The organism is uncultured Sphingosinicella sp., assembly GCF_963974575.1.
Lineage (GTDB): Bacteria > Pseudomonadota > Alphaproteobacteria > Sphingomonadales > Sphingomonadaceae > Sphingosinicella.
Genome location: NZ_CAXBBQ010000001.1, coordinates 1 through 55,239 on the forward strand (window position 1 = coordinate 1; position 55,239 = coordinate 55,239).

General features: G+C 65.4%; 56 protein-coding genes and 2 riboswitches (1 of these 58 only partly in view). Of the genes, 26 read left to right on the forward strand and 30 right to left on the reverse strand.

Annotated elements, in window-relative coordinates:
- Together AAC014_RS00005 and AAC014_RS00010 are read left to right on the forward strand one after the other, a co-directional pair.
- Nucleotides 1–399: hypothetical protein (locus AAC014_RS00005; protein WP_339702507.1), on the forward strand; the 399-nt coding region annotated here is incomplete at its 5' end.
- Nucleotides 396–902, forward strand: coding sequence for a hypothetical protein (locus AAC014_RS00010; protein ID WP_339702510.1), 507 nt, complete (start codon nt 396–398; stop codon nt 900–902). The genes AAC014_RS00005 and AAC014_RS00010, both read left to right, overlap by 4 nt.
- 89 nt (nt 903–991) lie before the next feature.
- Here AAC014_RS00010 and AAC014_RS00015 read toward each other — a convergent pair whose 3' ends face one another.
- Nucleotides 992–1,885 carry a LysR family transcriptional regulator gene (locus AAC014_RS00015; protein ID WP_339702514.1) on the reverse strand — a complete coding sequence of 298 codons (894 nt, stop codon included), beginning with the start codon at nt 1,883–1,885 and terminating at the stop codon, nt 992–994.
- A 103-nt stretch (nt 1,886–1,988) separates the two neighbouring features.
- Between AAC014_RS00015 and AAC014_RS00020 the strand changes: the two genes are divergently transcribed.
- Both AAC014_RS00020 and AAC014_RS00025 read left to right on the forward strand, forming a co-directional pair.
- A complete protein-coding gene (locus tag AAC014_RS00020; protein ID WP_339702517.1) occupies nt 1,989–4,088 on the forward strand; it encodes a malate synthase G in 2,100 nt (699 codons plus the stop codon).
- An 85-nt stretch (nt 4,089–4,173) separates the two neighbouring features.
- Entirely contained in the window at nt 4,174–5,421 is a 1,248-nt protein-coding gene (locus tag AAC014_RS00025) for a putative porin (protein WP_339702520.1), read from the forward strand.
- Here the strand turns inward: AAC014_RS00025 and AAC014_RS00030 are convergent.
- Genes AAC014_RS00030 through AAC014_RS00040 form a run of 3 tightly spaced genes read right to left on the reverse strand, consistent with a single transcriptional unit; the run spans nt 5,418 to nt 7,782 of the window.
- Nucleotides 5,418–6,773, reverse strand: coding sequence for a sensor histidine kinase (locus tag AAC014_RS00030; RefSeq protein WP_339702523.1), 1,356 nt, complete (start codon nt 6,771–6,773; stop codon nt 5,418–5,420). The genes AAC014_RS00025 and AAC014_RS00030 overlap by 4 nt on opposite strands.
- Nucleotides 6,773–7,435: a response regulator transcription factor gene (locus AAC014_RS00035; RefSeq protein ID WP_339702526.1), complete on the reverse strand. Its 663-nt coding sequence runs from the start codon at nt 7,433–7,435 to the stop codon at nt 6,773–6,775. Before AAC014_RS00035 ends, AAC014_RS00030 begins: the two co-directional genes overlap by 1 nt.
- The gene (locus AAC014_RS00040; RefSeq protein WP_339702528.1) at nt 7,435–7,782 is read right to left on the reverse strand and encodes a PepSY domain-containing protein; all 348 of its coding nucleotides are present in this window, start codon (nt 7,780–7,782) and stop codon (nt 7,435–7,437) included. Before AAC014_RS00040 ends, AAC014_RS00035 begins: the two co-directional genes overlap by 1 nt.
- A 109-nt stretch (nt 7,783–7,891) precedes the next feature.
- On the opposite strand from AAC014_RS00040, the gene AAC014_RS00045 reads away from it, so the two are divergent.
- Both AAC014_RS00045 and AAC014_RS00050 read left to right on the forward strand, forming a co-directional pair.
- A complete protein-coding gene (locus AAC014_RS00045; protein ID WP_339702531.1) occupies nt 7,892–8,149 on the forward strand; it encodes a PepSY domain-containing protein in 258 nt (85 codons plus the stop codon).
- Nucleotides 8,150–8,255: 106 nt separating this feature from the next.
- Complete coding sequence (locus AAC014_RS00050; RefSeq protein ID WP_339702534.1) at nt 8,256–9,068, forward strand: enoyl-CoA hydratase-related protein; 813 nt, start codon at nt 8,256–8,258, stop codon at nt 9,066–9,068.
- On the opposite strand, the gene AAC014_RS00055 is transcribed toward AAC014_RS00050, so the two are convergent.
- The 8 genes from AAC014_RS00055 to AAC014_RS00090 form a co-directional block, all read right to left on the reverse strand.
- A complete protein-coding gene (locus tag AAC014_RS00055) occupies nt 9,065–9,835 on the reverse strand; it encodes an enoyl-CoA hydratase (protein WP_339702537.1) in 771 nt (256 codons plus the stop codon). The two genes, AAC014_RS00050 and AAC014_RS00055, sit on opposite strands and share 4 nt — an antisense overlap.
- Nucleotides 9,835–10,959 (reverse strand): tRNA guanosine(34) transglycosylase Tgt, encoded by a 1,125-nt coding sequence (gene tgt / locus AAC014_RS00060; RefSeq protein ID WP_339702539.1) that lies wholly within the window; start codon nt 10,957–10,959, stop codon nt 9,835–9,837. Before tgt ends, AAC014_RS00055 begins: the two co-directional genes overlap by 1 nt.
- A gap of 39 nt (nt 10,960–10,998) precedes the next feature.
- Nucleotides 10,999–11,532, reverse strand: a complete 534-nt coding sequence (locus tag AAC014_RS00065; RefSeq protein ID WP_339702542.1) for a hypothetical protein — start codon at nt 11,530–11,532, stop codon at nt 10,999–11,001.
- Between the two features lie 47 nt (nt 11,533–11,579).
- Complete coding sequence (gene queA / locus AAC014_RS00070; protein WP_339702545.1) at nt 11,580–12,605, reverse strand: tRNA preQ1(34) S-adenosylmethionine ribosyltransferase-isomerase QueA; 1,026 nt, start codon at nt 12,603–12,605, stop codon at nt 11,580–11,582.
- A gap of 1 nt (nt 12,606) precedes the next feature.
- Nucleotides 12,607–13,320: a peptidylprolyl isomerase gene (locus AAC014_RS00075; protein WP_339702548.1), complete on the reverse strand. Its 714-nt coding sequence runs from the start codon at nt 13,318–13,320 to the stop codon at nt 12,607–12,609.
- An 80-nt stretch (nt 13,321–13,400) separates the two neighbouring features.
- A complete protein-coding gene (gene coaD / locus AAC014_RS00080; protein ID WP_339702551.1) occupies nt 13,401–13,895 on the reverse strand; it encodes a pantetheine-phosphate adenylyltransferase in 495 nt (164 codons plus the stop codon).
- Between the two features lie 23 nt (nt 13,896–13,918).
- Nucleotides 13,919–14,815 carry a polyprenyl synthetase family protein gene (locus AAC014_RS00085; protein WP_339702554.1) on the reverse strand — a complete coding sequence of 299 codons (897 nt, stop codon included), beginning with the start codon at nt 14,813–14,815 and terminating at the stop codon, nt 13,919–13,921.
- A gap of 8 nt (nt 14,816–14,823) precedes the next feature.
- Nucleotides 14,824–15,075, reverse strand: a complete 252-nt coding sequence (locus tag AAC014_RS00090; RefSeq protein ID WP_121051014.1) for an exodeoxyribonuclease VII small subunit — start codon at nt 15,073–15,075, stop codon at nt 14,824–14,826.
- A 91-nt stretch (nt 15,076–15,166) separates the two neighbouring features.
- Here AAC014_RS00090 and AAC014_RS00095 point away from each other — a divergent pair, with 91 nt between their 5' ends.
- Nucleotides 15,167–16,042 (forward strand): hypothetical protein, encoded by an 876-nt coding sequence (locus tag AAC014_RS00095; protein WP_339702565.1) that lies wholly within the window; start codon nt 15,167–15,169, stop codon nt 16,040–16,042.
- On the opposite strand, the gene AAC014_RS00100 is transcribed toward AAC014_RS00095, so the two are convergent.
- From AAC014_RS00100 to AAC014_RS00135, 8 genes are all read right to left on the reverse strand, one after another.
- Nucleotides 16,039–16,332, reverse strand: a complete 294-nt coding sequence (locus AAC014_RS00100) for a DUF1294 domain-containing protein (RefSeq protein ID WP_339702568.1) — start codon at nt 16,330–16,332, stop codon at nt 16,039–16,041. The genes AAC014_RS00095 and AAC014_RS00100 overlap by 4 nt on opposite strands.
- 42 nt (nt 16,333–16,374) lie before the next feature.
- Nucleotides 16,375–17,943, reverse strand: a complete 1,569-nt coding sequence (gene gcvPB, locus AAC014_RS00105) for an aminomethyl-transferring glycine dehydrogenase subunit GcvPB (protein ID WP_339702571.1) — start codon at nt 17,941–17,943, stop codon at nt 16,375–16,377.
- Entirely contained in the window at nt 17,937–19,307 is a 1,371-nt protein-coding gene (gcvPA, locus tag AAC014_RS00110) for an aminomethyl-transferring glycine dehydrogenase subunit GcvPA (protein WP_339702574.1), read from the reverse strand. Before gcvPA ends, gcvPB begins: the two co-directional genes overlap by 7 nt.
- Before the next feature lie 3 nt (nt 19,308–19,310).
- On the reverse strand, nt 19,311–20,072 hold the full coding sequence (locus AAC014_RS00115) for a methyltransferase domain-containing protein (protein ID WP_339702576.1): 762 nt from the start codon (nt 20,070–20,072) through the stop codon (nt 19,311–19,313).
- A 5-nt stretch (nt 20,073–20,077) separates the two neighbouring features.
- Nucleotides 20,078–20,449: a glycine cleavage system protein GcvH gene (gcvH, locus tag AAC014_RS00120; protein ID WP_293779230.1), complete on the reverse strand. Its 372-nt coding sequence runs from the start codon at nt 20,447–20,449 to the stop codon at nt 20,078–20,080.
- Nucleotides 20,449–21,564: a glycine cleavage system aminomethyltransferase GcvT gene (gene gcvT, locus AAC014_RS00125; protein ID WP_339702585.1), complete on the reverse strand. Its 1,116-nt coding sequence runs from the start codon at nt 21,562–21,564 to the stop codon at nt 20,449–20,451. Before gcvT ends, gcvH begins: the two co-directional genes overlap by 1 nt.
- A gap of 47 nt (nt 21,565–21,611) precedes the next feature.
- Nucleotides 21,612–21,718, reverse strand: a riboswitch (glycine riboswitch).
- Between the two features lie 2 nt (nt 21,719–21,720).
- Nucleotides 21,721–21,815: riboswitch (glycine riboswitch) on the reverse strand.
- A gap of 136 nt (nt 21,816–21,951) precedes the next feature.
- Nucleotides 21,952–22,341, reverse strand: a complete 390-nt coding sequence (locus tag AAC014_RS00130; RefSeq protein ID WP_339702588.1) for a hypothetical protein — start codon at nt 22,339–22,341, stop codon at nt 21,952–21,954.
- A gap of 237 nt (nt 22,342–22,578) precedes the next feature.
- Complete coding sequence (locus AAC014_RS00135) at nt 22,579–23,196, reverse strand: hypothetical protein (RefSeq protein WP_339702591.1); 618 nt, start codon at nt 23,194–23,196, stop codon at nt 22,579–22,581.
- 114 nt (nt 23,197–23,310) lie between these two features.
- Between AAC014_RS00135 and ispH the strand changes: the two genes are divergently transcribed.
- The 4 genes from ispH (at nt 23,311) to AAC014_RS00155 (ending at nt 26,639) form a co-directional block, all read left to right on the forward strand.
- The gene (ispH, locus tag AAC014_RS00140; RefSeq protein WP_339702594.1) at nt 23,311–24,270 is read left to right on the forward strand and encodes a 4-hydroxy-3-methylbut-2-enyl diphosphate reductase; all 960 of its coding nucleotides are present in this window, start codon (nt 23,311–23,313) and stop codon (nt 24,268–24,270) included.
- Nucleotides 24,271–24,273: 3 nt separating this feature from the next.
- Nucleotides 24,274–25,215 (forward strand): homoserine kinase, encoded by a 942-nt coding sequence (thrB, locus tag AAC014_RS00145; RefSeq protein ID WP_339702597.1) that lies wholly within the window; start codon nt 24,274–24,276, stop codon nt 25,213–25,215.
- Nucleotides 25,212–25,664, forward strand: coding sequence for a ribonuclease HI (rnhA, locus tag AAC014_RS00150; protein WP_339702600.1), 453 nt, complete (start codon nt 25,212–25,214; stop codon nt 25,662–25,664). Before thrB ends, rnhA begins: the two co-directional genes overlap by 4 nt.
- Before the next feature lie 138 nt (nt 25,665–25,802).
- A complete protein-coding gene (locus AAC014_RS00155) occupies nt 25,803–26,639 on the forward strand; it encodes a PEP-CTERM sorting domain-containing protein (protein WP_339702603.1) in 837 nt (278 codons plus the stop codon).
- On the opposite strand, the gene AAC014_RS00160 is transcribed toward AAC014_RS00155, so the two are convergent.
- Nucleotides 26,632–27,744: an FAD-binding oxidoreductase gene (locus AAC014_RS00160; RefSeq protein WP_339702606.1), complete on the reverse strand. Its 1,113-nt coding sequence runs from the start codon at nt 27,742–27,744 to the stop codon at nt 26,632–26,634. The two genes, AAC014_RS00155 and AAC014_RS00160, sit on opposite strands and share 8 nt — an antisense overlap.
- Nucleotides 27,741–28,682 (reverse strand): alpha/beta hydrolase, encoded by a 942-nt coding sequence (locus AAC014_RS00165; RefSeq protein WP_339702609.1) that lies wholly within the window; start codon nt 28,680–28,682, stop codon nt 27,741–27,743. The genes AAC014_RS00160 and AAC014_RS00165 overlap by 4 nt, the downstream gene beginning before the upstream one ends.
- Nucleotides 28,683–28,730: 48 nt before the next feature.
- Here AAC014_RS00165 and AAC014_RS00170 point away from each other — a divergent pair, with 48 nt between their 5' ends.
- Genes AAC014_RS00170 through AAC014_RS00205 form a run of 8 tightly spaced genes read left to right on the forward strand, consistent with a single transcriptional unit; the run spans nt 28,731 to nt 37,306 of the window.
- Complete coding sequence (locus tag AAC014_RS00170; protein WP_339702611.1) at nt 28,731–29,204, forward strand: prepilin peptidase; 474 nt, start codon at nt 28,731–28,733, stop codon at nt 29,202–29,204.
- A 37-nt stretch (nt 29,205–29,241) separates the two neighbouring features.
- Nucleotides 29,242–30,225: a Flp pilus assembly protein CpaB gene (cpaB, locus tag AAC014_RS00175; protein ID WP_339702613.1), complete on the forward strand. Its 984-nt coding sequence runs from the start codon at nt 29,242–29,244 to the stop codon at nt 30,223–30,225.
- 1 nt (nt 30,226) lies between these two features.
- On the forward strand, nt 30,227–31,645 hold the full coding sequence (locus tag AAC014_RS00180) for a type II and III secretion system protein family protein (RefSeq protein WP_339702616.1): 1,419 nt from the start codon (nt 30,227–30,229) through the stop codon (nt 31,643–31,645).
- Between the two features lie 14 nt (nt 31,646–31,659).
- Nucleotides 31,660–32,316, forward strand: a complete 657-nt coding sequence (locus AAC014_RS00185) for a CpaD family pilus assembly protein (protein ID WP_339702619.1) — start codon at nt 31,660–31,662, stop codon at nt 32,314–32,316.
- Nucleotides 32,317–32,332: 16 nt separating this feature from the next.
- A complete protein-coding gene (locus AAC014_RS00190; RefSeq protein ID WP_339702622.1) occupies nt 32,333–33,598 on the forward strand; it encodes a pilus assembly protein CpaE in 1,266 nt (421 codons plus the stop codon).
- Between the two features lie 53 nt (nt 33,599–33,651).
- A complete protein-coding gene (locus AAC014_RS00195) occupies nt 33,652–35,355 on the forward strand; it encodes a CpaF family protein (protein ID WP_339702624.1) in 1,704 nt (567 codons plus the stop codon).
- A complete protein-coding gene (locus AAC014_RS00200; protein WP_339702627.1) occupies nt 35,352–36,326 on the forward strand; it encodes a type II secretion system F family protein in 975 nt (324 codons plus the stop codon). Before AAC014_RS00195 ends, AAC014_RS00200 begins: the two co-directional genes overlap by 4 nt.
- Nucleotides 36,326–37,306, forward strand: a complete 981-nt coding sequence (locus tag AAC014_RS00205) for a type II secretion system F family protein (RefSeq protein WP_339702630.1) — start codon at nt 36,326–36,328, stop codon at nt 37,304–37,306. Before AAC014_RS00200 ends, AAC014_RS00205 begins: the two co-directional genes overlap by 1 nt.
- 7 nt (nt 37,307–37,313) lie before the next feature.
- On the opposite strand, the gene AAC014_RS00210 is transcribed toward AAC014_RS00205, so the two are convergent.
- On the reverse strand, nt 37,314–38,534 hold the full coding sequence (locus tag AAC014_RS00210; RefSeq protein ID WP_339702633.1) for a CaiB/BaiF CoA-transferase family protein: 1,221 nt from the start codon (nt 38,532–38,534) through the stop codon (nt 37,314–37,316).
- A 74-nt stretch (nt 38,535–38,608) separates the two neighbouring features.
- On the opposite strand from AAC014_RS00210, the gene AAC014_RS00215 reads away from it, so the two are divergent.
- Genes AAC014_RS00215 through AAC014_RS00225 form a run of 3 tightly spaced genes read left to right on the forward strand, consistent with a single transcriptional unit; the run spans nt 38,609 to nt 40,267 of the window.
- Nucleotides 38,609–39,232, forward strand: a complete 624-nt coding sequence (locus tag AAC014_RS00215) for a hypothetical protein (protein ID WP_339702636.1) — start codon at nt 38,609–38,611, stop codon at nt 39,230–39,232.
- Nucleotides 39,232–39,633, forward strand: coding sequence for a hypothetical protein (locus AAC014_RS00220; RefSeq protein ID WP_339702639.1), 402 nt, complete (start codon nt 39,232–39,234; stop codon nt 39,631–39,633). Before AAC014_RS00215 ends, AAC014_RS00220 begins: the two co-directional genes overlap by 1 nt.
- A gap of 4 nt (nt 39,634–39,637) precedes the next feature.
- On the forward strand, nt 39,638–40,267 hold the full coding sequence (locus AAC014_RS00225; protein ID WP_339702642.1) for a glutathione S-transferase family protein: 630 nt from the start codon (nt 39,638–39,640) through the stop codon (nt 40,265–40,267).
- Here the strand turns inward: AAC014_RS00225 and AAC014_RS00230 are convergent.
- The 6 genes from AAC014_RS00230 to AAC014_RS00255 form a co-directional block, all read right to left on the reverse strand.
- A complete protein-coding gene (locus AAC014_RS00230) occupies nt 40,257–40,754 on the reverse strand; it encodes a DUF1254 domain-containing protein (RefSeq protein ID WP_339702645.1) in 498 nt (165 codons plus the stop codon). The genes AAC014_RS00225 and AAC014_RS00230 overlap by 11 nt on opposite strands.
- The gene (locus AAC014_RS00235; protein ID WP_339702648.1) at nt 40,751–41,326 is read right to left on the reverse strand and encodes a DUF1214 domain-containing protein; all 576 of its coding nucleotides are present in this window, start codon (nt 41,324–41,326) and stop codon (nt 40,751–40,753) included. The genes AAC014_RS00230 and AAC014_RS00235 overlap by 4 nt, the downstream gene beginning before the upstream one ends.
- A gap of 40 nt (nt 41,327–41,366) precedes the next feature.
- A complete protein-coding gene (gene ppdK, locus AAC014_RS00240) occupies nt 41,367–44,033 on the reverse strand; it encodes a pyruvate, phosphate dikinase (RefSeq protein ID WP_339702651.1) in 2,667 nt (888 codons plus the stop codon).
- A 49-nt stretch (nt 44,034–44,082) separates the two neighbouring features.
- Entirely contained in the window at nt 44,083–46,179 is a 2,097-nt protein-coding gene (glyS, locus tag AAC014_RS00245) for a glycine--tRNA ligase subunit beta (RefSeq protein WP_339703923.1), read from the reverse strand.
- A complete protein-coding gene (locus AAC014_RS00250) occupies nt 46,179–47,045 on the reverse strand; it encodes a glycine--tRNA ligase subunit alpha (protein WP_339702654.1) in 867 nt (288 codons plus the stop codon). The genes glyS and AAC014_RS00250 overlap by 1 nt, the downstream gene beginning before the upstream one ends.
- 79 nt (nt 47,046–47,124) lie before the next feature.
- Nucleotides 47,125–50,250: an autotransporter domain-containing protein gene (locus AAC014_RS00255; RefSeq protein ID WP_339702657.1), complete on the reverse strand. Its 3,126-nt coding sequence runs from the start codon at nt 50,248–50,250 to the stop codon at nt 47,125–47,127.
- Between the two features lie 225 nt (nt 50,251–50,475).
- Between AAC014_RS00255 and AAC014_RS00260 the strand changes: the two genes are divergently transcribed.
- Complete coding sequence (locus AAC014_RS00260) at nt 50,476–51,990, forward strand: AMP-binding protein (RefSeq protein ID WP_339702660.1); 1,515 nt, start codon at nt 50,476–50,478, stop codon at nt 51,988–51,990.
- Nucleotides 51,991–52,047: 57 nt separating this feature from the next.
- On the opposite strand, the gene AAC014_RS00265 is transcribed toward AAC014_RS00260, so the two are convergent.
- Nucleotides 52,048–52,842 (reverse strand): PEP-CTERM sorting domain-containing protein, encoded by a 795-nt coding sequence (locus AAC014_RS00265; RefSeq protein WP_339702663.1) that lies wholly within the window; start codon nt 52,840–52,842, stop codon nt 52,048–52,050.
- A gap of 227 nt (nt 52,843–53,069) precedes the next feature.
- Here AAC014_RS00265 and AAC014_RS00270 point away from each other — a divergent pair, with 227 nt between their 5' ends.
- The 3 genes from AAC014_RS00270 to pth form a co-directional block, all read left to right on the forward strand.
- Nucleotides 53,070–53,957 (forward strand): TraB/GumN family protein, encoded by an 888-nt coding sequence (locus tag AAC014_RS00270; RefSeq protein WP_339702666.1) that lies wholly within the window; start codon nt 53,070–53,072, stop codon nt 53,955–53,957.
- Nucleotides 53,958–54,064: 107 nt separating this feature from the next.
- On the forward strand, nt 54,065–54,685 hold the full coding sequence (locus tag AAC014_RS00275) for a 50S ribosomal protein L25/general stress protein Ctc (protein WP_339702669.1): 621 nt from the start codon (nt 54,065–54,067) through the stop codon (nt 54,683–54,685).
- Nucleotides 54,686–54,727: 42 nt separating this feature from the next.
- On the forward strand, nt 54,728–55,239 hold the 5' portion of the coding sequence (gene pth, locus AAC014_RS00280; protein WP_339702672.1) for an aminoacyl-tRNA hydrolase. Its footprint extends 70 nt past the window's final position; 512 of the gene's 582 nt are visible here — the first part of the coding sequence; its start codon is at nt 54,728–54,730; its stop codon lies off the right edge, out of view.

Below are 55,239 nucleotides of genomic sequence, written 5' to 3' on the forward strand. Positions count from 1 at the left end.
AGCTCTGAATCAGAAACCGACCGGATTGGGAATCCCTTTTGTCAACGCGGCCTAGAAATCACGCTATTGGAGGAATTGGTATCAGGGCTATCAGCCACCACTTCGCACATCTGGATGGCCACAATAATCAATAAGCAAGATTTGTGGAACACAGAATACGGCAAAGTAAAAGATCATTACAATAAAGGTCAGTACGCTGATATTATAGCTCGAACCACTTCAAAGCTTGGATCAAAAAACTTTCAACATGAATATATTCCAACGTCTCTAGCGATATCGAACCTAACAACCGCATCTGGTCAAGTAGTTGCGAAAACAACTGAAGGATTTGACGTTAATTCTCGAAACGAATCATTGAGAAAATTATCTCAGAAACTTAACTTATTGGTGTCCCAATGATGGATAAACAATATTATCCCGTCTCCACAGAAGACGTTCAAAAGATGATGAGCTTAGTTCAGGAGTATTCTGAAAAACTTCGCATAATGTGTGAAAATTATATAGAGAGAAAAGCAAAAACTCAACAATCTCTTCTTATGATGTTTGCATTTTTTGGAGCAATTGCATTATCATCTTTATCTTTTATTTCTATTCCGTTTATTAGTGATCAAAATAAAGACAACATTATGCCTATTCTTTCATCTTTTGTTTTAGCAGCTACAATTACTACTTCCATTATGATAATGGCAACACGAAAAGTTAGAGATTATTATGATATACATCAAGTCGCAATGACAGTTGAGCGCCTCATACGCACCGCTTCGCAGTATGGGGAACACTCTATTCAAAATTTAAGCGACAAATTTGAGTTTGACATAAGACTAGCTGAAGCAGAGGCCGCATTGCGAGTTTATAAAAATATTTTTCATCAAAAAAAATCTCCTCTCGAAAAGCTTTTTTGATTTAAAATTTCTAATTTTATTTCGATTTTCCAGTTTTTAAAACTGAAACATAAGTACTTAATAAATTTGCAAACTTGAAAATAGTCGCCTTACCCCTCCCACGGCGGCATCGGCCGATACAACCCCTCCAGAAAATCCGTGAACGCCCGCACCGCAGGCGCGATTTCGGGGCGGCGGGGGGAGACGGCGTAGATGCCGACGTCTGCCGATCCCTCGCAGTCCGGCAGGATACGCACCAGCCGCCCGGCGGCGAGGTCGGCGCTCACGTCCCATAGCGATCGCAGCGCGATGCCGACCCCGGCGATGCACAGCTCGCGGACGACCTCGCTCGAATTGGTGCGCACGCGGCTGGTGCCGTCGATGGAAACCGTTCTCCCATCCCCGCCCGTCAGCCGCCACGGAAACTGGCCGGTTGCGGCGAGCAGTTGGTGCCGCGCGAGCGCCGCCGTGTCCTCCGGCGCGCCGTGCTGCGCGATATAGGCGGGGGCCGCGCAGAGGATGCGGCGGTTGGTCGCCAGCCGCCGCGCGCTCACGCCGCCGCCGACCGTGGGCGTGATCCGCACGGCAACGTCGATGCGCGCCGCCATCAGGTCCACGAACCCGTCCGAAAGATCGAGATCGAGCGTGATGCGCGGATAATCATCCAGAAACCGCTTCAGGTGCGGCGCGATGTGCAGCCGCCCGAACGATGTGGGCGCGGACACGCGCAGCAGCCCCGCCGGGCCGTCCTTGTCGCCAGCCACGCGCGCTTCCGCCTCCGCCACCGCCTTCAGGATCGCCAGCACGTCTGCGTGAAAGCGCTCCCCCGTTTCGGTGAGCGCGAGCCGCCGCGTCGTGCGGTTGACGAGCGCCGCGCCGAGCCGCGCTTCCAGCCGCGCCAGCCGCTTCGAAACCATCGCAGGCGAAAGCCCCACCGCACGCGCCGCCGCCGAAAGGCTGCCGCTTTCGATGATCTTGGCGAACAGCGCGTAATCGGCATCCATCCGATTTGTTCCTGTGGTGAAAAGCTGCTTTAATTTTCGTTCGTCTACCGCACGAGTTCGCGCTCGTCTATGAACGCGCGAAACCATACGGGACGATCAGACCATGACGACGAAGAACGGCCTCCAGATCGCAGACAGCCTCGTGCGCTTCATCGAAGAGCAGGCGCTGCCCGGCACGGGCGTTGCCGCCGACGCCTTCTGGGCGGGCGTTGCGGACATCTACGCCCGCTTCGCCCCCGAAAACGCCGCGCTCCTCAAAACGCGCGACGATCTGCAGGCGCGCATCGACGCGTGGCACACGGCGCGCGCCGGAAAGCCCATCGACGCTGCCGAGTATCAGGCGTTCCTGCGCGAGATCGGCTACCTCGTGCCCGAACCCGCGCCCTTCACCGTCACCACGCAGAATGTCGATGCCGAGCTGGCGACACTCGCCGGGCCGCAGCTTGTCGTCCCCGTGCTCAATGCGCGTTTCGTGCTCAACGCCGCCAACGCGCGCTGGGGCAGCCTGTATGATGCGCTCTACGGCACGGACGCGATTCCGGGCACCCCGGCGGGGAAAGGCTATGATCCCGCGCGCGGCGCGCAGGTGATCGCGTGGGCGAAGGCGTTCCTCGATCGCGCCGTGCCGCTCGCGAGCGGATCGTGGACCGGCTGGACAGGCGGCACTCCCGCGCTCGCCGATCCCGCGCAGCTCGTCGGCCGCGCAGGCGACAACATCCTGCTCCGCCACAACGGCCTCCACATCGAACTCGTCATCGATCGCGCGCACCCGATCGGGAAGGACGATCCGGCGGGCCTCGCCGATGTCGTGCTCGAATCCGCGCTTTCCACGATCGTCGACCTTGAAGACTCGGTCGCCGCCGTGGACGCGGAAGACAAGGTCGCCGCCTATGCGAACTGGCTCGGCCTGATGAAGGGCGATCTTGAAGACACGTTCGAAAAGGCCGGCAAGCCGATGACGCGCCGCCTGAATGCGGATCGCGATTATACCGCGCCGGACGGCACCGCGTTCACGCTCCCCGGCCGCAGTCTCCTTTTCGTCCGCAACGTCGGCCATCTGATGACGACGCCCGCCGTGCGCCTCCCCGATGGATCGGAAGCGCCCGAAGGCATCCTCGACGGCATCGTCACCAGCCTCATCGGCGTCCATGACCTCAAGCGTCAGGGCCGGTTCGTGAACAGCCGCGCGGGGTCGATCTACATCGTGAAGCCCAAGATGCACGGCCCCGAAGAGGCCGCGTTCACCAACCGCCTGTTCGATGCGATCGAGGATCTGCTCGGCCTTGCGCGCCACACGATCAAGGTCGGCGTGATGGATGAAGAGCGCCGCACGTCGGCCAATCTCGCGGCGTGCATCGCGGCGGTGAAGGATCGCATCGTCTTCATCAACACCGGCTTCCTCGATCGCACGGGCGACGAGATGCACACGTCGATGCGCGCGGGTGCGATGATCCGCAAGGGCGATATGAAGACCTCCGCGTGGATCACCGCCTACGAGAACCGCAACGTGCAGATCGGCCTCGCCTGCGGGCTTTCGGGCCGCGCGCAGATCGGCAAAGGCATGTGGGCCGCGCCGGACCGGATGGCGGACATGCTGGAGCAGAAGATCGGCCATCCGAAGACGGGCGCGAACACCGCGTGGGTGCCTTCGCCCACGGCCGCCACGCTGCACGCCACGCACTATCACGCCGTCGATGTTTTCGCGCGGCAGGAAGAACGCCGTGCGGAGGGCATCGACAGTCTCGGCGCACTCCTCACCATTCCGCTCGCCGCCGGGCACAACTGGTCGCCCGACGAGATTCGGGAGGAGCTGGACAACAACGCGCAGGGCATTCTCGGCTACGTGGTGCGCTGGGTGGATCAGGGCGTCGGCTGCTCGAAGGTGCCCGACATTCACGATATCGGGCTGATGGAGGACCGCGCCACGCTTCGCATTTCCTCGCAGCATATGGCGAACTGGCTGCTGCACGGTGTCTGCACCCCGGCGGACGTCGACGCCGCCTTCGCGCGCATGGCCGCGAAGGTGGACGCGCAGAACGCGGGCGACCCGCTTTACCGGCCAATGTCCGGCAACGAAGCGACGAGCCTCGCGTATCAGGCCGCGCGCGCGCTCGTGTTCGAAGGCGTTGCCCAGCCGAGCGGCTACACCGAACCGCTGCTCCACGCCTTCCGCGCGAAGGTGAAGGCCGCCGCCCAAGCCTGATAATTCGCTGACACCCCCTGTCAGATCAGTGACAGCGCGGCGCTGCTATCGGCAGCGCCGCGTTTGTTTTCTGCAAGGGGGTTTCATGACATCGTTCTCAGGTCTTTACCGTTCGCGCCTGCCGCTTTGCGCGGCATTGCTGCTGGCATCGTCGCTCACACCAGCGGCGGCGGCGCCTGCGGACGACATCGCCGAACTCAAAGCCGCGGTCGAAGCGCTGCGCGCCGAACAGGCCCGCGCGCAGGCCCGCATCGCCGAGCTTGAAGGCGCGCTCGCAAGGCAGCGCGAAGCGCCGGTCGCCGTCGCGGCTGCACCCGCCGTCAGCAGCGAGCCCTCCCGCCTCAGCCTCTCGGGCGACATGCGCGTCCGCTACGAATCCAACTTCGGCGTCGCCGACGCGCGGGACCGTGATCGCGGCGTCCTCCGCGCGCGCCTGCGCGCCGCTTATGCGGTGAACGACTGGCTCACCGTCGGCGGACAGATCGCCACGGGCGACCCTGACGATCCCAACTCCACCGACATGACGCTGTCGAACTTCGACGATGATCTGCAGGTCAGCCTCGATCAGGCCTATATCCGCCTCACCCCCGGCGATCTTCAGGTCCATCTCGGCAAGATCCCGCAGCCGTTCATGCGTACCGAGCTCGTGTGGGACGGCGACGTCTCCCCGCAGGGCGCGTCCGCCGCGTACACCGCCGATCTCGGCGGCGTGAAGGTGAAGGCGAGCGGGATCTACTTCATGGTCGACGAATCCGTCGCCGGGCCGGACAGCCGCATGATCGGCGGCCAGCTCTCAATGCAGACACCTTCCGCGCCCATCCAGGCCGAACTCGCCGTCGGCTACTATGACTACGCCCTCCGCAGCGTCGCGGGCGGTGACGCCGGTGACTTCCGCTCAAACCTCTTCGCGGGCGGGCGCTACCTCTCGGACTTCAACCTGCTCGACGTGATCGCCGCACTCACCTGGAACGGCCTCGGCGAAAAATGGCCCGTACGCCTCGTCGGCGACTATGTGCACAACTACGGCGCGGCGACCGATGCCGATACCGGCTTCGGCGTCGATCTCCTCGTCGGCCGCGCCAGCAAGCCCGGCGACTGGCGCTTCACCTACGGCTACGCCGAGGCCGAGACCGACGCGGTGCTAGCCGCATTCAGCCACGACAACACCAACATCGGCACGAACTACATGCAGCATACGCTCGCCATCGATTTCGTGCCGAAACACAACCTCGTGCTCAACGCCACCTACTACCGCTACCGGCAGAAGGACGGCGTCATCGGCCCCGTCGACTGGCAGAACCGCCTGCGCCTCAATTTCCTCGTCAACTTCTAGGAAGCAGCAGCAGCCGGCCACGCGAGGCGGACTTCAAGACCGCCGAGCGGGCCGGTGCCGAGCGTCATCGCGCCGTCGGTGGCGCTTACCAGATCGCTGACGATCGCAAGCCCGAAGCCGTGACCCGGCCCGGCCTCGTCGAGGCGCCCGCCGCGCACGAGCGCCGTCGCGGCGCGCGTATCGGCGATGCCGGGGCCGTCATCCGAGACAGTGACGCAAACCTCGTCATCCGCGACAACGCCGGACACGATGACGCGTCGCCGGGCAAAGCGCGCGGCGTTCTCCATCAGCGCGCCGAGAATCTCGGCAAGGTCCGAAGCGGCAAACGGCAGTTCGATGTCTTCGGGCACATCGATCTCGAACACGATCCGCTCACCCGCCTCGGTGCGCTCGATGACGGCGGCGACAGCCTCGGCCGCGTTGCAGACATTCGCGCGCGAAGATGCCTGCGCCTCGCGCGCCACCGCAGAGCGCGAGCGCGCGAGTTCAGCCTCAAGTGCCGCGCCCGCCGCCGCGATGGCGCGGTCGAGGCCGTCCGCCGCCTCATGGGCGCCCGCCTCGCGCGCCCGGCGGCTCTGCGCGGCAAGCGCCGCGAGCGGCGTCTTCAGGCTGTGCGCGAGATCGGCAGCGCGGCGGCGCGCACGATCGACATCCGCCGCGCGCGCATCGGCGAGCGAATTGATGGCGTTCGCCAGCGGATCGATTTCGGCGGGGTGGTCCGCCGAAAGCCGCGCACCCGGATTGCGCCGCATCCGGTCGAGTTCCATGCGGATGCGCGCCAGCGGCTTCAGCCCCAGCACCACCTGGCCGTAGGCCGCGCCGATCAGCACGAGCCACAGCAGCACCAGCGAGCCGATCATTTCCCGGCTGAATTCGCGCTGCGCATGGATAAGCGCGCTGTCGTCCGTCGCCACTTGCACCAGCACGGCGCGGCCGCTCTCGTCGGGCCGCACCATCCGCTCGATCACGAGCAAACCCTGCTCGAACGGCCCGGGTATTCGCCGCACGCGCCACTGGTCGCGCGGCGTTTCCGTCGCGGCGGGAAGCGACTGGTCCCAGAGCGAGGGCGAGTGTTCCTGTCCGGCTGCGGTCGTGACCTGCCAGTAAAGTCCCCCCGCAGGCGCGTTGAAGCGGCTATCGGAGGGTTGCGTATCGACAAACGGTTTGCCGTTCGCGTCAAGCCTCAGCGTGCCGAGCAGCTCGCGCGCTTTCGCCTCCATCGACAGCGCTTCGCGGCGCTCGATATGGCGCTCGAAGAGCATACCGAGCCCAAAGCCCGCAAGCGCAAGCGCGAGGAAGATCGCGGCGGCGGCGCTCACCAGCAGCCGAAGCCGCAGCGAACGCAACACCATCAGCTTTCCTCCGAAAGCATGTAGCCAAAACCGCGCCGCGTCTCGACGATGCCCGGCCCCGTCTTGCGGCGCAGCCGGGTGACAAGCGCCTCGATGGCATTCGTGTCGCCCGAATCGGCGGTGCCGTAGAGATGCTCGGCGATGTCGTGAGCGGCAGCGACGCCGCCCTGCTGGTGCGCGAGGAATTCGAGGAAACGGTATTCGAGCGGCGACAGACGAACCGCGCGCGCATCGACATGCGCGGCCATGCGGCTGGTATCGAGCGTCAGGCGCCCCACACGGATCAGCGGCGACCCATGCCCGGCCGCACGGCGCAGCAGCGCGCGCACCCGCGCCACGAGTTCGCCCATTGCAAAGGGCTTGGCGAGATAATCGTCCGCGCCCGCATCGATGCCCTCGACCTTCTCGGTCCATTCGCTGCGCGCGGTGAGGATCAGCACGGGAAAGTTGCGCCCCGCACTCCGCCAGCGCCGCAGCACGCTGAGCCCATCGAGGCGCGGCAGGCCGAGATCGAGGATCACGGCGGCATAATTCTCGGTATCGCCGCGATACCATGCGTCGTCGCCGGTCACGGCAAGATCGACGATGAACCCCGCTTCACCGAGCGCGCGGACGAGATCGTCCCCGACATCGGGATCGTCCTCCACCACGAGCAGTCGCATCAATCATCCTCGATCTTGATGAGCGCGCCCGTGCGGGCATCGAGTTCGACTTCGCGCACGCGGCCCTTCCTGGTCAGGATCTTGACCTCATAGCTAAGCACGCCGTCATCCTGCTCGAGTTCGATCTTCAGCACTTCCCCTTTAACACGCGCCTGCGCAAGCGCGAGGATACGGGGCAGCGGCAGGAGATCGCCGCGCTCGACGGCCGCGCGAATCGAGTTCGCTTCCTCGGCCCTCTTCGCCTTCTTGTCTTTCGCGGGCGCGCCGGAGGCGAGCGCCAGCGTCGTCGCCAAAGCGAGCGCCGCCAGGAAGACCCAACGCAGGCGGGATTTCAGGACCATCTGCATGAGCCACCCCTATCACGCCGCGGCTGACACTTCGCTGACGGCCGCAGACGACCGCGTGTCAGGCGCGGTCGGCTATCCGGCGGCAATATCGAACCCAAGGAGATTGCACATGAACCGATACGTTCTCCCAGCCGCCATCCTCGCCATCGCCGCACCATTCACCGCCGGCGCAGCAACACCCGCCGCGAAGCCGATGTCGTTCGGCGCCGCTGAAAAGCACGCCGCGAAGCAGGGCATCCGCGCGGACGAGATCAAGATCAAGGGCTCCACGATCAAGGTTGAAGGCCGCGACAACCGGAACCGCAAAGTCGAACTGTTACTCGACCGCCGAACCGGCGAAGTGCTCGACCGGCGCTTCGACGACTAGGCGCGGAGCGGGAGCCGGTCAGGTGAATGCCCCCTTTCAAATGACCGGTTCCCTTGTCGCCCGATGCCGCTAAGCATCGCCCGGAACTGCATACGGGGAGTTGCACATGGCCTACGAACACATCCTGCTCGAAGAACAGGACGGCATCGCGACGCTGACCATAAACCGGCCGGATGTGCTGAATGGCCTCAACACGCATTCGGTTGGCGAGATGATCCACGCGCTCGATGCCGTGCGGGATCGCGGCACGGCCCGCGTGCTGCTGATGACCGGCGCGGGCCGTGGCTTTTCCTCAGGCGCCGATCTTTCGGGCGGCAACGCGGGTGCAGCGGCGGCGGACGGCAATCTGCCTGCTGGGCCGATGGATGCGGGCAAGGTGCTCGAAAGCCATTTCAACCCTCTGCTTGAACGCCTGATGGATCTGCCCGTCCCCTTCGTCACCGCCGTGAACGGCCCCGCAGCCGGCGCAGGCGCATCGATCGCGCTGGCAGGTGACATCGTGATCGCCGCCCGTTCCGCCTATTTCCTGCAGGCCTTCGTCAACATCGGCCTCGTGCCCGATGTCGGCTCGACCTGGATCCTGCCGCGCCTCGCGGGCCGCGCACGGGCGCAGGCGATGATGATGCTCGGCGAGAAAGTGCCCGCCGCGCAGGCGCTCGACTGGGGCATGATCTACAAGGTCGTGGACGACGATGCGCTGATGACGGAAGCCGGCGCGCTTGCCGCGCGGCTCGCGAAGGGGCCGACGCGGGCTTACGCGCTCATCCGCCAGAGCCTGCGCCAGTGCCTCGACAAGCCGCTCAGCGAAGGGCTGATGGTGGAACGCCGTAACCAGCGGCTCGCGGGCCTCACAGAAGATTTCGCGGAAGGCGTCGCCGCCTTCCTGCAAAAGCGCCCCGCGAACTTCAAAGGACGCTAGGAAGCCTGGGTACGCCCCCGGTCGAGCACGGCCTTTCGCCGCGCCTCGACCGCCTCGGCACCGATCGCGCTATTGCCCGCCGACCGTTCCCTCTCCAGCGTCATCGCCTCACCGAAGGGGAGCGCGAAGCCATCGTCGATCAGCGCTTTCAGAGCCTTCAGCATCGCCGGATCGGCGGAGATCATATCCTCGGCGAGCCGCCGCGCCGCCGGCATCAGGTCGGCAGGCGCCACAACCCGGTTCACAAGACCCCAGCGTTCCGCCGTCACGGCGTCGATGAAATTGCCGGTCAGCGATAATTCCTTGGCGCGGGAGATGCCGATGGCGCGGCTCAGCCGCTGGCTGAGGCCCCAGCCGGGCATCAGGCCGATGCGCGCATGTGTGTCGGCAAAGCGCGCGGTCTCCGACGCGATCAGTACGTCGCAGGCAAGCGCCAGTTCGAAGCCCCCCGTGATGGCGACGCCGTTGATCGCTCCGATGACCGGCCCCGAGAAGCGGCGGAGCGCGCTCACGGGGTCGTCCTTTTCAACCGCATCACCAAGACTCGACGCGCCCGATCCCAGTTCCTTGAGGTCGAGCCCTGCGGTAAACGCGCGTTCGCCCGCGCCGGTCAGAATCGCCACGCGGATGTCGGGATCAGCCTCAAGCGCATCGAAGCTGCGCGCGAGCTCACTGCGAAGCGCCTTCGAAAGCGCATTCATCGCTTCCGGGCGGTTCATCGTGACGACGGCGTAACCCCCGCAGCGCTCGATCTCGACAACCGCCATCAGCCATCCTTTCGGTAGCGGCCGACGAACGCCTGCGCGAACGTCTCCAGCCGCCCCTCCGCGATGGCCTGCCGAAGCCCCGCCATCAACTGTTGATAAAAGGAGAGGTTGTGCTCGGTCATCAGCATCGCGCCCAGGATTTCGCCCGATCGGATCAGGTGATGGATATAGGCGCGGCTCCAGCCGTGGCAGACCGGGCAGGCGCAATCGGGATCAAGCGGGCCCGTATCCTCGGCGAAGCGCGCATTGCGAAGGTTGATCGGCCCATCGTGCGTGAACGCCTGCCCGTTCCGGCCCGATCGCGTCGGCAGCACGCAGTCGAACATGTCGACGCCCCGCTGCACAGCCCCCACGATGTCGTCGGGCTTGCCGACGCCCATCAGGTAGCGCGGCCGGTCTTCCGGCAGCAGCCCCGGCGCATAGTCGAGCACCTCGAGCATCTGCGGCTGGCCTTCGCCCACCGCGAGGCCGCCGATCGCGTACCCGTCGAAGCCGATCTCGCTGAGCGCCTGCGAGGAGGCGCGGCGCAAATCCGCGAACATCGATCCCTGCTGGATGCCGAACAGCGCCGCGCGGCCCGCGTGCTCGTGCCCGTCGAAGCCCTCCCGCGAACGTTTTGCCCAGCGCATCGACATCTCCATCGACTTCGCCGCCACCGCGTGCGGCGCGGGAAACGCCGTACACTCATCGAACGCCATCACGATGTCGCTGCCGAGGTTGCGCTGGATCTCCATCGAGCGTTCGGGCGTCAGCAGGTGCCGCGAGCCGTCGAGGTGCGAGGCGAAGCGCACGCCTTCTTCCGTCACCTTGGTGAGGTCGGAAAGGCTCATCACCTGATAGCCGCCCGAATCGGTGAGGATCGGCCGGTCCCAGCCCATGAAGCGGTGCAGCCCGCCAAGGCGCGCCATGCGCTCGTCGCCGGGGCGAAGCATCAGGTGATAGGTGTTGCCAAGGATGATGTCGGCTCCGCCCGCGCGCACGTCGGCGGGCTTCATCGCCTTCACGGTGGCGGCGGTGCCGACCGGCATGAACGCGGGCGTGCGAATATCCCCGCGCATCATGCGGATAGTGCCGGTGCGCGCCTTGCCGTCGCGCGCGTGGATGGAAAAGTCGAAACGCGTCATGGCGCGCCGCATAAAGCGAAGCGCGCGCGCTGGAAACGTTTATCCGCTGACGATGTGGATGCTGCCCTTCGCGCCTGCCGCGCCGTCCACGGTCTCGTCGGCGAGTTCGATGACGAAGGCGTCGCCGTCCGCGGTCTCGCCGGTCAACGTGTCGCCCGCGCGTTCGAAGGCGATGCCCTTCTGCGTGAAGCGCCGCGCGAACCAGCCCGCCACGGTCTTCGCGTCGGCGGGCGCGGTGAAGCCGACATCAACGGCGCTGTCGCCTTCCGTGTCCTTGGCGCCGGCATCCACCCGGATCTCCCCGATCGTCGAGCCGGGGTAGAGCTTGACCCCGTCGATATCGAAATCATCCGCGCCGAGCGCCACCTTCGGCAGCTTGAGGTTGAGGTCGAAGCCCGGCGTCGTCACCGTCACCGCCCCCGTCTTGCCGTCCGCCGCCGCCCCGAACACGCGCTTGCCCGCATCGTTCGCCGCGACGATCGCCACGTCCGCACCCCTCTCGGGCTGATCGGCAGGCTCGTCGCACGCGGCAAGGCCAAGCATGGCGAGCGCGGGAATCATCAGCTTCATCATGACCACCTCATTAACCGTATTACACAAATAATACAGCAGAGGCCGGATCACGGCAAGAGCAGGCTCGAATCGCCATAGGAGTAGAAGCGGTATCCGCCCCCGATCGCGTGCGCATAGGCGCCGCGCATCGTTTCCAGTCCCATCAGCGCGCTCACCAGCATGAACAGGGTCGAGCGCGGCAGATGGAAGTTGGTCATCAGCCCTTGCACCACGCGGAAGCGGTAGCCCGGCGTGATGAAAATGTCGGTATCGCCGCTGAACGGTGCGATTTCGCCGTCCTCGCGCGCCGCGCTTTCAAGCAGGCGCAGCGAGGTGGTGCCCACGGCGATAATCCGCCCGCCCGCCGTGCGCGCGGCATTCAGCCGCGCTGCCACCTCTGCGCTCACCTCACCCCATTCGGCGTGCATCCGGTGGTCGCGCGTGTCGTCCACCTTTACCGGCAGGAACGTCCCCGCGCCGACATGCAGCGTCAGCGTCTCGCGCCGCACGCCGCGCGCGTCGAGCGCCGCGATCAGTTCGGGCGTGAAGTGCAATGCGGCCGTCGGCGCCGCGACCGCGCCTTCTCGCGCGGCGAACATCGTCTGATAGTCCTCCGCGTCGCGCGCATCGGCCGGGCGCTTGCCAGCGATGTAGGGCGGCAGCGGCATCGTGCCCGCCGTGTGCAGCGCCGCCTCCAGCGGCCCCTCGCATTCGAAGCGCCACAGGACGCTGCCGTCCGCCGCCTTGTCCGATACGACACCTTCCAGCCCCGCGCCGAAATCGACACGGTCGCCCGCCTTCAGCCGCTTGGCATTGCGCACGAACGCCCGCCATTCATACGGCCCCTCGCGCTTGTGGAGCGTGACGCCGATCTTCGCCTCGCCCTTGCGGCCGAAAAGCTGCGCGGGGATCACGCGCGTATCGTTGAAGACGAGCACGTCGCCGGGCGCCAGCAGCGCAGGCAAATCACGCACCACCCGGTCTTCGAGGCTACCGGGACGCACAACGAGCATCCGCGCCGCATCGCGCGGGCTGGCCGGGCGAAGCGCGATCAGGTCCTGCGGGAGTTCGAAATCGAAATCGTCGACGCGCAAGTCAGTTCTGCGGCGGTGCCGGGGTCTGCGCGGCGGCCTGCTGCTCTGCCGGCGCGGGTTCCGGCGCGGCAATCGCGGGCGGCGGCGGCGGCACGTTGTCGGCTGCGATCGAAGCCTTGACGATGCGCGAAGGATTTGCGGGCGGTTCGCCGCGCGCGATCTTGTCCACGAATTCCATGCCGGAGATCACGCGGCCCCAGCCGGTGTAATTGCCGTCCATCGTGCCGGTCATCGGCATGAACATGATGAAGAACTGGCTGTTCGCGCTATCCGGCTCCTGCGTTCGCGCCATGGATACGGTGCCGCGCAGGTGCGGCAGCGCATTGAATTCCGCCTTGAGGTCGGGAAGGTCGGAGCCGCCCTGCCCGGTGCCCTGCGGGTCGCCGGTCTGCGCCATGAAGCCTTCGATCACGCGGTGGAAGATGATGCCGTCGTAAAAGCCGCGGCGCACCAGCGTCTTGATGCGCTCGACATGACCGGGCGCCATGTCCGGCCGCATCAGAATCGCGACGCGACCGCCCGTCGAAAGGTCGAGATACAGGATGTTCTCGGGGTCCTGCGCCGTGGGCGCCGCCACCGGCGCGGGCGTTGCCGGCAACGCCTGCTGAACCTTCATCGCCTGTTCCGGCGACATCTTGTCCGCTTGCTGAGCGGATGCAGGCGTCGCCGCCGCAAAGGCCAGCATTGCAAACAGTGCAGTCAATACGCGCTTCATGCCAAACCCTCGATTTCCACCTTGCTGCACGCCTTAGCCCGGAAAGGCTGCATCGGCGCTGAATATGATGGCGCTGAACATCACGATTTGCCTGCGGAGACCTTCGCCTTCACCGCGGCTGCGACCGACGGGGTCACGAACTTGCCGATTTCGCCGCCGAACACCGCGATTTCTTTCACCAGCCGCGAAGCGATCGGCTGCAGCGCGACGTCCGCCATCAGGAACACCGTCTCGATCTCGCTGTTCAGCTGCTGGTTCATGCCCGCCATCTGGTATTCATATTCGAAATCGGCAACCGCGCGCAGGCCGCGCACGATCATGCTCGCGCCCTGGCTCGCGGCGAAATCCATCAGCAGCGCGTTGAACGAGACGACCTCGATCGTGCCGTTCGCAATGTCCGCCGTCTCGCGGCGCACCTGCTCAAGCCGCTCGTCCAATGTGAACATGGGTGACTTGGACGGGTTCGTGGATACGCCGATGATCAGCTTGTCGACGAGCTTGGCGCCGCGCCGGATGATGTCGATATGACCGAGCGTGATCGGGTCGAAGGTGCCCGGATAGACGCCGATGCGCATGACGTGTCCCCCTGCTGATTTTTCTAGCGGTCGCGTTCGATCGCGAAGCGCGCAATGGCGCGCAGCAGATCGGCGGACTGGCCGAAGCCGTGCAAATGCCCGATCGCCTGATCGATCAGCATTTCTGCCTGCTTGCGCGCGCGTTCGATGCCGAGCAGCGACACGAAGGTCGCCTTGCCGGCGCCCGCGTCCTTGCGCACCGCCTTGCCCGTGCGGCGGCTGTCGCCCTCCACGTCGAGCAGATCGTCGGCGATCTGGAAGGCAAGGCCGAGATCGCGCGCATAGCCGCGCAGTTTCACGCGGTTGTCCGCGCTCGCCTTGCCCATGATCGCGCCCGCCTCGATCGCAAAGCCGATGAGAGTCCCCGTCTTCAGCTGCTGCAACCGCGTCGTCGTGGGCAGGTCGAACGTCTCCCCCTCGGCAACGAGGTCCATCATCTGCCCGCCCGCCATGCCGGTGGGTCCGCTGGCGCGCGCGAGTTCAAGCACCAGTTCTGAACGCACATAGGGGTCTTCGTGCGTAGCCTCGTCGGCGAGAACCTCGAACGCGAGCGCCTGCAGCGCGTCGCCTGCAAGCACCGCCGTCGCCTCGTCGAACGCCTTGTGCAGCGTCGGCTTGCCGCGCCGCGTGTCGTCATCGTCCATGCACGGCAGATCGTCGTGGACAAGGCTGTAGACGTGCACGCATTCGGTGGCGATCGCGGTGCGCAGCGCGCGCTCCTTGTCGACATGGAACAGGTCGCACGAAGCGACCACGAGCAGCGGCCGCATCCGCTTGCCGCCGCCCATCGCCGCATAGCGCATCGCTTCCACGAGGCGGCGGCGCGGATCTGCGGGGATCGGCAGCAATTTGTCGAAACGCTGGTCGATCGCGGTTCCGATGGCATCGAGCGCGGGTTTCAGACTGAGCGAAGCGTACACCGCGGCGCCTATTCTGTATCGAAGGGTCGTGTGCCCTTCGGTTCGCCGTCGGGGCCGATCTGGATAAGCTCGATGCGCGCCTGCGCGGCCTTCAGCTTCGATTCGCAAAAGGCCTTCAACTGCTGGCCCTGCTCGTAGAGTCCGATCGAGGCTTCAAGATCGACTTCACCGGCTTCGAGCTGGTGCACGATCTTCTCAAGCCGCGCGAGCGCGGCTTCAAAGCTCAGCCCCTCCAGCGATGCCGTGTCCACGCCGGTCATCTGACTCCCCATGCACGTTCAGTGTAGCGCGTTTTGGACGGGCGATGCGTGGCGGTCAACAGGGGTTTGGGTTGATGGCTTGCACAGCGCAGTGAAACGCCGCAGCATCCGGCCGCAGGGCACGGGCGGGCACGACACATTGATGCGGACGGTCTTCGACATCGCGAACACGCGCTACGAGGAATGGGTCTTCTTCGCGATCCCGCTCGCATTGCTCGCGCTGGCGGCCATCGGGCGCTGGCGCAGCAAGACGCAGCGCTGGTCGAAGGTGCTGCTGGTGTTCGCCGCGCTCACGTTCCTGATCATGCTCATTCCGCTTTGGGACTATCACGCGATGAAAGGCGTGATGGCCGATGGCCACGACATCAAGGTGGCCGAAGGCGTCGTCAGCGATGCCTGGACGCGGGAACGCCGCGAAGCCCGCAGCCGGGGCGACATCGGCTATCGTTACCGCACATGGGAAGGCTTCACCGTCGGCGGCGTCACGTTCGGCTACTGGCGCGGCTTCCAGCCTTCGGGTGCCAGCTTCACGAACCGGGGCGATCCGCCCGTCGCAATCGAAAACGGAATGCGTGCCCGCATCACCTACCACGAACAGTGGGACGACAAGCGCATCCTGAAGCTGGAACTGGGACCGGCCGCCGCGACGAGCAGCCCCGGCGCCGTCGCCTCATTCGCGCCGGACTGGACCCGCTTCGCCACTGCCGCCGCCACAGGCGACGCCGCGACCGTCAAGGCGCTGACCCGCTTCCCCTTCCTGTTCGAAGGCCAGGAGCTCAGCGCCGACCGCTTCGATTCGATCTGGATGGGCCTGTTCACGCCCGCCGTCCGCGAGTGCATGGGCAGGGCGCAGCCACAGCCGGAGGAGGACCGCTTCGTCGTGTTCTGCACGCCCTATGTCTTCTACTTCGACAAAGGGGCTGAAGGCTGGCGCTTCAGCGAATTCACCGCCGATCCCGAAGGTTAGACGAGCAAGGTCAGGAAAGCGCGTCCGCGCTCGGTGGACGCCGCGACAAGAAGCACAATCTGCAGCGCCAAAAGCGCGCGGAAACTTGTCTGAAAAGATGTCTTTCGTGTCTTGTGGCGTGCCAGCCGCATCGCCGCCCACGCACCTGGCGAACCGCCGATAAAGGCAAGGCCGAGCAGCGTGTTTTCCGAAATCCGGCGTCCGCCCGTCTCAGCCAAATGCTTGTCCCGGACATAGGCGGCGAAGGCGGTGAGGTTCACCGCGATCAGATAATATGCGATCATTCCCATCGCCGCCGTTTTTGCCACACCTGCGCTTAACAGGCGGTTTGCCTACTCCGCTGCGATGCTCTCCGGCACCCAGCTCAGCACGGGTTTCCGGGCGGCCAGCGTCTCGTCGAGACGGCGGCGCGGGGCGAGGTGCGGCGCGGCCTTGAAGTGCTCCGCCTCACCCGCCTTCGCGCGCGCCACGAGATGCCGCAGCGTCGCGATGAACTGGTCGAGCGTTGCCTTGCTCTCGGTTTCCGTGGGCTCGATCAGCATCGCGCCGTGGACGACGAGCGGGAAGTACATCGTCATCGGGTGATAGCCCTCGTCGATCAGCGCCTTGGCGATGTCGATCGTGGTGACGCCGGTGCCGTCGAGGAAATGATCGTCGAACAGCGCCTCGTGCATACACGGCCCCGACGTGCCGAACGGCGCGGTCATCACGTCGTCGAGGCTGCGCAGCACGTAGTTCGCGTTCAGCACGGCATCCTCGGCTACCTGCCGTAGACCATCGGCGCCATGGCTCATGATATAGCTGAGCGCACGCACGAACATGCCCATCTGGCCGTGGAACGCGACCATGCGGCCGAAGCTCCGCGCGTGCCCGTCGCCCTTGCCGTGCGCCTGCTCTTCCTCGACCAGCTCATAATGCGTGCCCGTGTGGCGCACGAACGGAAGCGGCGCGAACGGCGCCAGTGCCGCCGAGAATACCACTGGCCCCGCGCCCGGCCCGCCGCCGCCGTGCGGTGTCGAGAAGGTCTTGTGGAGGTTGATGTGCATGGCGTCGATGCCGAGGTCGCCGGGGCGAACCTTGCCGACGATGGCGTTGAAGTTGGCGCCGTCACAGTAAACGTAAGCGCCCGCCGCGTGCACGGCCTCGCAAATCGCGATCATGTCGGGCTCGAACAGGCCACACGTGTTCGGGTTGGTGATCATCACCGCCGCCACATCCGTGCCGAGCCGCGCCTTCAGCGCCGCGAGATCGACACGGCCCGCCGGGGTCGCCGGGATATTCTCCACCTCATAGCCGCAGAAGGCCGCCGTGGCGGGATTGGTGCCGTGCGCCGATTCGGGAACCAGAACCACCTTGCGCGTCTCGCCGCGCGCCTCGTGCGCCGCGCGGATCGCGAGCATCCCGCAAAGCTCGCCGTGTGCGCCCGCCTTCGGGCTCATGGCGACTTCGGGCATCCCGGTCAGCGTTTTCAGCCAATGCGCGAGACTATCGATGAGTTCGAGCGCACCCTGCACGCTGTCCACCGGCTGCAGCGGGTGGATGTCCGAAAAGCCGGGCAGGCGCGCCATCTTTTCGTTGAGGCGCGGGTTGTGCTTCATCGTGCACGAGCCGAGCGGGAACAGGCCCATGTCGATCGCGAAGTTCTGGCGGCTGAGCCGCGTGTAGTGGCGCACGACCTCGGGCTCCGACAGACCGGGCAGCCCGATCGCCTCGCGCTCCAGCCCGCCGAGCCGCGACGCAACCTTCGGCGGCGCGGGCAGGTCGACACCCGTGCGCGTGCTGTCGCCGATCTCGAAGATGAGCGGCTCTTCGAGCGCAAGGCCCCGGTTTCCGGTGAAGGTCTCGATCTCGCCGGTCTCGATGGCGCCCGGCGCCGTTTCGCGTCCCTGACGGTTCAGCATGACACGGCCTCCTCATACGCTGCGACAAGTCTGTCGATGTCCTCGTCCGTCTGCGTTTCCGTCACGGCAACCACGACACCGTTCGCGAGGCTCGCCTCGCCCGGATAGAGCCGCCCGAGCGCAACGCCGCCGAGCACGCCCGCGTCCGCCATGCGCCGGATCGCGGGCCGCGCCTCGACGGAAAGCCGCAGCGTGAACTCGTTGAAGAACGGCCCGTTCAGCAGGTCGACGCCCGGAATCGCCGCCAGCCGCTCCGCCACCTGCACCGCGCGGGCGTGGTTGAGCGCCGCAAGGTCGCGCAGCCCCTTCTCGCCGAGCAAGCTCATGTGGATCGTGAACGCAAGGCTGATGAGCCCGGAGTTGGTGCAGATGTTCGACGTCGCCTTCTCGCGGCGGATATGCTGCTCGCGCGTCGAGAGCGTCAGCACGAAGCCGCGCTTGCCTTCGGCGTCCACCGTCTCGCCGCACAGCCGCCCCGGCATCTGACGGACATGCTTGTGGTTGCAGGCGAAGAGGCCGAGATACGGCCCGCCGAAGCTGAGCCCGCCGCCGATCGACTGGCCCTCGCCCACAACGATGTCCGCGCCCATCGCGCCCGGCGAACGGACCGCGCCGAAGGCGACAGCTTCCGTCACAACCGCGATCAGCAGCGCGCCCTTCTCGTGGCAGCGCGCGGCAAGCTCCGAAAGGTCGGCGACGTGGCCGAAGAGGTTTGGGTTCTGCACGACGACGCAGCTCGTCTCGTCGTCGATCGCCGCGATGAGCGCGGCGATATCATCACCCGGCGCACCGTCCGTCAGCGTCGGCACGGTGGCGACCACTTCATCATCGGTAAAGTGCGTCAGCGTCTTCGCGACCGAGACATAGTGCGGATGCAGCCCCGCCGAGAGCAGCGCCTTCGCCCTGCGGGTCACGCGCCGCGCCATGAAGATCGCTTCCACGCACGCCGTGGAGCCGTCGTACATCGAGGCGTTCGCCACATCCATGCCGGTCAGCCGCGCGACCTGCGTCTGGAACTCGAACAGATACTGCAGCGTGCCCTGCGCGATCTCGGGCTGGTAGGGCGTGTAGCTGGTCAGGAACTCGCCACGCTGGATTAGGTGATCGACGCTCGCCGGCACATGGTGCTTGTAGGCGCCGCAGCCGAGGAAGAAGGGCACGTGCGTTGCCGTCAGGTTCTTCCGCGCCATCGCGGAGAGCGCGCGCTCCACCTCCATCTCGCTCATGTGGAGCGGCAGGCCTTCCACCGGGCCGGAAAGCCGCGCGGCGGTGGGCACGTCGCGGAACAGGTCGTCAACGCTCGGCGCGCCGATCTTGCCGAGCATCGCGGCGCGGTCGTCGGCAGTGAGGGGCAGGTATCGCATTCGCTACTCCGGTTTTGTGGCTGCGAAGCGCAGCCGCACGTAATCCGCCATCCAGTTGCCGTCCGCATCGCAGAGGATGGGACGGAGAAGTTCGACAGTCTCATCGATCACCGCCTGCCGGTCGCTGTCCGTGACCTTGAGCGCATCGAGGAAACCGGTGCGAAACGTCGTGAGCCACGCCGCCATGCCGCTCGCGAGCGGCGTCTGGCGCGGGATGATGTCGCACACCTCAACCGCGAATCCCGCAGCCTCCAGCGCGGCGCGCGCCTGCGGTGCGGTCATGTAGACCTGGTCCTCATGGCCAGGCACGGCATAGCCGCGCGCCTTCAGCACGCCGCGCAGGCCCGCGCGGATCGCGGCGATGTTACCGAAACCACCGCATTCGGCGATGAAGCGCCCGCCCGGCTCCAAGGCGCGGTGCACCCCCGCGAACACCGCCGCCGTGTCGGGCATCCAGTGCAGCGCTGCGTTCGAGAACACGGCATCGAAACCGCCGTCGAAGGTCAGCCGCTGGCCGTCCATCACCTCGGCGTCGAGGCCCTTGGCGCGCGCAGCTGCCACCATCGCCGGATCAGCATCGGTGCCGAGCACGCTCGCCCCCGCCTCGACGAGCTTCAGCGTCAGCACGCCGTCGCCGCAGCCCAGATCGAGGATGCGCTCGCCCGCCTTCGGCGCAAGCAGCCCAAGCACGGCAGCCCCGAGCGCAGGCACGAACGACGCGTGGGCGGCGTATTCGGCTGGATCGAAATTGTGCTGCCGCGCCATCGCGACTACAGGTCCGCGCAGAACGCGGCGTAGGCGTCCGCGTCCATCAGGCCGGAAAGCTCGGCAGCGTTGCCGATGCTCATCCTGAAGAACCAGCCATCGGTTTCCGCAGCGCTGTTAACGAGCGCCGGATCGGCTTCGAGGGCATCGTTCACTTCACTGACGCTACCCGAAATCGGCGCATAGACCTCGCTCGCGGCCTTCACCGATTCGACGACGGCGGCATCCTTGCCCTGCACCAGCGCCTTGCCCACGGCGGGAAGCTCAACAAACACCACGTCGCCGAGCTGGCCCTGCGCATAATCGGTGATGCCCACGGTGGCGGTGTCGCCCTCAACGCGGACCCACTCGTGCTCTTTCGAATAATAGACGGTCATCACTGGCCTCCCTGTCTGACATAACGGTGCGGAACGAACGGCATGGGCGCGACAACGGCGGCGAGCCGCCGTCCGCGAACATCGATTTCAAGCGCGGTGCCGTCGGCGGCATAGCTCGCCGAAACGAAGCCCATCGCGATCGGCGCGCCTACCGTGGGCGCGAACCCGCCCGAGGTGACGACGCCCACCTTCTCGGTCCCGGCGAAAATCTCGGCGCCTTCGCGCGCGGGCAGTTTGCCTTCGACGCGCAGCCCGATGCGCTTCACCGGCGCACCGTTCAGCAACTGGCCGAGAATACGCTCCGCGCCCGGAAACCCGCCTTCGACCTTGCGGCGCTTGGAAATCGCAAAGCCGAGATCGGCCTCGATCGGCGTAGAGGCCGTGGAAAGGTCGTGGCCATAGAGCGGCAGCCCTGCCTCCAGCCGCAGCGAATCGCGCGCGCCAAGGCCGATCGGCTTCACTTCGGGCTGAGCCAGCAGCGCGCGGGCAACGGCTTCGACGTGCTCTGCAGGCACCGAAATCTCGAAGCCGTCCTCGCCCGTGTAGCCGGAGCGGCTTACCCACACGTCCACATCCTCAATGCGGAAGGCCCCTGCCTTCATGAATACCAGGGTCGAAACTTCGCCCGCGACGCGCGCCAGCGCATCCACCGCCTTCGGCCCCTGCAGCGCGAGCAGCGCGAGATCGGTGCGGTGAACGAGCGATACGCCGTCCGCAAGTCGCGCCGCAATGTGCGCAATGTCGCCGTGCTTCGTCGCACCGTTGACGACGACATAGAAATGATCGCCGCGGTTCGTCACCATCAGGTCGTCGATGATGCCGCCGTTGTCGTCGAGCAGCAGCGAATAGCGCATCCGGTTCTCGCGCAGCGCCAGGAAATCGCCGGGCATCAGGCTCTCGAGCGCGGCAGCAACGTCCTGGCCGCGAAATTCCAGCTGCCCCATGTGGCTCACGTCGAACAGGCCGGCGCTCTCGCGCGTCCAGCTGTGCTCGGCCATGATGCCTTCGAACTGCACGGGCATGGCATAGCCTGCGAACGGCACCATGCGCCCGCCGAGTTCGCGATGCAGGGCATCGAGCGGCAGCGTCAGCGCGGTTTCATCGGATTCAGACATCAGGGCTCCGTTCGTGACACAGATTCCCGATGCAAAGCCGCACCGGGCCGCCCCCATCTGTCACGGAACCTGAGAGTTTCGCGCTGGCCGGGCCTGCGCTTACCCCGTCGGTGGGATGCGCCCGAAGCCGCATCCGCTTTCCAGAGCGCCGTACAAGATGGCCGCGCGGTCCATGGGCCTGAGAGATTCCGGGGGCGGTTGCTCCTTCGGCGCCGCATTCCGAAGAATGCGGACTCTCCCGCGCGTCACCGATGCCGGAGCACCGACGGCATGGCCTCCATGCGGGGCGGCAGGGATTCTGTCAACGGGGCTGATCGGAACAGGCGTGAAAAGGGCGGCACGTCGCCAGGCCGCCCTTTCCGTATCAGGCCTGTTGGGTAAGCGGCGTTATTCGAGCCACTGCCCCGTGCCCTTCGCCGCCGCGCCCTTACCATGCAGCGTCAACGTCCCGCGCCGCCCAGCATAGGCGCCCGTCTTGCCGACGAGGCCGCCCACGCAGCTCGTTTCCGTGCCGGCCTTGTCGACAAAGTTGCAGCCCATCAGCGCGCTGAACGTGCCGTCGTTCGAAACGATGTCGCACGCGCCGTGCATCATGAAGATCGAGTCGCGCGGTGGCTGGCTCATCGATATGCATTTCGTCGTGCTCGTGGTCTTGCGGCCGTCCGCGAAGGTCGCGTTGCTTTTGCCTGTCCAGTAAGCGCCGCCGAAGGGCGCACCGTCGGCCCCGACGCCGCCAACCGTCGCAGGCGTGTCATTTTGCGATTCAAAGGTAAACATCTGGGCGCTGGCGCCACTGGCGGCTGTTATCGTCAAAGTAACAGCCATTCCAACCATCAATATATTCATGATCTCTCCCCACTACAGCTTCGTTGTCGGCAGGAAGCCAAGCAAATTAATCAAAGCGGGAAGCAAATGATGGCAACTGGGTATCGTGGGTTGGATGTACCCCCGATCGCCGCATTTCTCAACGTTTATCCTCGAAACGACGGTCCCGGATGCGCCGGAACCGCGCTTTCACTTTCCGACGTTGTACGCGAGCGCCGCATCGTCGAGCTGGAAGCCGACCAGAAGTTCGAAGCTGGCGTTCTTCAATGCGCTTCGCGCTTCCGGCGCGGCCAGCGGGTCGATCGCGGCGTCGGCGTCGCCCGGCTTGCGCTCACGGGTCAGCTCGCGTGCGATGTTTTCGGGCAGCGCGGCAGCGGCGCGGCTGATGTCGCTGCGCGCATACCCGGTCGTGCGCGCACGCAGCTGGCCGTCATCGAAGCGCAGCGTAACGCTGCCGAGCTGCTTGGAGAGCAGCTGGTCGCCCGCCCGCAGCACAACGGCGAAATAAGGCAGCGTCACTTCGCGCGCACCGCTGGCGTTCGCGCGCTGTGCCACGACATCGAACGAAAGCTGACTATTCAGCCGCTCCGCCGATTCGGCGCAGGTGGCGCGCACGTTGGTGATCACGGCGGTCACATCGATGGCGTTCGCGTCGCGGCTTGTCTCCGGCGAGAACAACGTCACCTCGCTCGCGTACTGGAGCGTACCGGCCGCAGGGCAGGGGCTGCGCGTGATCTTCAGCGGATTGCCGCCACCGCAAGCTGCCAGCATGAGGAGCGCAGGCACAACAACGAAAAACTGGCGCACGAGTGACGATCCTTCCCGCATCGGGCTGAGAGCGCCCTTTGGCACCCCCTGTCGTCCGCTTCTATAGGAACCGGCTTTTGAAGCGGCAAGCAATCGCGTAGAGGGGGCGCCGCCATGGCCGACATTGATCCTGATCTGAAACGCCCCCTCCGTGTGAAGGTGGCCGCGCCGCGCGGCTTCTGCGCCGGCGTCGACCGCGCCATCCGCATCGTCGAGCTTGCGATCGAAAAGTGGGGCGCGCCCGTCTACGTGCGCCACGAAATCGTTCACAACCGCTTCGTCGTCGATGGCCTGCGCGCCAAGGGCGCCGTGTTCGTCGAGGAACTAGACGAGGTGCCGGAAGACGTGCCGGTGATCTTCTCGGCGCACGGCGTGCCGAAAAGCGTGCCGAAGGCCGCCGAGGCGCGCAAGATGGTCTATGTCGACGCCACATGCCCGCTCGTGTCGAAGGTACACCGGCAGGCTGAGCGGCTGATCGAGCAGGGGCGGCACATCATCTTCGTCGGCCATGCCGGGCATCCCGAGGTGATTGGCACGTTCGGGCAGGTGCCGCAGGGCGCGATGACGCTGGTGGAAACGATCGAGGACGCCGAAACCATTGCCGTTGCGGACCCTTCGTGCATCGCCTTCCTCACGCAGACGACCCTGTCCGTGGACGACACGCACGAAATCGTCGAGACGCTGCGCCGCCGCTTCCCGGAGATTCAGGCGCCGCGCGGCGAGGACATCTGCTACGCGACATCGAACCGGCAGGACGCCGTGAAGGCCCTCGCGGGCGATTGCGATGTCGTGTTCGTGATTGGCGCGCCCAATTCCTCGAACTCTCTGCGCTTGCGCGAGGTCGCCGAGCGTTGCGGGGCCCGCGCCTACCTCGTTCAGCGCGCCGCCGAGCTGGACTGGGCCTGGCTTGACGATGCGGACACTGTCGGCATCACGGCTGGCGCATCCGCGCCCGAAGTGCTCGTTCAGGAGCTGCTGGACACGCTCGCCGCGCGCCGCACGCTCGACATCGAGCAGATCTCGACCGCGACCGAGGACGTCGTCTTCAAGCTGCCGCGCGTGCTCTCGGAGTAGACGGTGGCTGTTTACACGCATGTTCCCGCGGAGGATTTGTCCGCGTTCGTCGCACGCTACGACATTGGCGAACTTGTCGCCGCCAAGGGCATAGCCGAAGGCGTCGAGAACTCGAACTACCTGATCGACACGACGCAGGGACGTTACATCCTGACGCTCTATGAAAAGCGCGTTGCTGCCGACGATCTTCCCTATTTCCTCGCCCTGATGCGCCACGCTGCGGACCGCGGCCTGCCCGTGCCGAAGCCGATCGAGGACCGCGCCGGAGATGCCCTGCAGGATCTCGCGGGCCGGCCGGCGTGCGTGATCGAGTTCCTCACCGGGATTTCGGTAACCGAACCCACGCCCGCCCTGTGCCATGCCGCCGGGGAAGCGCTCGGGCGCCTGCACGCGGCAACCGCGGACTTCAAGGGAACGCGCCCCAATGCGCTCGGCCACGAAGGACGGCTGGAGCTGGCGGCAAAGTGCCTGCCGCGCGCGGGCGAGATCGATCCGGGTCTTGGCCCGCTCATCGAGACGGAGATGGCATTCCAGAAGGCGCACTGGCGCGCCGACCTGCCGCAGGCGACGATCCACGCCGATCTGTTCCCGGACAATATGCTCGCGCTCGGCGATACCGTCACCGGCATCATCGATTTCTACTTCGCCTGTACGGACGCGCGTGCCTACGACCTTGCCGTGATGCACGGCGCCTGGTGCTTCAGCAACGACGGTGCGGTTTTCTATCCCGAACGTGCGGAAGCGCTGGAGGCGGGCTACCGCGCCGCGCACCCGATCTCTGATGCCGAGGCGGCCGCAATGCCCGTGCTGCGCCGCGCGTCGGCGCTGCGCTTCCTGCTCACGCGCGCGTGGGACTGGGTCAACACCCCGGCGGACGCGCTCGTCACCCGCAAGGATCCGATGGCCTTCGCGCGGCGGCTTCTCCACTACCGCGAGGCCGAATGAGCGCTGCGTCCGATGTCGAGGTGTTCACCGATGGCGCCTGCAAGGGCAACCCCGGGCCCGGCGGCTGGGGCGCGATCCTCCGCGCGCACGGCAAGGAGCGGGAGTTGAGGGGTGCTGAGCCGCTCACGACCAACAACCGCATGGAACTCACCGCGGCGATCGAGGCGCTGAACGCGCTGAAGCGTCCGTGCAGCGTGCAGCTTACCACCGATTCGGTCTACGTGCGCGACGGCATCACCAAATGGGTGCACGGCTGGCAGCGGAACGGATGGCGTACCGCGGACCGGAAACCGGTCAAAAACGCCGATCTGTGGCAGGCGCTGATCGCCGCCGCCGCGCCCCACCGTGTCGAATGGCATTGGGTGAAGGGCCACAATGGCCATGCCGAAAACGAGCGTGCCGACGAGCTCGCCAATCTTGCGATCACCGAGCTCGCGCCGCGCGCATAACGTCGGCAGGCTTTACATACGCATCCGCAACGATCGCGGCCTGCATTGAATCCAAAGCCTTTTTCTCGTCTGGTACATAAATTGCTTGTGAGGGTGCAAATGTGCTTCGGCGCAGGGCGTTCGTACAGGGGATTGATTGTGATCAGGTCGAATTCAAGCCGCGCAGTGCTGGGCGCGCTCGCGCTAACCGCTGCGGCGCTGGCGGCATCGCCCGCCTTAGCAGCCGCCATCGGTAGCCTTGATCTCAGCGGCGGCTGCGCAGTCAACTGCGGCATCGACGGCCCTGATGGCAACGTCCGCAACTTCACCACCACCGCATCGGACGGCAGCATCGTCAATGTTCGCGCCACGGCGTGGACCATCAAGGGCGGCACCTGGAACAGCGGCGATCACGAGCAGGCGTTCCTCGGCTTTTACGATGGCGGTCTTGGCGTCACGGCGGCAGGTTCGGTCGGCAGCGGCGGCGACGGAAACGGCACCGGCAACTGGGCCGGCGGCGCGCAGGGTCGCCACACCACGGACAATGCGGGCTCCAAGGACTATATCGTCCTGCAGTTCGACCAGCTGGTCTCGCCCTCTTCGGTCGTGCTCAATGCCTACGACATGTACAGCGGCGGCAACTGGACCAAGGACAATGACGCGACGATCCTGATCGGCACGGTCAGCACCGGCTGGAACCAGTTCCTCGATGTCGAGGCGGCGTTCCCGGATCTCTCAACCGATCTGCACGAAATCCAGATCAAGACGAGCCCTTCCAGCCCCTATGTCGGCTTCGATGCCGGCGGGCACTACGGCAACGTCGTTATCATCGCGGCCGATCTCTATTACGCCGGCGCGTACCGGGATTATCCGGACTCGTTCAAGCTCGCGCAGATGAACTTCTACACGAGCGATGTTCCGGAACCGGCGATGCTCGGCCTTTTCGGCCTCGGCCTCATCGGTATCGGCGCCGCACGCCGCCGCAAGGTCAACTGAACCGCCTGGGCGCGTAGCGCTCGGGGTCAACGCCGGGCGCGCTCCAAGCCGCGCCCGTGATCAACGCCGCCGCCATCGCGCCGGCTGCGGGTGACGTCTGCACCCCAAACCCGCCCTGCCCGGCGCACCAGAAGAAGCCGGGTGCGTCCGACGCAAAACCGTACACCGGAAGCCGATCCGGCGCGAAGCTCCGCAGCCCCGCCCACGACCGCACCACCCGACGCACCGTCGCGGTCGTCGCGGTCTCGAACCGGTCCACGGCAATCGCAATGTCCAGCTCCTCAGGCTGCACATCACTCGCCGGCACCGGCGTTTCGTCGTGGGGACTAACCCACATCATCCCGGCGTCGGGCTTGAAGTAGAAGGCACCCGCCGCATCCAGCACAACCGGCAGGTCCGCTTCCACAGGCTGGCCCAGATCCGCCACGACCATCGTCCGCCGCAACGGCTGCACCCCCAGCGGCTGCGTACCCGCCAACACGGCGACCTCATCCGCCCACGCCCCCGCCGCGTTCACCACCACATCCGCTTCGAAATGCCCCGCGCCGGCTTCGATCCTCCAACGCCCGCCGAGACGCTCAAGGCCGCGAACGCGCGCATCCGTAACAAGCGCAGCCCCACGCCGCCGCGCACCGGCGAGGAACGCCTGGTGCAGGCGCGCCACTTCGATGTCGCTGCATCCCGGCTCCCACAGACCGCACTGCCGCCATGCAGGGGAGAGCAGTGGCGCCCGCGCAGCCGTCCGATCGGCATCAAGGCGTTCAACAGCAACGCCCAAAGCCCGGAACGCGCCTTCCATCTGATCGAGCGTATCGCGCGCATCCGGCCCGGCGATATGAAGGGCACCACGCGGCGTCACGAGCGGACCGTCCGCGAAACCCTCCGGCGGCTGGAGCATGAAGGCCTTTGACGCGGCGGTCAGCGGCTGCACGCCGGGCCCACCATACGTCTCGGCGAAGAACGCCGCCGAGCGGCCGGTACTATGCAGGCCCGGCTGTTCTTCAGCTTCAATCAGCAGCACGGAGGCCCGTTCGCTCAAAAACCACGCGAGGCTCGCACCGCCGATGCCCGCCCCCACGACAACAACGTCGTACCGACCCGTCATAACGCCACCAACCCGTCAACCGCTGCGAGCAGGCCATCCTGCACCGCGCTCCGCTCGCGCAGCAATTCATGCGCGGCACCCGCAATGACGTGCAGACGTCCATCCGGCAACCGCCGAACGAGCCGCCGCGCTGCTGCCGCGTCCACCAACCGCTCGTTCTCGCCAATGAACACGTCGACAGGCAGCTTGATCGCCTCCGGTACACCGCGTGCGGCCAGCGCGCGGCACGAGGACGATGCCTCGAACACCCAGCGCCAGTTCGCCCCGCCGAAAGCAAGCGCAGGGTTTCCGTCGATCCACCACGCTTCGTCTGCGAACCGCTCCGGATCGCTGGTGAGGATGCGTTGGCGATGGACCCCGCGCGAGCGCTCCCCGTAAGGCCCCTGCAGCGGCGGATAGGTATCGCCCGCGCCTGCATTCACGCGCGCCTGCGCAAGCCAGGACAGCACGCGCGGCGGCACCCCCTGCGCGACAATGCCCGCCATCGGTGCAAACAGCACAGCACGGCGATAGCGGTACGCATGCCCGGCCGCGAGGTGCCGGAGCGCGAGATGCCCGCCCATGCTATGCCCCGCAAGCACCAGCGGCCCGCCCAGCATCGCCGCACATTGGTCCGCAAGCCCGGCGAGGTCAGCGAGCCACGCGTCGAAATATCCCCCGCCCCCGGTCGGAAAACGTCCCGAAGCCCCCTGCCCTCGCCAGTCGAAGGTGAAGAGACCATAGCCCCGGTCCCGCCAGTGCCAGTAGCTCTCCGAATACTTCTCGATGAAATCCGCGCGCCCGTTCAGGAACAGGATCGACGGCTTGCCTGCCATCGGCGCCCAGCTCACCGTGCGGATGCGCCAACCGTCGGCGGCGATCCAGTCCGCCCAGCGGGCCTCCGGGGGCAGCGAACGGCGGCGGGTCAAGGTATCGTCGGGGAGCGGGTCGGGCGTCACGGCGCATGGTTACGTTTTTTTCAGTCATGACGTCTAGGACCGGTCGACATGGCCGGGGCTCTTCAGATCATCAGCGTCGCAGTACTTTTCGTACTGCTCGCCTATGTCATTTACAGTGACGTAACCCGGCGTATCATTCCGAACATCGTCAATGCCGCCGTCGCGCTGCTCGCCGTTCCCTTCTGGTTGGGCTCGGGAGAGGCGCTGTGGCCGCTCGTCGGCTGGCAGATCTTGCTGGCCATTGGCGTGTTCGCCGTTTTCGCCGGAATCTTCGCGTTGGGCGCCATGGGCGGCGGTGACGTCAAGCTGCTTACCGCGCTCGCGCTCTGGCTGCCCGCCATTCCGTATCTGCGTATGCTCGTGCTCATGTCGATCATCGGCGGCGTCCTGACGCTCGCCTACCTCGTCTGGCACCGCAAGCGCGGAAAAGCGGGCAATCCGGAGATTCCATACGGGTGCGCAATCTGCCTCGCGACCTTCGTCGCGCTTGGCGAACCGATTGTTAAGCAATTGGCTGGATAGTGCACGCAGGGGTTTTCGCCTGGAGGCTACAGGGGTCATGGACGTAAAGAAGATCATATTGCTGGTCGGCGCGCTCGTTATAGCGGGTATCTCGGCCTTCTTCGTACGCGCTCTCGTCAGCGACAGCGGCACACAGCAAGTGCAGGCTGGCGAGGTCGAGCATAAGGGCCCGAAGGTGCTCGTCGCCACCAAGCCGCTGCCGCTCGGCACCATCCTCAACGCCGAGATGTTCAAGCTGCAGCCTTGGCCCAAAGATCTCGTCGAGAACGTCTACTTCCTTGAAGGCGAGACCAATCTCGAAAGCCTGAACGGCAAGGTCGTGCGTGTTTCGGTTCCGGCCGGACAGCCGCTCACCAAGGGGTCGATCGTCGGGCCGGGCGAGCGCGGCTTCCTTGCCGCGGCGCTGACGCCGGGGATGCGCGCCGTCACGGTCTCGATCAACGCAGAGAGCGGCGTCGCCGGCTTCGTGTTCCCGGGCGACCGCGTGGACATGATCCTCACGCACGGCGTCAGCTATCAGGGCGATACTGAGGAAGGCACGCCGGCTCCGGCCCTGCGTGTTTCCGAAACCATGATGCGCAACGTTCGCGTGCTTGCGATCGACCAGCGCACGAACGAACTTGGCGGCGAAGGGTCTGGTCCGAAAACCGGCCGCACCGTGACGTTCGAAGTGCCTCCGAAATTCGTCGAGAAGATCGCCGTCGCACAAACGCTCGGCCAGATCTCGCTCAGCCTGCGTCCGCTCGCGGAGAATACGCAGGAGCTGGAACAGATGATCGCGACCGGCGAGGTGGAGGTCGGCGACGACCTGAACGCCACGCAGGAAAAGCACATGCAGATCGCGCTCCAGATGCAGCCGAACGATCGCAATCCGTCGTTCACCACCGGCGGCGAGGTCTCGCGTTTCGCGTCCAATCTCGATCCGCGTCCCGTAGCCGTGAAGTCCGGAAAACCTGCGGGCCCAAGCGTTCGCGTGTTCCGCGGCAACAAGACGACCGAAGTTTCTGTGGGGGCAGAATAACATGAAGCTCAAGGCAATCTTGTGCGGCTGCACCGCCGCACTGTCGCTGGCCGCCATGGCCACACCGGCGACCCGGGCGCAGGATACGACGATCACATCGGCATCATCCTCGCTCAACGTCGGCGTCAACAAGGGCACGCTGATCCGGCTTGAACGGTCGATGAGCGACGTGTTCGTCGCCAACCAGAAGATCGCGGACGTGCAGGTCCGGTCCGACCGCCTGCTCTACGTCTACGGCGTCGGCGCCGGTGAAACTACGATCTACGCGACGGACGGCGCCGGCCGCATCGTCTATTCCGCGAACGTCCGCGTCGCGCAGAACATCGATCAGATCCGCACGATGCTGGGTCTTGCGATGCCGGGCGCCGCGATCACGGTCAATTCGATGAACGGCATGACGCTGCTCACGGGCACCGTCGCCAGCGCCGAAGAGGTTGAGGAGGCCACGCGCCTCGTCAAGACCTTCGTCGGCGAAGGCCAGGCCATCGTCAACAAGCTGCAGACCGCAACGCCAGCGCAGGTGAACCTCCGCGTGAAGTTTGCCGAGGTGAGCCGCAGCCTGGTGAAGGAACTGGGCGTCAATCTGACGACGATCGACAACACCGGCGGCTTCCTGTTCGGCATGGCGCGCGGACGTGGAACCGGAGCGCTCACCTATGATGCGAGCGCGGGAACGTGGACGCTGAATCAAAGCTCTGGGTCGACGACGATCGGCGGCGTCGCTTCACTATTCGGGCTGGACGTCGGCGCAGCGATCGACGCGCTTGAACAAGATGGTCTCGTCTCCCTCCTTGCAGAACCGAACCTGACTGCGCTTTCGGGCGAAACGGCCAGCTTCCTTGCGGGCGGTGAGTTCCCGATCGCCGTGAGCGATGGCAACGGCGGTATCAGCGTCGAATTCAAGGAATATGGCGTGGGCATCGCCTTCACGCCGACCGTACTCGACGGGGGAAGGATCAGCCTGCGCGTTCGTCCGGAAGTCTCCGAGCTTTCCGAAGCCGGTGCGATCCGCCTCGACAACATCTCGATCCCGGCACTGACCACGCGCAGAGCCGAGACCTCGATCGAGCTCGGCTCGGGCCAGAGCTTCATGATCGCCGGCCTCCTGCGCAATCGCGTGGGCACCACCCAGGAAAAAACGCCGCTGCTCGGCAATCTTCCGATCCTTGGTGCACTGTTCAAATCGGATCGCTTCGCGCGTGACGAATCGGAACTCGTGATCGTGGTGACGCCCTATCTCGTGAAGCCGACCAACACCCGCCTTACGCTGCCAACGGACGGCCTTGCTGTTCCGAACGATGCGGAACGCTGGCTGCTTGGCAAGACATTCAAGGGCGCCAAGGCGCCGGTCGCCGAAGCGAAGACAGCCGGACCGCCCACGGTCGCCAGCTCGGCCGCGCCCGGCTTCTCGAACAATTGATGGACAGGGGCACCATGACCATGAAGACCATCACCATGCGCCGCCTCGCAGCGGGCACCCTTCTCGCCTCATCGCTCGCGCTCGGCGCCTGCGGCGGCAGCGCGCCCAATCCGGGCATGGCCTCGGCGAAGGCTGCGGTCGTCGCACAGACCATCCTCGTTCATGATCTCGGCTATGCGGGTTCCGACGGGCTTTCCAGCGAGCAGCGCAAGTCGCTTGCGGAATGGTTCGAGGGCATTGGCGTTCGCTACGGCGACCGCGTCAGCGTTGACGACAGCGGCAGCGGCTCGGGCGCTCGCCGCGCGGCGATCGCCTCGGTTCTCGCCGAATACGGACTTCTCTTGAACGATCAGGTGCCGGTCACGCCGGGCGCAGGCAGCGGCGGCGCCCGCGTGGTCGTGATGCGGGCGACCGCCAGCGTCCCGGATTGCCCGGATTGGTCACGGCCGTCGCAGCTCGAATTCGAAGCCTCGACGATGAGCAATTACGGCTGCGCCAGCGAGAGCAACCTTGCCGCGATGGTCGTCGACGCAAACGACCTCGTGTCGGGCAAGCCCTACACGGGGACCGATGCGCTCACCACAGTGAAGGCCATCGAAACCTACCGGGGCAAGGCCGGCGAGGGCACCAACAAGGTGAAGAGCACCGTCGGCCAGGCCGGCAGCAACTAAACGAGGGGATGCAGGTATGAACGCGCCTTGGAATCCGAAAACCGGCGTCGGTGCACGCGACGCCTTCAACGCCTTCGTCTGCGACGACGAAACCGCTGACGCTGTCAAGGTCGTCGCGGCCGAACTCGGCTGGGCTGTCGAGAAGGTCAACAAGGGCGGCCTTCGCAACGCCGTGCAGACGCTCTCGGTCTCGTCGAGCCCGATGGTGCTGCTCGTCGATCTGTCGGAATCGGGCGACCCGCTGAATGACATCAACGCGCTTGCCGAAGTCTGCGAGCCGGGGACGATCGTGATCGCGGTCGGCATGATCAACGACGTGAAGCTCTACCGCGATCTCGTCGCGAGCGGCCTGCAGGATTATCTGCTGAAGCCGCTGTCCGCCGACGCGATGCGCGAGACCTTCATGCACGCGCAGGTCACGCTGCAGGGTCCGAAGCATGTGGAGATCGATGCCAGCGACCGTCCGCGCACGACGATCGCGGTGATCGGCACGCGCGGCGGCGTCGGCGCGTCGACCGTGGCAAGCTCGCTCGCATGGCTCTCCGCCGACAGCCAGGGCCGTTCCACGGCGCTTCTCGATCTTGACGTCCAGTTCGGCACGGGCGCGCTTTCGTTCGATCTCGAACCGGGCCGCGGTCTCACGGACGCGCTCGAGAACCCGAGCCGCATCGACGGCCTCTTCATTGAGCGTGCGATGGTGCGCGTGGGCGACAAGCTCGCCGTGCTTTCCGCGGAAGCGCCGATCAGCCAGCCGCTGATCACCGACGGCAGTGCGCTGTTCCAGCTTCAGGAAGAAATGCGCAATGCCTTCGAAACGGTGATCGTGGACCTGCCGCGCACCGTTGCCGTGCAGCACCCGCACCTGCTCAGCGACGTCAACCATGTCGTTGTGGTGACCGAACAGACGCTGGCCTCGACGCGCGATGCGATCCGCCTGCTCGGCTTCCTGAAAGCAAATGCGCCGCACGCCAGAGTGACGATGGTCGCCAACCGCGTCGGCACGAATCCGCCGCCCGAAGTCGCGCGCAAGGATTTCGAAGCGTCGATCGAACGCAAGATCGACATCGTCATTCCGCTCGACGTCAAGCAGGCCGTCGGCGCCGCGAAGCAGGGCCGTGCGCTTGCTGCAGTCGCCAACGGCAAGGTCGGCAGTGCCCTCCATGCGCTCGCCGTCCAGCTCGCTGGTGAAATTGCCGCCGAGGTCGAAGCGAAAACACTGATGAGCAAGGTTCGGAGCCTGCTGCCCAACAAAGGTGCCGCCAAGGCTTCGGGTAAAAAGTGAGGGGTTCCGGCTGGGCAACCGGCCGGGCCGCACTGCGTAAAACGGGGTAAGGTATGCAGCCCAAAGGGTTCGGAAAACGAAGCGGTGCAGGACTGCAGGTTGTTGGTGACGGGTTCGGGCAGAGCCCCGCCGCCAGCACCGGCAGGCGGCCGCTTGTTGCCGATTCCGGAGACTTCGGCCTCTCGAAGCCTGTCGAGACGCCGCGCGGGCGCACCACCGAAAACTGCGTGTGGGAACTGCACGCGATCCTCTCGCCGCAGCTTTCCGAATTGTTTCCGCCTGCGAAGACGCGCACGCGCCGCCGCGGCGAACTCGCTGCAGAGATGGAAGATACCATCAAGCGTCTCGCCGATATTCAGGGCATGGCGATCGATGACGGGCAGGTTCGCGATACCGTCACTGTCCTCCTCAACGAGCTTATCAATCTCATCGGCGGCCTGAAACCATCCGCCGCCACAGAGACAGCCGAGCGGTCGGCGCGCGCCGCCAGCGCAAGCACCCAGAGCGTGCTTGCCGCCAAGGAGCGCGTCCACCCGATCCTCATGGAGCGGATCGACGCGAGCGTCATCGCCGATCTTTCGCGCGGCGAACTTGCCGAGCAGATCTCCGATGTCATCTCCGAGATCCTCGTTCAGGAAAAGATCGGCCTCAACCAGCGCGAGCAGCGCGATCTCGTCACGCTGCTCCTCAACGACATGCTCGGCCTCGGGCCGCTCGAACCGCTGCTGAACGATGACGAAGTCAGCGAAATCATGGTCAACGGGCCAAACGTCGTCTATGCCGAGCGCAAGGGCAAACTCGCACAGACCGACGTCAAGTTCCGCGACGATGCACACCTTCTCAACATCGCGCAGCGTATCGTCAGCGCCGTCGGCCGCCGCGTCGACGAGACCTCGCCGATCTGCGACGCGCGCCTTCTCGACGGTAGCCGCGTCAACGTCGTCATCCCGCCGCTCGCCATCGACGGCACCTCGATCTCGATTCGTAAATTCTCGAAGATCAAACTGACGCTCGAGCGCATGATGGAGGGCGGATCGATGTCGCCCGCCATGTGCAAGTTCCTGAACATCGCGGGTCGCTGCCGCCTCAACATCTTGATTTCGGGTGGCACCGGCTCGGGTAAGACGACGATGCTGAACGCGATTTCGCGCAACATCGATCCCGGCGAGCGCATCGTCACCATCGAAGACGCGGCCGAGCTTCAATTGCAGCAGCCGCACGTCGTGCGTCTCGAAACGCGCCCCGCGAACCTCGAAGGCAACGGCCAGGTTACGATGCGCGATCTCGTGAAGAACGCGCTGCGTATGCGTCCTGATCGTATCATCCTCGGCGAGGTTCGTGGACCCGAGGCGTTCGATCTGCTCGCCGCCATGAATACTGGCCACGACGGATCGTTCGGCACGCTGCACGCGAACCGTCCGCGCGAGGCGCTGACCCGTCTTGAAAACATGATCAACATGGCCGGGCTCAATCTCAGCCCGAACGCCATTCGACAGCAGATTTCCGATGCGCTGAACCTCGTCGTGCAGATCAGCCGTATGCGCGACGGTGGCCGCCGCATCACGCACATCTCAGAAGTGGTCGGCATGGAAGGCGACGTCATCACCATGCAGGACCTGTTTCTCTACCGCTACAGCGGCGAGGACGAGACCGGAAAACTGAAGGGTGATTACATCAGTACGGGCCTCCGCCCGAATTGCTACGAACGCGCGGAATACTTCGGCCTTGGCCGCGCCTTGATGGAGTGCATGGGATGAGCCGTGACCTGATGATCGCCGTGATCTTCGGCTGCGTCTTCGTGGCGCTGGCGCTGATCATTATGATGAGCGGCGACGGCAATGCGAAGCGCGGCGCGAAGCGGCTGCAGCAGCTCCGCGAGCGTCATTCGTCCTCGCGCGAGGTGCTTGCGCAGGTGCAGATGCGCCGCATCCTCGCCTCGCGTGAGAGCCGGCTCGACAATATGTTCCAGGGCCTGATCCCGAACCGCGCGCTGCTTCGCCAGCGGCTGGAGCGTACGGGAAAACCCTGGTCGCTCGGTCAGTATGCCGTTGCGAGCCTCGGCATTCTCGCGCTCACCTTCATCGGCATTTCGGGTGCCGGCGCGCCGATGGCGCTTGCGGCGCTGGCGGGTTTATTCTTCGGCTTGTTCCTGCCGCACATGGTGGTCAGTTTCTTCATCAAGAAGCGCATCAAGAATTTCAACGACCGCTTCCCGGACGCGATCGATCTTCTCGTGCGCGGTCTCCGGTCAGGTCTGCCGATCTCAGAATCGATCGGTGTCGTCGGAAAGGAAATCCTGGACCCGGTCGGATACGAATTCCGTCAGGTTTCCGACAAGATCCGCATCGGCCGCACGATGGAGCAGGCGCTTCAGGAAACCGCGAACCGCCTGACGACGCCGGAATTCCAGTTCTTCGTCATCACGCTGTCGATCCAGCGCGAGACCGGCGGCAACCTTGCCGAAACGCTGAACAATCTTGCCGAGGTGCTGCGCAAGCGCGCGCAGATGAAGCTCAAGATCCGGGCGATGTCGTCTGAATCGAAAGCGTCAGCCTATATCGTCGGCTCGCTGCCGTTCATCGTGTTCACGCTCGTGTACATGATGAACCCCTCCTACCTGAATCCGTTCTTCGTCGATCCGCGCCTGATGGTGGCGGGCGTCGGTGGCCTTATCTGGATGTCAATCGGCGCCTTTATCATGGCCAAGATGGTGAGCTTCGAAATCTGATGGAAGAGAAAACCCTCCTTCTCGGCATGACCGGGACCGATCTCGCAACGCTGCTCGCAGCGCTCGGTGTGTTCGCCATGATGGTCGCGATCTGGTCGGTGGCGACCGTCCGCGATCCGATGCGCGGCCGCGTGAAAGCGCTTCAAGACCGCCGAGAACAGCTGAAGGCCGGCATCGTCGCCCCGCGGCGGCGCTCAAACCTCGCGGCGAAGACTGAAGCCACCGATTTCATGCGCGGCATCCTCAAGAAGATGTCGGTCATGCAGGACGAGCAGACGAAGCTCGCCGAAACGAAGCTGGTGCAGGCCGGTATCCGTTCCAAGGACGCGGTCGTCGTGTTCATGTTCGGCCGCCTGATCGCCCCGTTCGCGCTCGGCGCGCTCGGCGCGTTCTATATCTACGGTCTCGGCATGTTCCCGGATTACGCCTCCTCGACGAAAGCGATGATCGTGGGCGGTGCGCTGCTTGTCGGCTACAAGGCGCCCGACATCTATGTGAAGAACCTCATCACGAAGCGTTCGGATGCGATCCGCAAGGGACTTCCCGATGCGCTCGACCTTCTCGTGATCTGCGCCGAGGCCGGTCTCACCGTTGACGCCGCGTTCAACCGTGTCGCCAAGGAACTCGGCAACGGCTATCCCGAACTCGCCGACGAATTCGCGCTCACCGCGATCGAACTCGGCTTCCTCACCGATCGCCGCCAGGCGTTCGAGAACCTCGCGAACCGCGTCGATCTCGAAGCGCTGCGCGGCGTCGTGACGACCATGATCCAGACCGAGAAATACGGTACGCCGCTCGCCTCCAGCTTGCGCGTGCTCTCGGCCGAATTCCGCAACGAGCGCATGATGCGCGCTGAGGAAAAGGCCGCGCGGCTTCCAGCGATCATGACCGTGCCGCTCATCCTGTTCATCCTTCCGGTGCTGTTCGTCGTGATCCTCGGGCCGGCGGCCTGCGCGATCGCCGACAACTTCACGAGCTGATCCGGTTTCAGGCGCGGGCGTTCGTTTCGACGACGCCCGCCGCCACCAGCGCCTCGATCTCCGCATCGGAAACCCCAGCGGCGCGCAGCACGTCTGTGCTGTCCGCACCCAGCTCCGGCGGCGCATTCGCATAATCGGGCGGGGTCTTCGAAAAGCGCATCGGCTGCGCCATCGTTCGCACCGTGCCCGCAAGCGGATGCGGCTGCTCGATCACGAGGCCCCTCGCCTTTGTCTGTTCCTCCGCGAAGGCCTGCGCGAGATCGTTGACCGGCCCGGCCGGAACACCCACCGCATCGAGCGCGGCGAGCCAATGCGCCGCGGGCTCTTGCAGCAGCACGGCCTCGATCTCTCCAACGAGCGCCTCGCGATTGGCAACGCGAGCCGGGGAGGAGGCATAGCGTTCGTCCGTGCCCCATTCTGGCCGCCCCAGCACCTTCGCAAATGCCCGGAACTGCCCGTTGTTACCCACGGCGACCGCAATCCGGCGCGTCGCGGTGGGGAAATCCTGATAAGGTACGATATTGGGGTGCGCGTTCCCCATCGGGCGCGGCACCTTGCCCGACACGAGATAGTTCATTGCCTGGTTCGCCATCCAGCCGAGCGTGGTATCGAACAGCGCCATGTCGATGTGCTGTCCCTCGCCTGTCGCATCGCGGTGTCGGATCGCGGCAAGGATGGCGATGGTCGCGTAAAGGCCCGTGGTGATATCGGCGATGGCGACGCCTGCCTTGGTCGGCTGGCCACCGGCTGCACCGGTGATGCTCATCAGCCCCGACATCGCCTGGATGACGAAGTCGTAGCCGGGCCGCTCGGCATTCGGCCCGTCCTGTCCGAAGCCGGTGATCGAGCAATAGACGATGTCGGGCTTCACGGCGGCGAGCCCCGTGTAGTCAAGCCCGTAGCGCGCGAGCCCGCCCGCCTTGAAGTTCTCGACGACCACGTCGGCACTTTCCGCGAGCCTGCGCACGAGCGCCGCGCCGCGCGGATCGGCGATGTCGATGGCAAGGCTCTTCTTGTTGCGGTTCGCCGCGAGATAATAAGCGGCATCGCCCTGCGTCCCGTCCGCCCCCTTGATGAACGGCGGCCCCCAGCTTCGCGTGTCGTCGCCCGCGCCGGGCCGCTCCACCTTCACCACCTCAGCGCCGAGATCGGCGAGGATCTGCGTCGCCCACGGCCCCGCGAGCACGCGCGAGAGATCGAGAATCTTGAGGCCCGAAAGCGGTCCCATCGACATTGCCTCCTTGGATTCGGCGGCGACCGCGCTATCAGTTTGGAAAGGCGACGCCAAGCAAGGACAGGATCATGGCCATCGACATCACCGCGCTGCTGACATTCGGCCTGCCCGGCCTTGTCATCGGTCTCGCGCTCGGCTGGGCGCTGTTCCGTGGCACGGCAAAGCTGGAGCTGCTGCAGGCCGAACACGATCAGGCCGCATCGCGGCTGGCAAGCGCCGGCGCGGAGATCGCGCGGCTGGAAAAGGACCTCGCCTCCGCGCGCGATCAGGTGAAACCGCTTGCCGACGAGGTCGACCGGCTGCGCCGCGAAAAGGCCGCGCGCAAGGCGGAAAGTGCGGGCACGCCGCCGCCCGCGGACAGCACCCCGAGCGCGGCGCCGCTCCCCGGAATCGGCTGGAAACCGGGCCGCAAGCTGCCGACATTCCTCGAAGCGCCGATCGGCCCGACCGACGATCTCTCCCTGCTGAAGGGCGTCGGTCCGCGCCTTGCCGCGCGGCTTCGCGAGATAGGCATTTTCTATTTCGCGCAGATCGCCGACTGGAGTCCCGAGGAAGTGAAACTCGTCGATGCGAAGCTCGACAACTTCCGTGGCCGCATCGAAAAGGACCATCTGATCGAGCAGGCGAAGCTCCTCGCGAGCGGCCGCCTCACCGAATACGAAGCCCGTTTCGGTAAGCTCGGCAGCGAGTGATGCGCACCACCCTGATCGCCCTTCTCACCACCCTCGCCGCGTGCGGCAGCGCGCCCGAATCCGCCCCCGCGGAGAAGACCGCGACGGCAACGCCCCAGCCTGCCGCAGAACCCGCCGTGCCATTGCCGCCACCGCCGCGCTACGTGGGGCGCTGGGCGGAAAGCGCCGACCAGTGCACCGAGGGCTGGTGGCGTTTCTGGAACGACGAGCTGCTCACCAAAGACCGTCTCCGCTGCGACATACTTCCGCCCGATGCGGCGAGCACCGATGAGAAGCGCCGCATGGTCTGCCAATCTGAGGGCAAGTGGTCGCGCGAGGAATGGGCCCTCGCCTATCCGGCAGCAGACACGATGACCGTGTCGCGCGATGGCGGCGCCCCGATCACCTTGAAGAAATGCTGACCCGATGAAACTGTGGCACTGCGCGGGCGCGCGCTCTTTCCGGCCGCTCTGGTGTCTGGAGGAAATGGGTCTCGACTACGACCTTCGCGTGATGGCGTTCCCGCCGCGCTTCACCGAGCCCGACTATCTGGAACTCAACCCCTTCGGCACCGTGCCGACCTTCACCGATGGCGATACGCTGATGACCGAATCCACCGGCATCTGCCACTATCTCGCCGAGCGTTACGGCCCCACGCCGCTCGCGGTGCGGCCCGATGAGCCCGACTACGGCCGCTATCTCAACTGGCTCTACCAGTCTGATGCGACGCTCACCTTCCCGCAGACGCTCGTGCTGCGCTACGGCGTGTTCGAGCCCGAGGAGCGGCGGCTGCCGCAGGCGGTGGAGGATTACACGCGCTGGTTCTTCTCGCGCCTGAAGGGTGCCGCGAAGCTGCTCGGCGATAGCGACTATATCGCGGCGGACCGGTTCACCATCGCCGACATCGGCTTCGCCTACGCGCTGCGGCTCGCCGAGATCCTGAAGCTTGGCGCCTTCCCGGAAAACGTCGCGGCATACTGGGCGCGGATGCAGACGCGGGACGGCTATCAGCGCGCGATCGCGAAGGAAGCCGGCGCGGCGCTTTTCATTTCCTGACACCGCAGGTGCTGCGGCGGCGGAGGGAATCGATACGACCGAGATCATGCGGGTCGGTGACGAGGATGTGGATGAGGGCGATGCCTTTGCCGCCGGGGACGGCGAGTGATCCGCCTGCGCCGTCTTTCGAGAGCGTGAGCGCGTAGCGCTCGGATACGGCGCGGTCGTTCACCGAGAAGATGTTGTCGGTGTTCGCATCGAAGACCGAGAGCGACCAGTAGCGCTGCGGCGGCACGAACGCGTCGATCGCGACCGGCCCCTTCGACAGATCGAACACGCAGATGCTGTAGGCAAGGTCGGGGCTGGGACGCACCACGAAGCGGCTTTCGGCGTTCGGGAGCCCCTGGTGCTGCATGGTGTTGATACGGCCCGCACCGAGCTTCTCCATCGCCTTCGCCATGATGACATGCGGCATCGCCCAGAGCGCCGCCACATAGGTGAGCGCGGCAACGAACACGGCGAGGAGGGCCGGACCGAGCCACCTCATGCGCACGAGACCTTCTCGATTCTCGGCAGGTTCGCGCGGTCCGGGCGGCCGATGATCGCGGGGTCGGGATTATAGGCGCGCAGCGTGAGGGCGAAGTGTGCGTGCCCGCCGGTCGGCAGCCAGCCCTCCCCCTCGCCCGACGGCCCGACATCGAAAGCAAACATCCCCGGCCCCGTGCGCGGTACATTGCGCATGTGGAAGCTGAAACGCTGCGCCGTGTTCGCGACGAGGAAATGGTCCGCACCGTAAAGCGTAATGCTCCACCAGCGCGCCTTGGGATCGCTGCCCGTCACGCGGTAGTGGCACCGCCCGTCGAGCGGTGCGCCGGCGCTGTCTTCCTCGGCGTTGAAGTAGATCGCTTCCTTCGCGGAAAGCGCGAGCAACCCCGCGATGGCGACGGTTGCGCGCGTTCTGAGGTCGGCATCGGCGGAGCCGGTGACGGCAGACGTGACCCACGGCCCCGATTTCGCGGACCCAGCGCCGAGCCCACCACGCACGGAGAGCCACGCGCCGCCGAGGCCCAGCGTGAGCCCCGCGACAATCGCTAGCAGCCATTTGCCCCACCGCTTCATGCCGCCAAGCATGACACACGGCGGGGCGATGCCAACTCGCTTATTTGTTGGCCCGGAGCGCCGCCTGCGCCGCTGCGAGGCGCGCGATCGGCACGCGGTAAGGCGAACAGCTGACGTAATCGAGCCCGGTCTTCTCGCAGAAGGCGATCGAGGCCGGGTCGCCGCCATGCTCGCCGCAGATGCCGAGCTTCAGCCCGTCGCGCGCCGCGCGGCCACGCTCGGCCGCCATGCTCACGAGCTGGCCCACGCCGTCCACATCGATGCTGACGAACGGGTCCTTCGGCAGCACGCCCTTGTCGACATAGGCCGAAAGGAACTTGCCCGCGTCGTCACGGCTGATGCCGAGCGTCGTCTGCGTGAGGTCGTTGGTGCCGAACGAGAAGAACTCGGCCTGCTCCGCGATCTCGCCCGCCATCAGCGCGGCGCGCGGCAGCTCGATCATCGTGCCGACGAGATAGTCGAGCCGCTTGCCCTTGTCCGCGAACACGGCTTCGGCAGCCTTGTCGACCACGGCCTTCATCAGCTCGAACTCGCGCGTCGTCATCACGAGCGGGATCATAATTTCGGGCACCACCGCTTCGCCCGTCTCGTCGGCGACAGTGAGCGCCGCCTCGATGATGGCGCGCGCCTGCATCTCGTAGATTTCAGGGTAAGTGATGCCGAGGCGGCAGCCGCGATGGCCGAGCATCGGGTTGAACTCATGAAGCTCCGAAACCCGGCGCTTCAGCACGTCGATCGATACGCCCGAGGCCTGCGCCACCTCCTGGTAGTCCTCCTCGCGGTGCGGCAGGAATTCGTGGAGCGGCGGATCGAGCAGGCGGATCGTCACCGGCAGGCCCGCCATGATGCGGAAGATTTCCGCGAAGTCGCTGCGCTGCTCAGGCAGCAGCCGTTCCAGCGCGGCGCGGCGGCCCTTTTCGTTTTCCGACAGGATCATCTGGCGCACCGCCGTGATGCGCGCGGGATCGAAGAACATGTGCTCGGTGCGGCAAAGCCCGATGCCCTCCGCGCCGAATTCGCGTGCCACTGCGCAGTCGGCCGGCGTTTCGGCGTTGGTGCGCACCTTCATGCGGCGGCCCTTGTCTGCCCACACCATCAGCGTACCGAAATCGCCCGCGAGCTGCGGTTGGATGGTTGCGACCTTGCCTGCCATCACCTCGCCGGTGCCGCCGTCGATGGTGAGCGTGTCGCCTTCGTTGAAGCTGCGACCGCCGATGCGCATCACGCGCTCTTCCATGTTGATGCTGAGCGCGCCCGCGCCCGAAACGCAGGGGCGCCCCATGCCGCGCGCCACGACCGCCGCATGGCTGGTCATGCCGCCGCGCGCCGTCAGGATGCCGCGCGCCGCGTGCATCCCGTGAATGTCCTCAGGCGAGGTTTCGACGCGCACGAGGATCACGTCCTCGCCGAGCGCGGCGAGCCGTTCCGCCTCGTCCGCATCGAAGGCGATGATGCCCGACGCCGCGCCGGGGCTCGCCGGAAGCCCCGTCGTCACCACGTCGCGCGTGGCGGCGGGATCAAGCGTCGGGTGCAGAAGCTGATCGAGCGCGCCCGGCTCGACGCGGAGGATCGCCTCTTCGTGCGTGATGAGGCCTTCCTCGGCCATGTCGACGGCGATCTTCAGCGCCGCCTTGGCGGTGCGCTTGCCGCTGCGCGTTTGCAGCATCCACAGCTTGCCGCGTTCCACGGTGAACTCGATGTCCTGCATGTCGCGGTAGTGGTTTTCGAGGAGGTCGAAGACGCCGGCGAGTTCCTTGTAGGTCTCCGGCATCGCCTCTTCCATCGAAGCGGCCTTCGCGCCCGCCGCCTCGCGCGCCACCTTCGTCAGATATTGCGGCGTGCGGATGCCCGCGACGACGTCTTCGCCCTGCGCGTTGATCAGATATTCGCCGTAGTAGGCGCGCGTGCCGATGGCGGGGTCGCGCGTGAACGCCACGCCCGTTGCCGACGTGTCGCCCATGTTGCCGAACACCATCGCCTGCACGTTCACCGCCGTGCCCCAATCGGCCGGGATGTCGTTGAGGCGCCGATACACCTTGGCGCGCTCGGACTGCCACGAGCCGAACACCGCCGAGATCGCGCCCCACAGCTGGTCCATCGGATCCTGCGGGAACGGACGCCCGAGCGCCTCTTCCACCTTCGCCTTGTAGGCGCCGACGAGGCGCTGCCAGTCTTCGGCGGCAAGATCGGTGTCGAGGTTGACGCCCTTGTCTTCCTTGGCGATCTCCAGCGCGTCTTCGAAGATGTAGTGATCGATGCCGAGCACGACGTCCGAATACATCTGGATGAAGCGGCGGTAGCTGTCCCACGCGAAGCGCGCGTCGCCCGATGATGCCGCGAGACCTTCGACGGTCGTGTCGTTGAGGCCGAGGTTGAGCACCGTATCCATCATGCCCGGCATCGAAACGCGCGCGCCCGAGCGCACGGACACGAGCAGCGGATCGCCCGCGTCGCCAAAGCGCTTGCCGGTGATGCCTTCGATATGCGCGAGGCCTTTGGCGACCTGTTCACGCAGCGAATCCGGGAAGCTCTCGCCCGCCTCGTAATAATGCGTGCACATTGCCGTGGAGATGGTGAAGCCGGGAGGCACCGGCAGACCGATCGAGGCCATGCCATCCAGATTTGCGCCCTTGCCGCCCAGCAGATTCTTGTCGCCCTTTCCGCCGTCGGAAACGCCGCCACCGAACCTGTAAACCCACTGCGTCATGATCGCTCGCTTCCTTATTTATCGTCGGCGGGAGGGGAGACGCCCGCCGCTACCCCTCAATCCTTGAAAAATCGGCAACGCGGTGCACCGCGGCACGCACCCGCTCAAGCAGCGCGAGACGGAATGCGCGCTTGTCGGGATCGGCATCGTTGACGGTAACGTCCTCGAAAAACGCGTCGATCGGCGCACGCAGCAAGGCCAGCGCCGCCATCGCACCTTCGAAATCCTCGCCGGCGACGGCGGTTTCAGCCTTCGGCGCGGCAATGCCGAGCGCGGTGATCAGCGCGGCTTCGGCGGGTTCGGGCGTGTAAGCGGGCGCGTCCGGCGCGGACGGAAGCTCGCCCTTCTTCGCCTCGGCCTTCAGGATATTCGCGGCGCGCTTGTATCCCGCGAGCAAGTTCGTGCCGTCGTCGGTGCCGAGAAACGCTGACAAAGCATTCGCCCGTACAACTACACGATCCAACCGGCCATCATCGCGCGCATCCCAACGCCGCGAAGCTTGGACGAAATCGTGTCTTATACCCTTCTCTCTTTGCTGCACCGCTAGGCGTTCGAGAAGAAAATCCAAGACAATTGTAATCAACTTACGTTGATCGAGCTGGTGATCTGAGAGTATTTTCAACGGATCGCTTTGATCCAACCAAAACTCAATCGGTGCATCAGTCAGTACTCTGATATCGTTATTCAAAATAAGACTGATAATGGCCAGCGCAGAGCGCCTCAATGCGAACGGATCTTTGGAACCTGTCGGCAGTTCACCGATATCGAAGAATGCGAGCAATGTGTCCAACTTGTCCGCCAGACTCACGGCTACTGTGACCGGCGCTGTCGGCACATCGTCGCCCTGCCCGACCGGCTTGTAGTGGTCGCGGATCGCGTCGGCGACTTGCGGGTCCAGACCCTCGGCGCGGGCATAGTAGCCGCCCATCAGGCCCTGGAGTTCGGGAAACTCACCGACCATGCCGGTGGTGAGGTCGGCCTTGGCAAGGCGAGCCGCCTGCTCGGCGAAATCTGGGTCCGCTCCCTTGATGATTTGGTCTCTGGCTAGCCAGCGCGCGAGCTTCGCCACACGCTCCACCTTGTCCGCAACCGTGCCGAGCTTCTCGTGGAACACGATCTCGGAGAGCTTCTCGGCATGCTGCGCGAGCGTCTTCTTCTTGTCCTGCTCCCAGAAGAAGCGCGCGTCGGAAAGCCGCGCAGCAAGCACCTTCTGGTTGCCCGCGACGATCGACGCGCCGCCGTCGCTCGCGACGATGTTCGCGGTGCAGACGAACGCCGGGGCGAGTTTGCCCGCCCTGTCGCGGCAGACGAAATACTTCTGGTTCTTCGCCGCGGTGAGCTGGATCACCTCCGGCGGCACATCGAGGAACGCCGGATCGAAGCGGCCGAGCAGCGGCACCGGCCATTCGGTGAGGCCCGCGTTCTCCTCGGCAAGCGCCGCATCCGCCACGAGGGCAAGGTTTGCATCCGCCGCAAGGCGCTCTGCAGTGTCCGCGATGATCCCCGCGCGCTCTTCCGACGACACGATCACGTGCGCGGCGCGCAGCTTCGGCGCGTAGTCGTCCGCGTTCGCGATCTCGATCGCGCCGGAGGACATGAAACGGTGGCCGAGCGTCGTGCGGCCCGAAGCGACGCCCGCGATCTCGAACGGCACCACCTCGCCGCCCAGCAGCGCGACAATGCCCTTCAGTGGTCGCACCCAGCGCAGTGATTCCGTCGACAGGCTCGTCTCACCCCAGCGCATCGATTTCGGCCACGGGAAGGCACGCACCACGGCGGGCACGGCCTCAGCGAGCACGTCCGCCGTCTTGCGGCCGGGCTTGGCGATGACGGCAAAGTAAACCCCGTCGCGCTCTTCGAGCTGGTCCTGCGTCAGACCGGTCTTGCGCAAGAAGCCTTCGAGCGCCTGTGGCGGCGCGGAGGTGCGCGGGCCTTTCAGCTCTTCGGACACCGCCTCGGTCTGGGCGGGAAGCCCGCGCGCGATGAGCGCGACACGGCGCGGGGTCACGAACGTCTCGATCGCTTGCGCCTTCAGCCCCGCGCCCGCGATCTCGGCGGTAAGCAGACGCGCGAGGTCGGCAGCCGCCTGCCGCTGCATCCGCGCCGGGATTTCCTCGCTGAACAGTTCGAGCAGGAAGTCGGCCATCATGCCGTCTCCAGCCAGTTGTTGACCTTCATCCAGCTTTCGCACGCCCCCTTGGCGAGGTCGCGGACGCGGCCGATGTAGGCCTGACGCTCGGCGACCGAAATGACGCCGCGCGCATTCAGAAGATTGAAGATGTGGCTCGCCTTGATCGCCTGTTCATAGGCAGGGAGCGGCAGATCGTTATCCAGCAGCGTCCGGCACATGGCCTGCGCGTCCTTGAACTGGCGGAGCAGCGCTTCGGTGTCCGCATGTTCGAAGTTGTAGGCGCTCTGCTGCTGTTCGTTCGCGAGGAACACGTCGCCGTAGGTGACGCCGCGCCCGTTGAAATCGAGGTCGTAGACGTTGTCGACGCCCTGAATATACATGGCGAGGCGCTCAAGCCCGTAGGTGATCTCGCCCGCGACCGGCTTGCAGTCATAACCGCCGACCTGCTGGAAATAGGTGAACTGCGTCACCTCCATGCCGTCGCACCAGACCTCCCAGCCGAGGCCCCACGCGCCGAGCGTCGGGCTCTCCCAGTCGTCCTCCACGAAGCGGATGTCGTGCTTGGCGAGGTCGACGCCGATCTCGCGCAAACTATCGAGGTACGCGTCCTGGATATCCGCCGGGCTCGGCTTCAGGATCACCTGGAACTGGTAGTAATGCTGCAGCCGGTTCGGATTCTCGCCATAGCGGCCGTCGGTCGGCCGGCGCGAGGGCTGCACATAGGCAGCGTTCCACGGGTTCGGCCCCAGCGCACGGAGCGTCGTCGCCGGATGGAACGTGCCCGCGCCCATTTCCATGTCGTAGGGCTGCAGAATCACACAGCCCCGGTCACCCCAAAAACGCTGAAGCGTAAGGATGATCTCCTGAAAACTGAGTGCCACGCGCGTCCGCCCTTCGCAGGTGCAAAAAAGTCGGGACGCGTCTAACCGGCGCGGGCCCTTCCGGCAAGCATCACGGTCTTCAGAAGTGCATCGCCAGCGACATGGTGAGCGCGTCGTTCGCGTAGCCCGAGCCGCCCTCGCGGTCGTAGTTGACGCCAAGCGCCGTGCGGCCGCCGACGTAGTTCGCGCTCGCGCCCGCGCGCCAGCCGCTGTCGAGCGAGGACTTCGATTCGAGGTAGAACGCCGCGCCCGTCGCCACGAACTGGCCCTTCGTGCCGATCACCTGATCGCCGGCGAGCCTGTAGATGTAGGCGCCCCGCATCTCCAGCCACAGCTCGCCATCGCCCAGCGGGATGCCGTAGCCGAGTGCGAGCTTCGAGGTGCCGCGGACAAGATCGAACGACACGCTGTCGATATCGAGGTTGAGCGCGTCCGCGCCGTCCTCGGTGTAGCCGTCCTGCTTCACCTTCAGGAAATTGATGTTGTTGCTGGGCGTGAACCGCAGCCGCTTGCCGAGCGGCATTTCGTAGCCGACGGTGAGGTTGCCCGAAAGCTGCGAGCCGGAGAACTTCGCCTCCGCCTCACGGTCCAGCCCCCCAAAGGTGATGACGCGGCGGCTGCGATAATCGTTCATCGCATAGCCCGCGGTCGCATCCACGAACAGGCGGCCGAACCGGATCGTCGTGTAGATGTCGCCCTGCAGGTTCTTCACCACGAGCGGGCTGTCCGAAAGCCCGTCCGGGTCGACCTCGCTCGAAATATAGCTGAGGCCGACGCCGACCGCTGCCTTCTCGCCGACGAGATAATCGCCGCCCACGGTGAGACCGTAGGAGTTGCCGTCGAAGCCCGGGTCGCTGTCGCGCTCCTTCTTGCTGAAGAAGTTGCCGGTCTGCTGGATCCACACGCCGAAGCGCGCGCGCTCCACCGCGTCGATGCCGCCGCCGTGGAACGATTGGCGGATCGTCTGCATCCGGTGGCCGAGCACACCGAAGCCCGCGTCCTGATTGGCGATAAGCACGCGCGCCGCGGCGCTGCCGAACGTCGTCGGCGTCATCTGGCGCACGGCAGCCTGAACCGAGGCTTCGTCGCGAAGCGCGTTGACCGCGCTCGTCAGCGCCTGCTCCTCGCTGAGCGCGCCGATCGAGGCCTCGTAGATCTTGCTGTATTCGCTGCTGAGGCCGAGTTCGCTGCCGCCCTTGCGCCGAAGGTCGATGCTGATCGAGTCGGCATCCACGGTCACGTCGTCGACAGCATAGATGTAAGGCACGCTGTCGGCGGTGAGGATCGTTCCCGGGTGGTCGGTCGTCAGGCCGCCGCCGGCCGTGAGCACGTCGATCGTCCGCTCGCCCGCCAGCAGATCGGTGATGTTGAGCTCGATCGTGCTCGTGCCCGTGAAGGTCGCCGCACCGGCCACGTCGATGCCAGTGAAATCCGTGCCGACGTCGAGGATGATCTTCGAGGCGCCGGACGCGCTCAGGGTCTGGAGCGAGAGGCTGTCCTGCCCCGAGAGGTCGAGGGTGCCGCCGGTCATGCCGAGCGCAAGCGTGCCGCCGGTTGCGGACAGGCCGCCGGTAACCGTGCCGCCACTGATATTGAGCGCATTTGTGCCGCCGCCGAAGCTGATGGCGCCGGTAACGGTCCCGCCCGTGACGTTCATCGTGTCGCTGCCCACGCCGAGGCGCACCGCGCCGTCGATCGTGCCCGAGTTGTTCAGCGTGACACCCGTTCCGTTCGCCGAAGTGTCGATCGCGTAGGCGGCGACGTTCTCGCCGCTGAAGCCCGTCGCGTCGATCGTTCCGCTGTTCGTGATCGTGGAGACGTTTCCGGCCGAATAGATACCATAGGCGGTCCGGTTGTTGCCGTTCGCCGTCACCTCGATCGTGCCGCTGTTCGTCACGGTATTCACAGCCGCGCCCGCGTCGACGCGGATGCCGTAAGCGTTGCCGCCCACGCCGAAGGTGCCGTCGCTGTTCGCAGTACGGTTGCCGCGCACGGTGATGCGGCCGCCGTTCACGATATCGGGCGCGATGCCGCCGCTTCCCACGCGGATGCCGCTCGCTGCCGCATCGATCGCGGAGGCGGTGACGCTGGAGCCCGACTGGTTGTTGATGCCGCCGCCGACACTCGCCGTGAAGCCGTTGCCGCCCACCACGCGAATCGCATCGGTCTCGCGGCCCGCGGTGCTGCCGCTGGCCGTGATCGCCGAGCGGTTGACGATGCCATAGGCGTCCGCACCCGTGCCGACATTGCCGACAACGGTGTTCGCCGTTCCGGTTGCCCCGGGCGACACGAGGATCGCCGGCGCGCCGCCGAGCGCCGCCACGTTACCCGCGACGATCGTATGCTTCGTGGTATCGACATCGGCCGGCGCCACACGATTGCCGTCCGCATCCACATAATAGCGATCGTTGACGAAGCCGCCGCCGACCGTGCCGGAGATGAGGACGCTCGCCTTGCCTGCCACGGCGGGCACGACAGTGCCGTCCGAAGTCGTCGATTGCGCCTGGCCCGTACCAATGGTGCCCGCGTTCGCAATACCGCCACCGACCGTGCCGGTCACCGCAAGCGCGGCGCCGTCCGCGCCGGTTGCGGAAACACCGCCCGTGACCTTCACGTTACCGGTGACTTCGCCCGACACCGAAACCGCAGTGGAGCGCGCGCCCGTCACCGAAACGCCATTCACGCCGAGGTTGCCATCGAGCCGCGAGGTCACGGAAACACCGTAGGAGTCCGTGCCGCCCACCGTGATCGAGCTGCCGCCGCCACTCACCACGTTGCCCGTGAACGTGCCCGCGCCACCGATCAGCAGGCCGACGTTGTTGGTGCCGACCGCATCGCTCGCGCCGGTGCCCGTCACCTGGATCGTGCCGTTGTTAGTGATCGTGCCCGAAAGCCCGCCAGCAGGTGCCACGACCGCGACACCGGTGCCGTTTGACTGCGTCGTCGTCTTCACGGTGCGCGAGGCGTTCACCGTCACGCTGTTGCTGGAATCGACCGTGATCGCCGTGCCGCTGGAAACGTCGACGGTGCCGTCGACGATGACGTTGCCCGGCCCGCTGTTGGCGTTGGACGTCGTGATCGGCGTGTTGCGCGTCCCCGTGACGGTCAGGTCCGCCGCGGCGGCCGGCCCGGCGGCGAGCGCGATCAGGGAAACGCCGGCGCAGATGTTGGCGGCGAAAGACGAGGTGACGCGGAACGTGCTCATGGGGCCCTTTCAGATACTGCCAGCAGCATCACGCATGACCGGGAACCCACCCCACTCGGGCCCATCGGAACGCCGCACGATACCGCCTCCCTGGCGCTTCAAAACGCCTTGTGGCGGATAGGGCCAAGCCCCGCCGCCGTCAATCTCCCCATACCTGACGAAGCCGCCAGCGTGTCTTTATGCAACAGCTTTTGGTAGCGTTGGCGCGGGAGGACAGGAACCACAATGCATCCATATGTTTTTGCCGAAAAGACCCCCGACAAGACCGCGATCGTCATCGCCGAAACCGGCGAAACGCTCACCTACAGAGCGCTCGAGGCGCTTTCGAACCGGGTCGCGCAGTTGATCCGCGCGCACGGTCTGAAGCGCGGCGACGTGATCGCGCTGATGATGGAAAACTGTCTGGAGTTCATCCCGATCTGCTGGGGCGCGCAGCGCTCCGGCATCATCTTCACGGCTATGTCGACCAAGCTCGCGCTGGATGAGGCACAGTATATCCTCGCCGATTCCGCAGCGAAGATGCTGCTTGCGAGCCCCGGCCTCGCCGATATCGCGGCGCAGCTGGCAGTGCCCGGTCCGCGTTTTTCCGTCGGCGGCGCGATTCCCGGCTTCGAAGACTTCGGCGCTGCCGTCGCCGCGATGCCGGATACGCGCATCGCCGACGAATCGCAGGGCCGCGACATGCTCTATTCGTCGGGCACCACCGGCCGCCCCAAGGGCGTCATCGGGCCGCTATCCGAAGGCCCTATCGACGAGGAGAGCCCGCTCTTCGTGCTGACGAAGATGATCTACCGTTTCGACGAGAACATGATCTATCTGTCGCCCGCCCCCCTCTATCACGCGGCACCGCTGCGCTATTCAATGTCGGTGCACCGCGTGGGCGGCACGCTCGTCGTGATGAAGAAGTTCGATCCGGAGCGCTATCTCGCGCTTGTCGAACAATACCGCGTCACGCACACGCAGCTCGTGCCGACAATGTTCGTGCGGATGCTGAAGCTGCCTGACGAGACCCGCGAGCGCTACGACCTCTCCAGCCTCAGGATCGCGATCCATGCGGCCGCGCCCTGTCCCGTGGAGGTCAAACGCCGCATGATCGACTGGTGGGGCGAGACGATCTACGAATATTACGCCTCCACCGAAAGCGCCGGCTTCTGCGCCGTCGGTCCGCAGGAATGGCTGAAGAAGCCTGGAACGGTGGGCCGTTCGCTCCTCGGCGAGATTCGTATTCTCGACGAGGACGACAATGTGCTGCCGCCGGGACGCGAGGGCCGCATCTACTTCGCAGGCGGCGGCGAGTTCGCCTATCACAACGATCCCGAGAAGACGAAAAGCGTCCAGCACAAGGAACACGGCGCCACCTTCGGCGACATCGGCTATCTCGACGAGGACGGCTATCTCTTCCTCACCGACCGCGCCGCCTACATGATCATCACCGGCGGCGTGAACGTCTATCCGCAGGAAGCCGAGAACGTGCTCGTCATGCATCCCAAGGTGTCGGACGTCGCCGTATTCGGCGTGCCCCATGAGGAGATGGGCGAAGAGGTGAAGGCGGTTGTGCAGCCACGCGACTGGGCCGATGCGGGGCCGGACCTTGAAGCCGAGCTCATCGCCTTCGCCCGCGCGCACCTCAGCCATGTCAAATGCCCGCGCTCGGTTGATTTCGAGGCTGAGCTGCCGCGGCATGACACGGGCAAGCTCTACAAGCGCCTGCTCAAGGACCGTTACGCACAGAAACAATGACGCACAAAGGAAACGGGGGCGCCGCACCGGACGCCCCCGTGACAATTCAGCCCATGCTCAGCCGCGACGACGGCGCAGCAGGCCCATACCGACGAAGCCAAGCCCGAACAGGCCCAGCATTCCGGGTTCCGGCACATCAACGACCGGCGGTTCGGGATCGGGATCCGGCGCGACATCTTCCGTGATGCCCGCATAAAGCACGAAGCTCTGGCTGTAGTTGTAGAAACCGAACGACCCGTTGTCGAACGCGGCAAGTCCGGCTTCGGCAGCCGTCAGGCTCAGTTCGAGAACGCCACCCACCTTCACCTGAATGAGGTCCGGCAGGAAGATCAGATCGAACGTATATTCGGCATTGTCGTCCCAACCGGTGGAGCCGAGCGTGGTCCCCCGCTTCAATTCGTTCACGACGCCTTCGTGGCCCCAGAAATCGTATTCGGACGCTGCGGCCGCGTTTCCGGAAACGTGCGAGATGGACAGCCCCTCGTACGCCATATTGCCGGAGAACTGGTCCGACTGTTTCCAGTCGATCAGGATGAAATTGGCACTCGACGAATTGATTTCGCCGTCGCTGTAGCCAAGCACGAAGCCGACATAATCGTCGTCCCCCGTCGTCGTGACCTTGATCGAGCCGGAGAGCGCAAGGCCCTGCGCGCTGGCACCGTCCTTGAAGAAGATCGTCGGCAGCCCGTTCACGGTCTGCAACACCGAATCGTTTCCGGGCTGCACAGCCCAGTTTGCATTCCCGGCCACATCATCGAGTACGTCAGCCTGCCACCCCGTGAGGTCGACAGGGGCAGCGATTGCCGGTGTTGCCAGCAGCGCCGACGCACAGGCCAATAATTTCAAGCGCATTTTTCGTCCCCTTCCAGCGGACGCGAACCAGCACGCGCCCTCTTTGGGCAGTGAATGCAGGATCGATGCCAAGGCTGGCTTTCCTATATTTTCAAAGAGAAAATAATAATCCCTTTTGAAAGTTGTTTCGATTCTGTAAGAAATTCCGACGGTTCTGGCAGAGCCCCGACCGCATCACTATGTTCCCCCACATGATATCGCGATTAAAAGCGGCGCTCGGCGCCTTCATGCTCATCGCCTGCACGGCGCAGTCCCCAGGAAAAGCACAGGAGGAAGCCCCGCCGGCATCCGCGGGCCCTTCTGCCGCAAGAGGCCCGGCGCTGTGGGCGGTCAAGGATGCCGACACAACGATCTATCTTTTCGGCACGATCCACATGCTGCCCGAAGGCACCGAGTGGCTTCTGCCGCCAATCGCGAAGGCGTTCGATGCCGCCGACACGCTCGTGCTCGAAGTGCTCGGCACCACCGATCCGAAGGTAACGACGCCAATCATCCTCGAAATGGGCTACACGCCCGGCCTGCCGCCGCTCGCCGAACGCGTTCCGGCGGACGAGCGCGACGAGCTTGCCGCCGCCATCACGCACGCGGGCGTTCCGCCGCAGGCGCTTGATGCGATGGAAACCTGGCTTGCCACCATGTCGCTTTCCACTGCACGCATCCAGAAGCTCGGCTATGGCGTCGAGGGCGGCGTCGAATATCAGCTTTCCACGCGCGCCACCGCGCAGCGCAAGCGGATCGAGGCGTTGGAGACGATGACCGAGCAGCTCGGCTTCTTCGATACGCTGCCCGAAGACGAGCAGCGCGCGCTCCTCGTCAACTCCCTAGACGATATCGAAGAGATCGATACTGTCATCCGAAGCGCCGTGAAAAGCTGGCAGGCGGGCGACGTCGACGCCGTGGCCGAGTTGCTTGAGGACGACACGCGCGGTTCGCCCGGCCTCGCCAAGCGCCTGCTCACCGACCGCAATCTCAACTGGTCCAACTGGATCGAGAAACGCCTCGAATCGACCCCGGGCACGGTGTTCGTCGCCGTCGGCAGCGGGCACCTCGCGGGCAAGGACAGCGTGCAGTCGATGCTGGAGGCCAAGGGCCTCAAGGTCGAGCGGCTCAACTAAGGCGAATCCCTTGCATTTCTGCGCTTCGGCGTGTAGGGGCACCGCTTCCCGAGCGGCTGGTCATCCCTGGAGGCGGCCGCGGGGATCGAAAAAATGGAGAGATACAGATGAGTGAAGCGCTGAAGCTCGCGGCTGAAGCGCGCGACCGGGCAGGCAAGGGAGCCTCCCGTGCAATCCGTCGCGAAGGCCGCGTACCCGCCGTGATTTACGGCAACAAGAAGGAACCCGTGCAGGTCCATGTCGAGGCGAAGGCCCTGATCAAGATGCTGCAGACCGGTCACTTCCTGAACTCGGTCGTCGAGGTCGAGATCGGCGGAAAGTCCGAACGCACGCTGCCCCGCGACGTGCAGTTCCACCCGGTGACCGACCGCCCGATCCACGTCGACTTCCTTCGCCTGTCGAAGAATGCGACCGTCACGGTCGCGGTTCCGGTGCGCTTCACCGACGAAGAAGAATCGCCCGGCATCAAGCGCGGCGCGGTGCTCAACATCGTCCGCCACGAAGTCGAGCTGATCTGCCCGGCCGACGCGATCCCCGACGATCTCGTCGCCTCGCTGAAGGGCCTCGGCGTGGGTGAATCGATCCACATCTCGGCGTTCACGCTGCCGACCGGCGCCAAGACCGTGATCGACGACCGCGACTTCACCGTCGCGACCATCGTCGCGCCGTCCGCGCTGCGCTCGACCGAGGACAGCGAAGCGGCGACCGCCGAAGACGCAGAGGCCTGACATTAGGACGCCCGGCGTTCGCGCCGGGCGTTTCCTCACGCGATGCAGCTGTTCGTCGGCCTCGGCAATCCGGGGAGCGACTATGCGCTCCACCGGCACAACGTCGGCTTCATGGCTGTCGACACGATCGCCGATGTCTACCGGTTCCCGCCCTGGACGAAGAAATTCAAAGGCCTGATCACCGACGGCCGCATCGGCGATGCGCGCATCCTGCTGCTGAAGCCGCAAACCTTCATGAACGACAGCGGCCGCAGCGTCGGCGAGGCGATGCGCTTCTACAAGCTGGAGCCCGGTGACGTCACCGTGTTCTACGACGAACTCGACCTCGCACCGATGAAGGTGAAAGTGAAGACCGGCGGCGGCGCGGCAGGCCACAACGGTATCCGCTCGATCACTGCGCACATCGGCGAGGATTTTCGCCGCGTCCGCATCGGCATCGGCCACCCGGGCGAAAAGGCGCGGGTGACGGGCTATGTGCTCGGCAACTACGCGAAAGCGGAAATGGAGCCGCTCGCCGATCTCCTCGGCGCCATCGCGCGCGAGGCAAGGTGGCT

What these genes read in the sequence shown, in the direction of transcription:
- AAC014_RS00010 (WP_339702510.1), top strand. Translation starts at nt 396, where the DNA reads ATGATGGATAAACAATATTATCCCGTCTCCACAGAAGACGTTCAAAAG.
- AAC014_RS00015 (WP_339702514.1), bottom strand. Translation starts at nt 1,885, where the DNA reads ATGGATGCCGATTACGCGCTGTTCGCCAAGATCATCGAAAGCGGCAGC.
- AAC014_RS00020 (WP_339702517.1), top strand. Translation starts at nt 1,989, where the DNA reads ATGACGACGAAGAACGGCCTCCAGATCGCAGACAGCCTCGTGCGCTTC.
- AAC014_RS00025 (WP_339702520.1), top strand. Translation starts at nt 4,174, where the DNA reads ATGACATCGTTCTCAGGTCTTTACCGTTCGCGCCTGCCGCTTTGCGCG.
- AAC014_RS00030 (WP_339702523.1), bottom strand. Translation starts at nt 6,773, where the DNA reads ATGGTGTTGCGTTCGCTGCGGCTTCGGCTGCTGGTGAGCGCCGCCGCC.
- AAC014_RS00035 (WP_339702526.1), bottom strand. Translation starts at nt 7,435, where the DNA reads ATGCGACTGCTCGTGGTGGAGGACGATCCCGATGTCGGGGACGATCTC.
- AAC014_RS00040 (WP_339702528.1), bottom strand. Translation starts at nt 7,782, where the DNA reads ATGCAGATGGTCCTGAAATCCCGCCTGCGTTGGGTCTTCCTGGCGGCG.
- AAC014_RS00045 (WP_339702531.1), top strand. Translation starts at nt 7,892, where the DNA reads ATGAACCGATACGTTCTCCCAGCCGCCATCCTCGCCATCGCCGCACCA.
- AAC014_RS00050 (WP_339702534.1), top strand. Translation starts at nt 8,256, where the DNA reads ATGGCCTACGAACACATCCTGCTCGAAGAACAGGACGGCATCGCGACG.
- AAC014_RS00055 (WP_339702537.1), bottom strand. Translation starts at nt 9,835, where the DNA reads ATGGCGGTTGTCGAGATCGAGCGCTGCGGGGGTTACGCCGTCGTCACG.
- tgt (WP_339702539.1), bottom strand. Translation starts at nt 10,959, where the DNA reads ATGACGCGTTTCGACTTTTCCATCCACGCGCGCGACGGCAAGGCGCGC.
- AAC014_RS00065 (WP_339702542.1), bottom strand. Translation starts at nt 11,532, where the DNA reads ATGATGAAGCTGATGATTCCCGCGCTCGCCATGCTTGGCCTTGCCGCG.
- AAC014_RS00075 (WP_339702548.1), bottom strand. Translation starts at nt 13,320, where the DNA reads ATGAAGCGCGTATTGACTGCACTGTTTGCAATGCTGGCCTTTGCGGCG.
- coaD (WP_339702551.1), bottom strand. Translation starts at nt 13,895, where the DNA reads ATGCGCATCGGCGTCTATCCGGGCACCTTCGACCCGATCACGCTCGGT.
- AAC014_RS00090 (WP_121051014.1), bottom strand. Translation starts at nt 15,075, where the DNA reads ATGACCGGCGTGGACACGGCATCGCTGGAGGGGCTGAGCTTTGAAGCC.
- AAC014_RS00100 (WP_339702568.1), bottom strand. Translation starts at nt 16,332, where the DNA reads ATGGGAATGATCGCATATTATCTGATCGCGGTGAACCTCACCGCCTTC.
- gcvPB (WP_339702571.1), bottom strand. Translation starts at nt 17,943, where the DNA reads ATGCTGAACCGTCAGGGACGCGAAACGGCGCCGGGCGCCATCGAGACC.
- gcvPA (WP_339702574.1), bottom strand. Translation starts at nt 19,307, where the DNA reads ATGCGATACCTGCCCCTCACTGCCGACGACCGCGCCGCGATGCTCGGC.
- AAC014_RS00115 (WP_339702576.1), bottom strand. Translation starts at nt 20,072, where the DNA reads ATGGCGCGGCAGCACAATTTCGATCCAGCCGAATACGCCGCCCACGCG.
- gcvH (WP_293779230.1), bottom strand. Translation starts at nt 20,449, where the DNA reads ATGACCGTCTATTATTCGAAAGAGCACGAGTGGGTCCGCGTTGAGGGC.
- gcvT (WP_339702585.1), bottom strand. Translation starts at nt 21,564, where the DNA reads ATGTCTGAATCCGATGAAACCGCGCTGACGCTGCCGCTCGATGCCCTG.
- AAC014_RS00130 (WP_339702588.1), bottom strand. Translation starts at nt 22,341, where the DNA reads ATGTTTACCTTTGAATCGCAAAATGACACGCCTGCGACGGTTGGCGGC.
- ispH (WP_339702594.1), top strand. Translation starts at nt 23,311, where the DNA reads ATGGCCGACATTGATCCTGATCTGAAACGCCCCCTCCGTGTGAAGGTG.
- rnhA (WP_339702600.1), top strand. Translation starts at nt 25,212, where the DNA reads ATGAGCGCTGCGTCCGATGTCGAGGTGTTCACCGATGGCGCCTGCAAG.
- AAC014_RS00160 (WP_339702606.1), bottom strand. Translation starts at nt 27,744, where the DNA reads ATGACGGGTCGGTACGACGTTGTTGTCGTGGGGGCGGGCATCGGCGGT.
- AAC014_RS00170 (WP_339702611.1), top strand. Translation starts at nt 28,731, where the DNA reads ATGGCCGGGGCTCTTCAGATCATCAGCGTCGCAGTACTTTTCGTACTG.
- cpaB (WP_339702613.1), top strand. Translation starts at nt 29,242, where the DNA reads ATGGACGTAAAGAAGATCATATTGCTGGTCGGCGCGCTCGTTATAGCG.
- AAC014_RS00180 (WP_339702616.1), top strand. Translation starts at nt 30,227, where the DNA reads ATGAAGCTCAAGGCAATCTTGTGCGGCTGCACCGCCGCACTGTCGCTG.
- AAC014_RS00185 (WP_339702619.1), top strand. Translation starts at nt 31,660, where the DNA reads ATGACCATGAAGACCATCACCATGCGCCGCCTCGCAGCGGGCACCCTT.
- AAC014_RS00190 (WP_339702622.1), top strand. Translation starts at nt 32,333, where the DNA reads ATGAACGCGCCTTGGAATCCGAAAACCGGCGTCGGTGCACGCGACGCC.
- AAC014_RS00195 (WP_339702624.1), top strand. Translation starts at nt 33,652, where the DNA reads ATGCAGCCCAAAGGGTTCGGAAAACGAAGCGGTGCAGGACTGCAGGTT.
- AAC014_RS00200 (WP_339702627.1), top strand. Translation starts at nt 35,352, where the DNA reads ATGAGCCGTGACCTGATGATCGCCGTGATCTTCGGCTGCGTCTTCGTG.
- AAC014_RS00205 (WP_339702630.1), top strand. Translation starts at nt 36,326, where the DNA reads ATGGAAGAGAAAACCCTCCTTCTCGGCATGACCGGGACCGATCTCGCA.
- AAC014_RS00210 (WP_339702633.1), bottom strand. Translation starts at nt 38,534, where the DNA reads ATGGGACCGCTTTCGGGCCTCAAGATTCTCGATCTCTCGCGCGTGCTC.
- AAC014_RS00215 (WP_339702636.1), top strand. Translation starts at nt 38,609, where the DNA reads ATGGCCATCGACATCACCGCGCTGCTGACATTCGGCCTGCCCGGCCTT.
- AAC014_RS00220 (WP_339702639.1), top strand. Translation starts at nt 39,232, where the DNA reads ATGCGCACCACCCTGATCGCCCTTCTCACCACCCTCGCCGCGTGCGGC.
- AAC014_RS00225 (WP_339702642.1), top strand. Translation starts at nt 39,638, where the DNA reads ATGAAACTGTGGCACTGCGCGGGCGCGCGCTCTTTCCGGCCGCTCTGG.
- AAC014_RS00230 (WP_339702645.1), bottom strand. Translation starts at nt 40,754, where the DNA reads ATGAGGTGGCTCGGTCCGGCCCTCCTCGCCGTGTTCGTTGCCGCGCTC.
- AAC014_RS00235 (WP_339702648.1), bottom strand. Translation starts at nt 41,326, where the DNA reads ATGAAGCGGTGGGGCAAATGGCTGCTAGCGATTGTCGCGGGGCTCACG.
- ppdK (WP_339702651.1), bottom strand. Translation starts at nt 44,033, where the DNA reads ATGACGCAGTGGGTTTACAGGTTCGGTGGCGGCGTTTCCGACGGCGGA.
- glyS (WP_339703923.1), bottom strand. Translation starts at nt 46,179, where the DNA reads ATGGCCGACTTCCTGCTCGAACTGTTCAGCGAGGAAATCCCGGCGCGG.
- AAC014_RS00255 (WP_339702657.1), bottom strand. Translation starts at nt 50,250, where the DNA reads ATGAGCACGTTCCGCGTCACCTCGTCTTTCGCCGCCAACATCTGCGCC.
- AAC014_RS00260 (WP_339702660.1), top strand. Translation starts at nt 50,476, where the DNA reads ATGCATCCATATGTTTTTGCCGAAAAGACCCCCGACAAGACCGCGATC.
- AAC014_RS00265 (WP_339702663.1), bottom strand. Translation starts at nt 52,842, where the DNA reads ATGCGCTTGAAATTATTGGCCTGTGCGTCGGCGCTGCTGGCAACACCG.
- AAC014_RS00270 (WP_339702666.1), top strand. Translation starts at nt 53,070, where the DNA reads ATGCTCATCGCCTGCACGGCGCAGTCCCCAGGAAAAGCACAGGAGGAA.
- AAC014_RS00275 (WP_339702669.1), top strand. Translation starts at nt 54,065, where the DNA reads ATGAGTGAAGCGCTGAAGCTCGCGGCTGAAGCGCGCGACCGGGCAGGC.